Below are 52,540 nucleotides of genomic sequence, written 5' to 3'. Positions count from 1 at the left end.
GCGGGACCAGCGGGCGAATCCAGCGGGCGGCGGCCTTGGTGGCGTCCGGAAGCGATGGGATCAGCGGCGTTGCCCGCTCCTCGTGGGGCTCGACCTCGCCGCCCGCCTCGACCGGGGCGGGCAGGTTCGCGGGGGTCTCGGGTGCCACCTCGACCTCGGGCTCGTGCTGGTCGGCGGGCAACGGCGCGATCGCCCGGCTGGCCGCCTCCGCCTCCGCCGCGATCGGCAAGTAGATGTCGTCCTGCACCGGCTCGAACGTACGCAGCGACGACGCGCGCACCGGCGCCTCGAGGGCGTCCATCACCCGCCTTCGCTGCTGCTCGCGGTCGATCTCGGTCTGCGCCTCGATGGCGAGCCGGGCCTGGGTAAGTCGGTGCTCGGCCCACATGATCTCGGCCTCGCGGCGGACCTGCGCTCGTTTGATCGCGATGGCGGTTTCCGCCTCGACCTCGGCCCGTTCGCGCTCGGCCCGCGCGGTCGCGTGCCGGTCCTGCGTCGTCTCGCCACGCCACAGCCGCAGGATCAGCGGCAGCAGGCACAACAGCGCGAAGAACGCACTCGCCGCCAGCCGCAGCGCCAACGGTCCGGCGCCGGCGAGGGTGACCTCGTTCATGGCAACCCAGCGCGCGCCGAGCCCCCGGCCGGCGTCCGCGGCCACGTCCTGACGCGCCCGGGCCAGGGCCTGCTCCTCGCGGGAGATCTGGGCGTCCAGTTCGGGCGCCTGGCGGTCACGGGTCGCCAACGCGTCGTCCAGTTCGTGCTGCGCGTCGGCGAGAAGCTCGTTCGCGGTTCGGGTTTCGGGCCCGGCCCCGGGCACGCCGGTGATCCGGGTCTGGGGGCAGGGTGGCGTGGGGTTGTACTCGCAGCGTGCCACGACCAAAGCCTGGTCCTGGCGTTCGCGGGCCTGCGCGACGGCGCGCTCGAGCCCGGCCCGCGCGTCCCTGGATTGTTGCAGCGACGCCGAGGCCCGCACGACGGCCGGCGCCGAGTCGGCGTCGCGCAGTGCCCGTTCGTCGAGCCGGTGGTCGATCGAGCTGGCAAAGATGACGAGGGAGGCGAGCTCGCCGACAACAACGCCGACGGCGATCGCGACGGCCCCGCGAGCCACCACGCCGGGCCAGCGCCGCCCGGGTCCGCCGGCCGTGCCGCGGGTCACCGCACCAACCAGCAGGCCGAAGACGAGCGCCAGCGCCACGACGGCGAGCGTTGGCCAGCGGGTGGACTCCCGCAACGCCAGCCCCGCGACCAGCCAGGCCAGCGTGGCCGCGAGCAACACGACCGCACCGGCCAGGGCTTCCTCGGCCTGAGCCCGCCGCTCGTGGCTTTCACCGAGCTCGCGCCGGTGGCCGCCGCCGAGCCAAGTGAGCGGTCCCTGGATCCGGGACTTGAACGAGCGCGACGCAGTAGCTTCCTGGGCGCACATCAGCTCTCAACACCTCCAAGTCAGTCCAGCCTCCCAGGCCGGCGGCCGGCGCACCGAATCCAGGCGCCACGCGTGTGGTGATATTCACAGCGCAACGGAGTGGGTGCGGGGTCACATCCTCGTGAAACCCATCGGGTCCGCCCAGCCTGGGCCGGGGCCACGCCTGGCTCGAATTTGCTGCGACGCGAGCAGATCAGCGACCGTTCCGGCAGGGGACGTGAGACGGTATAAGCCTATGCCAAACCACGATTATGTCACCTACGAAGAGTTCGGCCGGAGGTTCTTCGAGGTCGCGGTCACCCCCGAGCGTGTCGCCGCCGCGTTCGCCGACATCGCGGGCAACGAGTTCGCCATGGAGCCCATCGCCCAGGGCCCCGGCGGGATCGCCAAGGTCAGCGCCAACGTCAAGATCCACGATCCCAAGGTGACCCGGCGCCTGGGGGACGAGATCACATTCGTCATTCACATCCCGTTGGCCCTCGACCTGCTGCTGGATCTTCGGCTCGACAAGCAGCGGTTCGTGGTCTCCGGTGACATCGCGCTGCGCGCCACGGCACGGGCCGCCGAGCCCCTGCTGCTGATCGTCGACGTCGCCAAACCGCGCCCCTCCGACATCACCGTCAACGTGTCGTCGAAATCCTTCCGCGGCGAGGTGCTGCGCATCCTGGCCGGCGTCGACGGCGAGATCCGCCGCTTCATCGCCGCGTACGTCGCCGAGGAGATCGACTCGCCGCAGTCGCAGGCAGCCCAAGTCATCGACGTGGCCCACCAGTTGGCGGAGGCCTGGCCCTAAGCCGGCGCGCCGGGTTTATCCCTTCGGGACAGGCGGGTATGCGGATGCAACGTCCGTGACCGCCTGGCGAGGAGCGAGAACCGTTGGCACGAGTAGATGTTTCGATGGCGTCCGATGTGCCGCCGGAAACCGCCTGGAAGCTGGCGTCCGACCTGCGCCGGTTCGACGAGTGGTTGACGATTTTCGGTGGCTGGCGCGGGCCGGTTCCGTCGACGATCGAGAAGGGCACGTGTGTTTCGTCGTGCATTAGGGTCAAGGGCTTCCGGAACATCATCCACTGGGAGGTCACCTGTTATGACGCACCGAAAGCGGTTGAGCTGCAAGGCCGGGGCCGCGGCGGGATCCGCATCGGGGTAGGCGTGACGATCTCCGACGACCATCCCGGATCCAAGCTTCACCTCACGGCGGACCTCAAGGGCGGGGTGCTCAGCGGCCCGGTCGGGGGACTGGTCGCCAGGGTGCTGCGTTCGGACATCCGCAATTCGGTCAACAACTTGGCCAACCTGCAGTAGCCCTGCGCCTACCGCCGATCCGTGTGCCAGCCTCGTTCGGCCTCGCGGATTTCCCTGCGGTCCATGGCAAGCCACGCCAGCCCGGCACCGAACGCCAGCAGTCCGACGATCGCCGCGTCAACGCCGCCGCCCGCGTCGCCGAGGGCGAAATTGATCACGGAGATCACCAATGCCAGGGCGGCCGCGGCGACGACGAGCAAGCCGGGGGAGCGCTCCCGGTCACTCGCGAAATGACGCCGCGCGAGGTGCCCCATGACCGCCTCCTCCAAAGTCGCTTTCGTTCGACCGCTTTCCTGCGGCTACCCGAAAGCCCCTCTGAGCAAACGACTTTGCCGCCTTACAGGCCTGGTGCCGCCCGAAATATTTGTGGTCCTCGCTTATAGCCCCCGTAACCGCTGCCGATGTCGCGGTAGTCGGCGACGAACCGGAATGACGGTTTTCACCGCAGAATCGGTTCCTTGGTGGGGCGCTGCGAGTTTGGGCATAACCTTCTGAAGCCCGCGGTGAAATTGCCCCGCTAGGCGGGGTCGCGCGGCCGCAATCGGCGGGTCGGCCGGGTCTCGATCGCGTTGATGGTCAGGGCCCGCCGGCCGATCCGCCAACCCGCGTCGGTCAGCCGGTATTCGTCGTCGTAACGCAGGTGCCACACCACGTCGAGCACCTCGTCCCCGCGCGGGCTCCAGTGGTGCGCGACGCAGGCGACGCGCCCGGCGGCGGTGCCCTGGGCGGTCTCGTCGTAGACCTCGCCGACGATGGCGTGTTCGGTGCGGGTGACGGCGGCGACGGCGGCCACCGCGGCGCCGATCGCCTCGTGGCCGCGGTGGCAGTGGACAGGCCCCAGCGCGTCCGGCGGGTCGGGCACCGTCAGCTCGGCGGCCTCGGTGAAAAGTGTTGCGACCGAGTCGAATTGACGATCATCCACATACGCCGCGTATCGGTGCACCAGATCGCTGAGGGCCGCGCGGTCAGCCGCCGAGATGGTCACGAGCCCAATGACAGCCGCTGGGCGCACGCCGACAGGACGTCCTTGGCCTCCTCGATGTCGGCGGTCGGCGGCATCGACAGCACGATCCGGTCGGCCCCCTGATCGGCGAGGACGCCGGCGCGCTCGGCATCGATCTTGGTGACGGCGTGGCCCAGCGATACCTCCAGCGCCGCCGGGTCGCGGCCGGCCGCAGACGCCTCGTCGCGCATCAGGGCGATCAACGACGCGAGCTCGGGACCGGCCACGCCGAGCGGCTGCAGGCCGTCGCCGAACCGTCCCGCCCGGCGGGCCGCCGCCTTGCTATGCCCGCCGATATAGATCGGAAGTCGTTGCTTGGCAACGGGTTTGGGATAACACACCACGTCGTCGAAGTGGAAGAACTCGCCATGGTGCGACACCCCCTGCGGCGTGTCGGCCCATAGCGCCCGCAACACGGCCAGCTGCTCGTCCGCCCGCCTGCCCCGGCAGTCGAATTCCGTGCCGCACGCCTCGACCTCCTCCCTGAGCCAGCCCACGCCGACGCACAGCCGCAGCCGTCCGCCCGAGAGCGCGTCGACGGTTGCCGCACGCTTGGCGAGCACCACCGGGTGGTGGTTGGGCAGCACCAGCACCCCGGTGGCCAACCGCAGCCGGCTGGTCTGCCCGGCCAAGAACGCGAGCACGTCGAGCGGGTCGGGAATCGGGCAGTCGGCGGCCAGCCCGACCCGCCCCGAGCTGTCGTACGGGTAGACGCTGTCGTAGCGGGTGGCCAGGACGGTGTGCTCGACGACCACGATCGATTCGAACCCGCACCGGTCCAGGTGGCCCGCGAAGCTCGCCATCCATTCCGGATCCGCGGTGACGCCTTCGGCGACGGGGGCCAGGACCGCGATTTTCGGGGGAGCCGTCATGGCCATCGAAGCTAACAGGTGGGTTTATCGGGGCGCCGCGATCGCCGCGCGGACGGCCTCGGCCAGCGCGGCCGCCCGCTGATCGGTGAAAACGTCCTCCAGCAGCACCGGTCGGCCGTCGGGGCCGGTCAACGGCACCCGCCAGTTCGGGTACTCGTCGGTGGTGCCCGGCTGGTTCTGGGTGCGCCGGTCGCCGACCGCGTCGGTCAGCGCCACCCCCAACAGCCGCGACGGCGTCCGGCCCAGGTACTGGTAGAGGGCGAGAATCACCTGCTCCGGGTCGTGTTGAGCGTCAACGCCCTCGCCGAGCAGGCCGACCCGGCGCAGCTCGGCCATCCAGGCCGCCAACTCGGCCCGGTCGGATTCGAACTCGACCTCCACCGGCCGGGTCAGCAACCCCAGGGACTCCCGCAGCCGGACATGGTCGCCGGCCAGGTAACCGGCTGTCGGCGGCAGATCGTGGGTCGTGACCGACGACAGGCAATACTCGCGCCAGCGCTCGGCCGGCAGCGGCCCGCCGTTCCCGTCGCGATCCAACTCGAACCACAGGATCGAGGTGCCCAGCACGCCCCGTAATAAGAGGTAGTCGCGGACCCACGGTTCGACGGTGCCGAGGTCTTCGCCGACGACGAGCGCCCCGGCGCGGTGGGCTTCCAGGGCGACGATGCCGATCATCGCCTCGTGGTCGTAGCGCACGTAGGTGCCCTCGGTCGGCGGGACGCCCCGCGGGATCCACCACAGCCGGAACAGCCCGATGATGTGGTCGATGCGGACGCCGCCGGCGTGCCGCAGCACAGCCCGGATCAGCGCCCGAAAGGGGCGGTATTCGCACTCGTCCAGCCGGTCCGGGCGCCACGGCGGCTGCGACCAGTCCTGGCCGAGTTGGTTGAACTCGTCCGGAGGCGCGCCTGCCGTCACGCCCAGCGCCATCACATCCTGCAGGGCCCAGGTGTCGGCGCCGTTGGGATGCACCCCGACGGCCAGGTCGTGCATGACGCCCAGCGCCATCCCCGCGCGTATCGCCTGGGATTGCGCCGAGGCGAGCTGCTCGTCGAGTTGCCACTGCAGCCAGCGGTGGAAATCGATGGCGTCCGAATTCCGTTCGACGAAGCCCTCGACGCCGGCGGCGCCGGGGTGCCGCAGCGACTCCGGCCAGCGGTGCCAGTCGTCGCCGTATTCCTCGGCCAGCGCGCACCAGGTGGCGAAGTCGTCGAGCGCCCGGCCTTCCCGGTCCCGGAACGCGGCGTAGGCCAGCTCACGGCCCGCCGAGCGGGGCACCCGATGCAGCAGCCGCAGCGCCGCACGCTTGGCCGCCCAGGCGCCGTCGCGGTCGATGGCGTCGAGTTTTCCCGCCCGGTGCTGCACGTCCGATCGCAGCCGGCGGACCCGGCCCCGCTTGGTCAGTTCGGCGTATTCGGGGATCGCCTCGACGCGAAGGTAGAGCGGGTTGAAGAAGCGGCGCGACGTGGGCAGGTACGGCGACGGCTCCATCCGGCTGTTGAGGCCGGCCGGCCCGGAAAATCCGGCGGCGTGCAGGGGATTCACCAGCACGTAGTCGGCGCCATGGCGGGACGCCGACCACACCGCGAGGTCGCCGAGATCGGTGAGGTCGCCGACGCCCCACGACTGCCGCGACCGCACGCTGTAGAGCTGCGCGGCCAGACCCCACGCGCGGCGCGCGCCGAGCTGCTCCGGCAGCCCGAGCCAGTCCGGCGTGACGATCAGCGCCGTGCTCGTCTCGGAGTCGCCGGAACGCAGGTGGACGCGGTGGTATCCGACCGGCAGGTGCGCCGGCAGGACGAAGCTGGCCTCACCGATCCAGCGCCCGTCCAGATCGAACGGCTGCGTGAAGTTGTCGACCTGTACCACCCCGCCGCGCACGGTGCCGTCCTCGAGCTGCAGCCACACTTCGGCGGGATCACCGTGCGTCACGTGCACCCAGAATCGGATCTGCTCACCGGTTCGCCCGACGATGGTCGCCGGCATCCGGCGCTCCCAATACGACCGCCGCTGCGCGGTCAGGGCGACGTTGCGCTCTTGTTCAGTGCCGGCGGCGACGCCGAGCGCGGCAAGCACCGCCACCAGCGTGTGCTCAGCGACGAGCACGCGCCGACCGGTCCAGTCGTCGTACTCGGTGGCGATGCCGAAGCGGCGGGCGAGTTCGACCAGCGAGGGCGCGAGCTCCGTCATGTCGCCCATCTTGCTTGAGAAGCCGTTCCGTCGCCTCATCGCCGAGCCGGACGGCGAAGCTGGGCATTCGACAGGACTAAGTGGCCGTCCCCGGTTAACATGCCCAGTGAAGACGTGAGGAATCCAGCCGGGGGATGAGTGGGGAACAGCAAGACTGCCAGCGGCGCTGCTGGCACGGTTCGCGACACTCACGACCGGAACGAGGCGGGATTCGTCTGCGCGGCCAGATTGAATCCAAGTGAACGCGGACGAGAACGCGTGGCGAGGTCCGTGGGCGTCCCTTACGGTTGTCACGGTTGTCGAAGCAATTCGCGCCCGGATATTTTTCAAGGACAATGTCCAGGCGTTCTAGCAGACCGGATGGTGAATTAACGTGGCGGAAGAGAGTCGCGGGCAGCGGGGGTCGGGGTACGGCCTTGGGTTGTCGACCAAGACCCAGGTAACCGGCTACCAGTTCCTGGCCCGACGGACCTCGATGGCGCTGACCCGTTGGCGGGTCCGCATGGAGATCGAGCCCGGCCGCCGCCAGACGCTGGCGCTGGTGGCCTCGGTTTCGGCGGGGTTGGTGATCTGCCTGGGCGCCCTGCTGTGGTCGTTCATCAGCCCGTCGGGCCAGATCAACGAGTCGCCGATCATCGCCGACCGCGATTCCGGCGCCCTCTACGTCCGCGTGGGTGACAAGTTGTACCCGGCGCTGAACCTGGCGTCGGCGCGGCTGATCACCGGGCGGCCGGACAACCCGCACCTGGTCCGGTCGAGCCAGATCGCGAGCCTCCCGCGCGGGCCCCTGGTGGGCATCCCGGGCGCACCGTCGAACTTCGCCCCCAAGACCCCGTCCGCGTCGTCGTGGCTGGTGTGCGACACCGTCGCCGGATCGACCGGCGTAGGGGCGCCATCCGGGGTGACCGTGACGGTCATCGACGGAACCCCGGACCTCAGCGGCCACCGGCAGGTCCTGAACGGCTCGGACGCCGTGGTGCTGCGGTACGGCGACGACGCCTGGGTGGTCCGGCAGGGGCGCCGGTCGAAGATCGACGCGATGAACCGCTCGGTGTTGTTGCCGCTGGGACTGACGCCCGAGCAGGTCAGCATGGCGAAGCCGATGAGCCGCGCGCTCTACGACGCGCTGCCGGTGGGGCCGGAGCTGACGGTGCCCGAGATTCCCGGCGCCGGTGCCCCAGCCACGTTCGCGGGGGCGCCCGGCCCGGTGGGGACGGTGATCGTCACCCCGCAAATCAGTGGGCCGCAACAGTATTCGTTGGTGTTGGCCGACGGCGTGCAGACGCTGCCCCCGCTGGTGGCGCAGATCCTGCAGAACGCCGGCGGCCCCGGCAACAACAAGCCGGTGACGGTCGAACCGTCGTCCCTGGCGAAGATGCCGGTGGTCAACAAGCTGGACCTGTCGTCGTATCCCGACAACCCGCTGAACGTGATGGACATCCGGGAGAACCCGGCGACCTGCTGGTGGTGGCAGAAGACCTCCGGTGAGAACCGGGCCCGCATCCAGGTCATCTCCGGGTCGACCATTCCCGTCGCGTCCAAGGAGATGAGCAAGGTCGTGTCGCTGGTGAAGGCCGACACCACCGGCCGCGAAGCCGACCAGGTGTACTTCGGCCCCGATCACGCCAATTTCGTGGCCGTCACCGGCAACGACCCGGGCGCCAAGACCACCGAATCGCTGTGGTGGCTGACCGACGCCGGCGCGCGGTTCGGGGTCGACGACACCCGCGAGGCCCGCGAGGCCCTCGGCCTGAAGACCGCCCCTAGCCTGGCGCCGTGGGTGGCGCTGCGGCTGCTGCCACAAGGCCCGACCCTGTCGCGGGCGGACGCCTTGGTGGAGCACGACACCTTGCCCATGGACATGTCCCCTGCAGAGTTGGTGGTACCCCGATGAAACGTGGATTCGCGCGCCCGACACCGGAGAAGCCCCCGGTCATCAAGCCGGAGAACATCGTCCTCCCGACCCCGCTGAGCATCCCCCCGCCGGAGGGCAAGCCGTGGTGGATCGTCGTGGTCGGCGTGGTCGTGATCGGCCTGCTGGGCGGCATGGTCGCCATGACCTTCGCGAGCGGCTCGCACGTCTTCGGCGGCGTCGGCGCGATCTTCCCGATCTTCATGATCGGCGGCATGGCGATGATGATGTTCGGTGGGCGCTTCGGCGGCCAGCAGCAGATGAGCCGGCCGAAGCTGGACGCGATGCGCGCCCAGTTCATGTTGATGCTCGACATGCTGCGCGAGACCGCGCACGAGTCGGCCGACAGCATGGACGCCAACTACCGCTGGTTCCACCCGGCGCCCGACACGCTGCCCGCAGCGGTGGGCTCGTCGCGGATGTGGGAGCGCAAGCCGGACGGCAAGGACCTGAACTTCGGTGTCGTCCGCGTCGGCGTGGGCATGACCCGTCCCGAGGTGACCTGGGGTGAGCCGCAGAACATGCCGACCGACATCGAGCTCGAGCCGGTTACCGGTAAGGCACTGCAGGAATTCGGCCGCTACCAGAGCGTCGTTTACAACCTGCCGAAGATGATCTCCCTGCTGGTCGAGCCCTGGTACTCGCTGATCGGGAACCGCGAGCAGGTGCTGGGCCTGATGCGGGCGATCATCTGCCAGTTGGCGTTCTCGCACGGTCCCGACCACGTGCAGATGGTCGTGGTCAGCTCCGAGTTGGACCAATGGGATTGGGTCAAGTGGCTGCCGCACTTCGGCGACTCGCGGCGCCAGGACGCGGCCGGCAACGCCCGCATGGTCTACAGCTCGGTGCGGGAGTTCGCCGCGGAGCAGGCCGAATTGTTCGCCGGCCGTGGCTCTTTCACGCCCCGGCACGCCAGCTCGTCGGCGCAGACCCCGACGCCGCACACCGTGATCATCGCCGACGTCACGGATCCGCAATGGGAGTTCGTGATCAGCGCCGAGGGCATCGACGGCGTGACGTTCTTCGACCTGACCGGCTCGTCGATGTGGGCGTCCGTCCCCGAGCGGACGCTGAAGTTCGACGACCGCGGCGTGATCGAAGCCCTGCCGCGCGACCGCGACACCTGGATGGTAATCGACGAGAAGCCGTGGTTCTTCGCACTCACCGACCACCTCAGCGTCGAGGAATCGGAGGAGTTCGCGCAGAAGCTGGCGCGCTGGCGGCTGGCCGAGGCGTACGAAGAGATCGGTCAGCGGGTGGCCCACATCGGCGCCCGGGACATCCTGACCTACTACGGGATCGACGATCCGGCCGACATCGACTTCGACTCGCTGTGGGGCAGCCGCACCGACGCGATGGGCCGGTCGCGGTTGCGCGCCCCGTTCGGCAATCGTTCCGACAACGGCGAGTTGCTGTTCTTGGACATGAAGTCGCTGGACGAAGGCGGCGACGGCCCGCACGGGGTCATGTCCGGAACGACGGGTTCGGGTAAGTCGACGCTGGTGCGAACCGTGATCGAGTCGCTGATGCTCGGCCACCCGCCGGAGGAGCTGCAGTTCGTGCTGGCCGACCTCAAGGGTGGTTCGGCCGTCAAGCCGTTCGCCGGTGTGCCGCACGTGTCGCGCATCATCACCGACCTGGAAGAGGACCAGGCCCTGATGGAGCGCTTCCTGGACGCGCTGTGGGGCGAGATCGCGCGCCGCAAGGCGATCTGCGACAGCGCTGGGGTCGACGACGCCAAGGAATACAACAGCGTGCGCTCCCGGATGCGGGCCCGCGGCCAGGACATGCCGCCGTTGCCGATGCTGGTGGTCGTCATCGACGAGTTCTACGAGTGGTTCCGCATCATGCCGACCGCCGTCGACGTTCTGGACTCGATCGGCCGTCAGGGCCGCGCCTACTGGATCCACCTGATGATGGCGTCCCAGACGATTGAGAGCCGGGCCGAAAAGCTCATGGAGAACATGGGTTACCGGTTGGTGCTGAAGGCCCGCACCGCCGGCGCGGCGCAGGCGGCCGGCGTGCCGAACGCGGTGAACCTGCCGGCCCAGGCGGGTCTGGGTTACTTCCGCCGCAGCCTCGAGGACATCGTCCGGTTCCAGGCCGAGTTCCTGTGGCGGGACTACATCTCGCGCGGCGTCACCATCGACGGCGACGAGGCTCCGGCGTTGGTGCACAGCATCGATTACGTTCGCCCGCAACTGTTTACCAACTCGTTCACCCCGCTCGAGGTGAGCGTCGGTGGGCCGACCATCGAGGCGGTTCACACGAACGGCTCTAACGGTGAGCTGCCCGAGGTGTTGGAAGCCGAGGGCGAGGACGACGAGGGCATCAGGACGCCCAAGGTCGGCACGGTGATCATCGATCAGCTGCGCCGGATCGACTTCGAGCCCTACCGGTTGTGGCAGCCGCCGCTGAACGAACCCGTCGCCATCGACGATCTGGTCAACCGGTTCATCGGCCGCCAGTGGCAGCAGGACTACGGCACCGAGCAGAACCTGGTGTTCCCGATCGGGATCATCGACCGGCCGTTCAAGCACGACCAGCCGCCGTGGACGGTCGACACCTCCGGACCCGGTGCCAACGTGCTGATCCTGGGGGCCGGCGGTTCGGGTAAGACCACCGCGCTGCAGACGCTGATCTGCTCGGCGGCGCTGACCCACACGCCGGAGCAGGTCCAGTTCTACTGCCTGGCCTACAGCGGCACCGCGCTGACCACGGTGGCCCGTCTGCCGCACGTGGGTGAGGTGGCCGGTCCGACCGATCCGTACGGCGTGCGCCGCACGGTGGCCGAGCTGCTGGCGCTGGTTCGCGAGCGCAAGCGCAGCTTCCTCGAATACGGGATCGCCTCGATGGAGGTGTTCCGGCGCCGCAAGTTCGGCGGTGAGGCCGGGCCGGTGCCCAACGACGGGTTCGGCGACGTCTACCTGGTGATCGACAACTACCGGGCGCTGGCCGAGGAAAACGAGGTGCTGATCGAGCAGGTGAACCTGATCATCAACCAGGGGCCCTCGTTCGGTGTGCACGTGGTCGTCACCGCGGACCGCGAGTCGGAGCTGCGGCCGCCGGTGCGTAGCGGTTTCGGTTCGCGCGTCGAATTGCGTTTGGCCGCGGTCGAAGACGCCAAGCTGGTGCGCTCGCGGTTCGCCAAGGAAGTTCCGGTCAAGCCGGGACGCGGCATGGTGGCGGTCAACTACGTCCGCCTCGACGCCGACCCGCAGGCCGGCCTGCACACCCTGGTGGCCCGGCCCGCGCTGGCCAGCACGCCCGACCACACATTCGCGTCGGACAGCATCGTCGAGGCGGTCAGCCGCCTGGCGAGCGGCCAGGCCCCGCCGATCCGCCGCCTGCCGGCGCGCTTCGGCGTCGAGCAGGTGCGCGAGCTGGCGGCCCGCGACACCCGCCAAGGGGTGGGTGCCGGCGGAATCGTCTGGGCCATATCGGAATTGGATCTGGCGCCGGTCTATTTGAACTTCGCCGAGAACGCGCACCTGATGGTGACGGGCCGGCGCGAGTGTGGCCGCACCACGACGCTGGCGACGATCATGTCGGAAATCGGGCGGCTGTACGCGCCCGGCGCCAGCAGCGCGCCGCCGCCACCGGCCGGGCGGCCCTCCGCCCAGGTGTGGCTGGTCGACCCGCGCCGTCAGCTGCTGACGGTGCTGGGCTCGGAGTACGTGGAGAAGTTCGCGTACAACCTGGACGGCGTGCAGGCGATGATGAACGACATGTCCGCCCTGCTGGCCAGCCGCGAACCACCGCCCGGCCTGTCGGCGGAGGAGCTCTTGGCGCACTCGTGGTGGAGCGGCCCGGAGATCTTCCTCATCGTCGACGACATCCAGCAGCTGCCGGCCGGTTTCGATTCGCCGCTGCACAAGGCCGCCGCCTGGGTGACCAGGGCCGCCGACGTGGGCCTGCACGTGATCGTCACCCGCACGTTCGGTGGCTGGTCGTCGGCGGGCAGCGACCCGATGCTGCGGGCGCTGCACCAGGCGAACGCGCCGCTGCTGGTGATGGACGCCGACCCCGACGAGGGCTTCATCCGCGGCAAGATGAAGGGTGGCCCGCTGCCCCGCGGCCGTGGCCTGCTGATGGCCGAGGACACCGGCGTGTTCGTCCAGGTGGCCGCGACCGAGTTCCGCAAGTAGGGTCCGCTACTGGGATTGGCCGCTGCGCTGGGTCTGAATGAGATCAGGCCCAGCGCAGCGGCAATGTCTTGAGCGCGAAGGTCTTCGACGGGAACTTGATCTCCGGCGTGTAATCCTCGGGCAGTTCGAAGTCCGGCAGCTGCTTGAGCCATTCCGCCACGATGATGGTCAGCTCGATGCGCGCCAGGTGGGAACCCAGGCAGCGGTGCGGACCGCCGCCGAATCCCCAGTGCCGGTGCACCTTGCCGTCCAGGAACAGCTCGTCGGTGGACATCGGGTCGCTGCCGTCCCGGTTCACCGCGGCCATACACAGCCGCACCGGCGTGCCCGCGGGCAGCGTCATGCCCCCCACCTCGACGATCTCCGTCGTCACCCGGGGCGCCACCGGCGCCGACGGCTCGAGCCGCACGATCTCCTCGATGAAAACCCTGATCTGCCGGGGATTGTCGCGTAGCGCCGCACGCAGGTCCGGCCGGCGCGCCAGGTGGTAGAGCGAGAACCCGATGGACGCGGTCACCGTGTCCAGGCCGGCGAGGATCAGCAGGTGGCTCATGCCCAGCAGCTCGAGGTCGGTGAAGTTGCCCTCGCCGGTCATCACCCGGGACAACATGTCGGTGCCCGGATTTTCCCGCCGCTTCTGGATGGCGTCGGTGAGATACGCGAGCAGCTTGCGGGCTTTTTCGTGGTCCTCCGGCGTCATGTAGGGCCGCTCCCCGATGACGGCGTCCTTCCAATCGATGATGAGGTCCCGATCCTCGACCGGCAGGCCGTAGAGATCGAGGAACACCTGATAGGGGTACAGCCGCGCGAAATCCGCCATCGCGTCGCACTTGCCTTGTTCGGCGAGCGCGGCGATCATCTCGGCGGCGTGCCGCTGCAGCACCGGCCGTGACTCGCTCAGTCCCTGCGGGCTGAAGTACGGCTGCAGGATCTTGCGGTAGCGGGTGTGTTCCGGCGGGTCGAAGGCCAGCGGTACGACCGGCAACGGGCTGCCCGGGGGTTGCAGCGCCAGCCGCGACGAGAACACCTTGGGGTTGCGCAGCGCGGCGAGCACGTCCTCACGCCGCGTCAGGTAGTAGTGGCCGTTCATGAACACCACCGGCCCGGCGTCCCGCAGCGTCTTCCATCCGACGCCGCGGTCGGCGGACATCGGCAGCTTGGTGTATTCCAGCCGGGGTAGGTGGAAGGTGGCCGGCTGGCCTTCGCCGAGAGTGCTCATGCGCTCTGATCTCCGCTTGTCCGTTCGGTTTTCGTGTTGTCGCCGTCGTCGTCGACGCCGCCGGACCCGCCCGGATCCTCTCGTCACCGGCTTGCCGACGGCACATCAATATCCCACGGGGCACGAGGGGGACACCACTCGTGTAGGCCCCGATCTGCAACCGTCTCCTAGACTTTATCGACCGGATAATCTACCTATCGATCGTCCGTTCCGGGTTTTCGCGAATGCCGCCGCTGGAAACGAAGATGGAAAAGAAGAGGGAAACCTTGTGAAGGTTCGTCTCGAAACGTCCAAGTGCGTAGGCCACGCCCAGTGCTATGCCGTCGATCCAAAGCTGTTCCCCATCGACGAGTCTGGCTATTCGATCCTCGAGGAGCACGAGGTGCGGCCCGAGGATGAACAGTTGACGCGCGACGGCGTTGCCTCGTGCCCGGAAATGGCGCTGATCCTCGAAGAGGACTAGCAGCCCAGCAAGGCGAACCGATTGGGAAACGCACGATGAACATTCGGTTGTCTCTGGTAAACCGCCGCTGGCCGGGAGTGAACATTGGTTGGCTGGGAATGAACACTTGGCATCGTCGGTCGGAGCTCCAAGCGCGACCAGCTAATGTCGTTCGCGAGCGGCAGTTCAGGCACGAAGGAGCTGTCGCTCGGTTGCTGACAGCGGGTTAGTCGAGGCGGATTGGGCATGTCGTTCTTGACCGGAAGTCCAGGCAATCCTGGTGCCGGAGCACCTATTTCGGGCAGAGGGAAGCGGTGCGCCACGGTGCGCGGAACGTCCGATCGACTGGGTTTGCTGGTCAACAACGTTGTGACCGCAACCACCATGGCTTGTACCTGACCGCGATGATCGCCGCCGCGATCATGGCCAACTGAGGAGGACACGGTGTTCGACTTCGGAGCGCTACCGCCCGAAATCAATTCCGGTCGGATGTACGCGGGTCCGGGGGCGGAGTCCATCATGGTCGCCGCGACGGCTTGGGACGAGCTGGCGTCGGAGCTGAGCACGGCGGCTTCTGGTTACGACTCCGTGATTAACGATTTGATCAGCGCTCCCTGGGTCGGGCCGTCGTCGACGGCGATGGTCAACGCGGTGGTGCCCTACGTGAGCTGGCTCAGCACGGCCGCCGGCCTGGCCGAGGATAGCGCCAGCCAGGCCCGCGCGGCGGCGGGCGCTTTCGAGGAGGCGTTTGCGCTGACGGTGCCGCCGCCGGTGATCGTGGCGAACCGGGTGCTGTTGGCGACGCTGGTCGCGACCAACTTCTTCGGGCAGAACACGCCCGCGATCATGGCCACCGAGGCGCAGTACATGGAGATGTGGGCCCAGGACGCCGCGGCGATGTACGGCTACGCCGCCTCCTCGGCCGCCGCCACGGTGCTGACCCCGTATCCGGAGCCGCCGACCACCAGCACCCCGACCGCGGCGGCCAACCAGAGCGCTGCCGTTGCCCAGGCCACCGCGCAGCCGGCCGCGCAGACGGTGCTGGACCAGATTCTCGCGATCCCTCAGGCATTGCAGCAACTCGCGCTGCAGCAGCTGGGGAGCTACACGTTTACCAACTGGCCGTTCTCGATGCTGCAGCAGCAACTGCAAGACTTCATCAAGTATGGGCTGCCGACCGCGACCAACGACTGGTTCGGGATCAGGGCAAACGGGTTGGCATTCCCCGCCACCGGCGTCAGCCCGTTGGGCAACGAAATACGGCAGTTCGCGCAGGCCTACTTCGGGGTCGGTATCGGAAACTTCGGGTGGTCGATCGGCCAGCAGCTCACCTTCGGCCCCGGCGGTGCGACGGCCGGTGCCGGTGGCGCCTGGTTCCCGACACCCCAGTTCGCCGGCCTGCACCTGGGCGGCATCGGAGGCCTGGGCGGCGTGCACCCCGCCGGCGCCGTCTCGGCGAGCGCCGGCGAGGCCGGCAGGATCGGGGGACTGTCGGTTCCCGCGAACTGGACCAACCCGACCGCGCAGGCAACGCTGGTCAGTGCCGTGTCCGAAGAAACGCCGCCCGTCAACGCGGGTGGCAGCGCCGTACCGGGGAACGCCCTGCTGCGCGGCATCCCGACCGGGGCCGTCGGACGGCGCAGCGCTGGCTACGGCTACACCACAAAGTACGGCTTCCGCTATAGCGTGCTGACCCGACCGCCGTCGGCCGGATGATCGAGAGGCGGCGAACGATGACCTTTCAGCCGGCAAACCTGCCCAGGGCTGCCCCGAGTGAACAGCAGTTGTCCAGCAATGAACAGTTGGCGCTAAGGAGGCGCGACCCGACGGGATCCAATTAGTCTCACTAGCAAGCCCTGTCTGAAGCGAACTTCAGCAGCGAAGAGCATTCCTTGAAGGTCATCGAGCCTGAAAGTTGAGGAGGAAACGAAAATGTCGTTTGTGACTACACAGCCCGAAGCGTTGGCGGCGGCGGCAGGCAGTCTGCAGGGTATCGGCTCGGCGTTGAGCGCCCAGAACGCCGCGGCGGCAGCCCCGACGACCGGTGTGGTGCCCGCTGCAGCCGACGAGGTGTCGGCGCTGACCGCGGCCCAGTTCGCCGCGCACGCCCAGATGTACCAGGCCGTCAGCGCTCAGGCCGCGGCCATCCACGAGCAGTTCGTCAGCACCCTGGGCATCAGCTCCGGGTCCTACGCGGCGACCGAGGCGGCCAACGCGGCCGCGGCCGGCTAGGGGGTTTAGGACATGACAATGGATCTTGGAACGCTGCCTCCCGAGGTCAGTTCCGCGATGATCTACGCGGGACCGGGTTCGTCGTCCCTGATGGCGGCCGCCTCGGCGTGGAACGGGATTGCCGCCGAGCTGACGTCGGCCGCCCTGGGTTACGACCAGATCGTCACCCAGCTGGCCGGCGAGGAATGGCTTGGGCCGGCCTCGGCGTCGATGGCCTCGGCGGCGCAGCCCTATGTGCAGTGGATGACGACGACCGCCGGTCAAGCCGAGGAAGCGGCCGCCCAGGCCCAGTCGGCCGCGGCGGCCTATGAGACGGTGCTGGCCTCGGTCGTGCCCCCGCCGGCGATCGCCATCAACCGCACCACGCTGGCACAGGCTCAGGCCACCAACATCCTGGGTCAGAACAACGGGATCATCGCGCAGCTGGAGGCCCAGTACGCCGAGTTCTGGGCGCAGAACGCCTCGGCGTTGTACAGCTATGCCAACCAGTCCGCTGCGGCGGCCAAGGTGACACCGTTCCAAAACGCGCCGACCGTCGCCAACCCGGCGGCTGCGGCCGTCACCCAATCCGCGGCGCCGGCGGCCTCGATCCAGCAGACCCTGCAGAGTTATCTCACCCAGATTCAGCAGGCGCTGGGCGCGCTCGGCTCCCCGGCCACGACGAACTCGTTTGTCTCGCAGTTCTCGAACTCCAACCCGTTGATCAGCGAGATCTGGTTCCTGTTGACCGGCCAGACGATCCTGCCGTCGAACATCGGTACCGCGCTGGGTGGCTACTCGAACTACGCGAGCTTCTTCTACAACACCGAGGGTCTGCCGTACTTCAGCGTTGGTATGGGCAACTTCGGTGTTCAGATGGCCAAGACCCTCGGCGCCATCACCGGCCCGGCGGCGGCCGCGGCCGCCGTCCCGAAGGGCCTGCCCGGACTGGGCGGCCTGCTGGGCGGCGGTGCCGGCGGCGCGGCGGCGCATCTGGGGAGCGCGACGTCGATCGGGGGCAAGTTGTCGGTGCCGGTCTCGTGGACCGGGGCCACCGCCCCGACGGCGGCCGCGGCCCACGCCATTCCGGTCAGCAGCATCAGCGCTGCGCCGGAGGCGGCCGGGGGACCCGGCAACCTGCTGGGCGGCATGCCGCTGGCGGGTGTCGGCTCCGGTGCCGCCAGCGGTGCCGGTCCCCGGTACGGGTTCCGTCCCACCGTCATGGCCCGGCCGCCCCTGGGTGGCTAGCCGCCTTTCCGTCACAACTGCCGTCGTGGGCGCAGGCAATAATGCCTGCGCCCACGACGGCGTTTCGGGGCCTCATCGGCCGCCCTACGAGCGCGCCGACCCGGACTCCGCTAACGCGGCTCGCGGTGGCTGAGCCGCCCGTCTGGCAACCCCTTCGGCGGCTTTAACTGCGGCCGGATTTTTACCCGGCCTCGTCACTTTCGGCCCGCCGACCCTCCCGAAAACGGGCCGGTTCGGGATGCGCGCTGGGTACGCGCAGGGCTCGTCCATGACTCATTTCCGCAGGTGGTGGCCGGTGCTTTTCGGCGAGCTACCCCTCACCGAGCGAGGCTTCCGTCGCTCTCCGGCCACCGGGCGTGCCGGTGTCGCCGCCCGGGCCGGGCAATTCGGCCTGCGCCGCGCCGGGATTACGGGCCTTAGCCTCCTCTCTAGCGAACAGCCTCCTAAAATTCCTTGCCCTAAGTCGTCTTCAGCCCGAACTTGCGGAGAAAACATGTCGTTCGAGTCCGGTGGTTCATAGGTGTTGGACTTCGGGGCGCTACCGCCAGAGATCAACTCGGGCCGGATCTATTCCGGCCCGGGTTCCGGCTCGATGATGGCCGCGGCTTCGGCCTGGGATGGGTTGGCCAGCGAGTTGAGTCTGACGGCGACGGGCTACTCATCGGTGATCACCGAGTTGACCAGCGCCCCCTGGTTGGGGCCGGCGTCGCGATCGATGCTGGCCGCCGCCACGCCCTATGTCTCATGGCTCGGCGCCGCCGCGGCGCTCGCCGAGGAGGCCGCGAACCAGGCCAGAGCCGCAGCCGCCGCCTTCGAAACCGCGTTCACGTTGACGGTGCCGCCACCGCTGATCGCGGCGAACCGAGTTTTGTTGGCCACGCTGGTTGCGACCAACTTCTTCGGACAGAACTTTCCGGCCATCGCCGCCACCGAGGCCCAGTACGCCGAGATGTGGGCCCAAGACGCCATGGCGATGTACGGCTACGCGGCTGCCTCGGCGAGCGCTACACAGTTGACCCCGTTCACCGAGCCGGCACAGGCCACCGACCAAGGCGGGCTGGCCGCCCAGGCGATCGCGGTCGGTCAGGCCGTCGCCACCCCGGCGGGCACCGGCGCTCCCCAGGCGGCCGCGGCCACCCCGGGGCTTGCCCTTACCCCCGCCGACACGGTTTCCATCACGTCCGTCTTCACGTCGATAAACCAAGCGCTGCAACAGCTTTCGGCCGGGGCGTTGGCTTCGCAGCTGAACCCGTACAACTGGTGGATCGTGCAGCAGGTCGTCGCCCTCAACGTGTCGAACAGAACCGCGCTGTCGCGCACCACCGTGGGTCTCGCCTACTTCTCCACCGGGCTGATGCAATTCTTCGGCTCCATCGCGCAGCAGGTCACCTTCGGCCCCGGTGGGACGACGGCCGGGGCGCAAGGCGCCTGGTACGCGACACCTCAGTTTGCCGGCCTGCATCTAGGCGCCGTCGGCAGCGGCGCCGCCGCCGGCCATGGCGGGATCGCGGCGAATTTGTCCTCGGCCACCAAGATCGGCGGGCTGTCCGTGCCGCAGGGTTGGGCCGGCTCTCCCGGCGCGGTCGAGGAATCGGCCGCCCAGGCGGTCGCCGTCGACTACGCCACCGACCCGCAGGGTGCGGGCAACGGGCTGCTGCGCGGCATGCCGATGGGCACCGGCGGCCGACGCTCGGGCTCCGCCTTTCCGCCCCGCGAATACGGATTCAGGCGCAGCGTGCTCGCCCGCCCACCATCCGCCGGATAACCAGCTGTACAAGGCGGCCAACGTGGCCGCGACTGATGAAGGAGTCAGGACATGGCAATCGATTTCGGTGCGTTACCGCCGGAGATCAACTCGGCGCGCCTGTACACCGGTGTGGGCTCGACACCATTGGTGACCGCGGCCTCGGCCTGGAACTCGTTGGCCGCCGAGCTGAACGCGGCCGCCCTGGGCTATGAGAACGTGGTGACGCAGCTGGCCGGCGAGGAGTGGCTCGGGCCGGCCTCGGGGTCCATGGCCGCCGCGGTGCAACCGTATGTCGAGTGGGTGAGTACGACCGCCGCCCAGGCCGAGCAGGCCGCCACGCAGGCCAGCGCGGCCGCGGCGGCCTACGAGGCCGCGTTCGCCGCGATCGTGCCCCCGCCGCTGATCGCGGCCAACCGCGCCGAGTTGGCCCAGGCGGTGGCGACCAACGTCATCGGGCAAAACACCGGGATCATCGCGCAGCTGGAAGCTCAGTACGCCGAATTCTGGGCCCAGGACGCCGCGACGATGTACAGCTACGCCGGTAACTCGGCGGCGGCGTCCAACGTCACGCCGTTCACCTCGGCACCGACGGTGGCGAATCCCGCCGCCTCGACGATCCAGGCGGCCGCGACGACATCCGCCGCGACCACGTCGGTCAGCTCGATCCAGAACCAGATCAACACCGCCATCAGCCAGATCTCCGCGCAACTGGCGAGCCTGGCGTCGCCTTTCTACACGCCGCTCCAACAGGAATGGTGGTATCTGGCATCGGCCAACGGGCCGCTGTCCGCCGTGTGGCAGGTCCTCTTCGGATCGCCGTCGTTCCCGGGCGCCAGCCTTTCCGCCTTCATGTCGGCGTGGTCGCCCTACGCCGGCGTCCTCTACAACACCGAGGGTCTGCCGTACTTCAGCATCGGCATGGGCAACTCGCTGACGCAGACCGCGAAGACCGTGGGCGCGCTCGGCGGGGCGGTGCCGGCCGCCGCGGCTGCCGTCCCCAAGGGCCTGCCCGGGCTGGGCGGATTGCTCGGCGGCGGCGCCCCGCCGGTGGCGGCGCACCTGGGCAGCGCCACCTCGATCGGCAAGCTGACGGTACCGGCCTCATGGTCGGGACCGGTTTCGACGCCCAGCCACGCGACGGCCATCCCGGTGAGCAACGTCCGGGAGGCGCCCGACGCGGCGCCCGGCAACCTGCTGGGCGGCATGCCGCTGGCCGGGGCGGGCACCGGCGGATCCGGAGCGGGACCGCGGTACGGATTCAAACCGGTCGTCATGGCCCGCCCGCCGGCCGCCGGCTAGCGGGCGGACCGGTGAATGGTTCCGACGCTCGGCCCGGGCGGGCCCTCGCCGCGGGCCCGGCAAAGACATTTGCTCCGGCGCGATTTCACCGCATCGGTGCTAAGCTCCATACGTGCTGGCCAACCGGCCTTCGACGGCAATCCGGAGGGGTCGACCTTCCAGGTTTGCTGTGACGGTCCTGTGAACGCCAGCGATAGCGGCCAGGCGCTGTTACTGTGTCGTTACTAAAAGTGAATTCGCCGTGCCATCCAGTGAACAATTGCGAACAGGTGGACTCGGAATCAGCTTGAAACGGATGCTGTCATCTACTCTCTTGCACAGAGCAGTGCGGGGGACAATCGAGGAGGGAAAAACATGTCGTTCGTGACCACACAGCCGGAGGCCTTGGCCGCGGCGGCCGGGAGCCTGCAGGGGATCGGCTCGGCGCTCAGCGCGCAGAATGCGGCCGCGGCCGCGCCCACGACTGGCGTAGTGCCGGCAGCTGCCGACGAGGTATCGGCGCTGACCGCGGCCCAGTTCGCCGCCCACGCGCAGATGTACCAGGCCGTCAGCGCCCAGGCGGCCGCGATCCACGAGCAGTTCGTGAGCACGCTGGGAATCAGCTCGGGCTCGTACGCCGCGACCGAAGCCGCCAACGCTGCGGCCGCCGGCTGATCAGGTTCAGCGGTTCTGGAATGTCGGGTCTGACGGCTGGGCCGGGATCCGAACTCACGTCGATGCAATCGCCGCGGTTGGCGCTTGACGTCCGCACGTCGGGCGCCGGCCGACGGTACGGGGGAAGTCTTTCTATATGTGGCTTGACGGTGCGCTAGCGCGTCACCGTTCGGCCAGCGTCACTCACAACCGAATACAAGTCACTCAGAATTAAGGAGAAAGCCAACATGGCAACACGTTTTATGACTGACCCGCATGAGATGCGGGCGATGGCGGGGCGCTTTGAGGTCCACGCGCAGACCGTTGAGGACGAGGCCCGCAAGATGTGGGCGTCGTCGATGAACATCGCCGGTGCCGGCTGGAGTGGCCAGGCGCAGGCGACCTCCTACGACACCATGGGTCAGATGAATCAGGCCTTCCGCAACATCGTGAACATGCTGCACGGTGTGCGCGACGGGCTGATCCGCGACGCGAACAACTACGAGCAGCAAGAGCAGGCCTCGCAGCAAATCCTCGGCAGCTAGCGCGAAAAGCGCAGGTTGCGTACCCTTTGAGACGTTAGGAGAACACCAACATGACAATCAATTACCAGTTTGGCGATGTGGACGCCCATGGTGCGACGATTCGCGCCCAGGCCGCGTCGTTGGAGGCCGAGCACCAGGCCATCGTTCGCGATGTGCTGGCTGCTGGTGACTTCTGGGGTGGCGCCGGTTCGGTGGCGTGCCAGGAGTTCATCACCCAGTTGGGTCGCAACTTCCAGGTGATCTACGAGCAGGCCAATGCTCACGGCCAGAAGGTGCAGACGGCGGGCAGCAACATGTCCAGCACGGACAGCGCTGTCGGCTCCAGCTGGGCCTAGCTCGCAACTTCAGGCGCGGCAGCACACCGAAACCTGGTGTGCTGCCGCGTCCTGCGGTTTCCATAACTTCGACCACTTCTGAGGCTATTGATGGACCAACAGAGCACCCGCACCGACATCACCGTCAACGTCGACGGCTTCTGGATGCTTCAGGCGCTGCTCGACATTCGCCACGTCGCGCCGGAATTGCGCTGCCGCCCGTTCGTGTCCACCGACTCGAGCGACTGGCTCAACGAACACCCCGGAATGGCGGTGATGCGTGAGCAGGGCATCGTGGTCGGCGACGAGGTGCACGAACAAGTCGCGGCTCGAATGCGGGTCCTCGCCGCGCCCGACCTCGAGGTCGTGGCCCTGCTGTCGCGGGGGAAGCTGCTGTACGGAGTCGTCGACGACGAGAACCAGCCCCCCGGCTCGCGCGACATCCCCGACAACGAGTTCCGCGTGGTGCTGGCCCGCCGCGGCCAGCACTGGGTGTCGGCCGTCCGGGTGGGCAGTGACATCACCGTCGACGACGTCGCCGTCGCCGACAGCGCCTCGATCGCGTCGTTGGTGATCGACGGTCTGGAGTCGATCCACCATGCGGAGCCCGCGGCGATCAACGCGGTCAACGTGCCGCTGGAGGAGATGCTGGAGGCGACCAAGTCCTGGCAGGAATCCGGCTTCAACGTCTTTTCCGGGGGAGACCTGCGGCGGATGGGCATCAGCGCCGCGACGGTGGCCGCCCTGGGCCAGGCGCTGTCGGACCCCGCGGCCGAGGTCGCCGTCTACGCGCGCCAATACCGGGACGACGCCAAGGGCCCCAGCGCCTCGGTCCTGTCGCTGAAGGACGGTTCGGGCGGCCGCATCGCGCTGTACCAGCAAGCCCGCACGGCGGGTTCGGGGGAGGCGTGGCTGGCGATCTGCCCGGCGACCCCGCAACTGGTGCAGGTTGGCATCAAGACCGTGCTGGACACGCTGCCCTACGGCGAGTGGAAAACCCACAGCAGGGTGTGACGTGGCCGCGAAACATAAACTTTACCAACGCTTTTGCCGACAACATGCGGTCGGGATGCGAAGACGGCATACTTCTCTAGAATCATCACAGCAAATCTTCAAAGCAGTGTCACCACAACTCCTTAGCGCAAGGCGAGGCAGATGAAATCCGAAATGGTCAGGCTGTACCTCTCAGGGGGCCTTAGCGCCTCGGCGAGTGAGGCGTCCGGGGCGTTCGAGCGCCTGGCGACACGGGGTTACACATTCACAATGGCAGGGGGTGCAGGGCGATGACCGCAGTCGGCGTAGCTGATGCCCTACAGGCAGACATCGAGGGAATTGCACAGCCTCGGGCGGTAGTCGTCGGCGTCATGGCCGGCGAGGGTGTCCAGATCGGCGTCTTGCTGGACGCCAACGCACCGGTCTCGGTGATGACCGACCCGCTGTTGAAGGTTGTCAACAGCCGGCTGCGGGAACTCGGCGAGACCCCACTGGAGGCCACCGGCCGCGGCAGGTGGTCGCTGTGCCTCGTCGACGGCACTCCGCTGCGGGCCACGCAGTCGCTGACCGAGCAAGACATCTACGACGGCGACCGGCTGTGGATCCGGTTCCTGCCGGACACCGAGCACCGGTCGCAAGTCATCGAGCACATCTCCACTGCCGTCTCGGCAAACCTGAGCAAGCGGTTCGCTGCGATCGACCCGGTCGTCGCGGTCCAGGTGGGCGCCTCGATGGTCGCCATCGGCGTGACCGTGGCGTCGGGTCTGCTCGGCTGGTGGCGTTGGCACCACAACTCGTGGCTGCCCACGGTGTACTCGGCGATCATCGCCGCGATCGCGTTGACGGTGGCCATCATGCTCGCGATGCGGGCGAAGACCGATTCGGACCGCCTGGTCGCCGACATCATGCTGCTGAGCGGCCTCGCGCCGCTCACGGTGGCCGCGGCCTCCGCCCCGCCGGGCGGCGTCGGCTCGCCGCAAGCGGTGCTGGGCTTCGGCGTCCTGGCGGTTGGCGCGTCGCTCAACCTGCGCTTCACTGGTCGCCGGCTGGCCATCTACACCGCGATCGTGACCATCAGCGCCGTGGCGGCGATCGCCAGCCTGGCGCGCATGGTCGCGAACACCAGCGCGGTGACCAACTTCAGCTGCGTGGTGCTGGTCTGCGTGCTCGGCTACCAGTGCGCGCCCGCGCTGTCCCGGCGGTTGGCCGGCATCCGGCTGCCCGTCTTCCCGTCGGCCACCAGCCGGTGGGTGTTCGAGGCGCGACCGGACCTGCCCACCACTGTGACGCGCGCCGACGGTGGCGCCCCGGTCCTGGAGGGGCCGGCGTCCGTTCGGGACGTGGTGCTGCAAGCCGAGCGCGCCCGCTCGTTCCTCTCGGGCCTGCTGTTGGGGCTCGGCATACTGATGATCGTGTCGCTGACCGCGCTGTCGGACCCGCACACGTTCCAGCGCTGGCTGCCGCTGATCCTGGCGGGCTTCACCGCCGGCTTCCTGATGCTCCGCGGCCGCTCGTACGTGGACCGCTGGCAGGCGATCACCCTGGCGGCGACGTCGGTGCTCATCGTCACCGCGATCGTGGTGCGCTACGCGCTGGGGTTGCAGTCTCCGCTGGCGGTGTCGATCAGCGTGGCGATCCTGGTCCTGCTGCCGGCCGCGGGCATGACAGCCGCGGCGGTGGTGCCCAACACCATCTACAGCCCGCTGTTCCGCAAGTTCGTGGAATACATCGAGTACCTGTGCCTGATGCCGATCTTCCCGCTGGCATTGTGGCTGATGAATGTCTATGCCGCGATCCGTTATCGCTAGCAGCAAGGTGTGGCGCGGTCGCGCATCCCGCGCGACCGTCGCCGCACTTCTGCTGACTTCAGGTGCACTAGCCGGTCTGCCACCCGCCTACGCGATCTCGCCGCCGACGGTTGATCCCGGGGCGGTGCCGCCGGACGGCCCGCCCGGGCCGCCGGCGCCGATGAAGCAGAACTCCTACTGCACCGAGGTCGGCGTGCTGCCCGGAACCGACTTCCGGCTGCAGCCCAAGTACATGGACATGCTGAACCTGCAGGAGGCCTGGCAGTTCGGCCGCGGCGCGGGTCAGAAGGTCGCCGTGATCGACACCGGCGTCACCCCGCACCCGCGGTTTCCGCACCTCATCCCGGGCGGCGACTACATCATGTCGGGCGACGGGCTGTCGGACTGCGACGCGCATGGCACCATCGTGGCGTCGATGATCGGTGCGGCCCCGGCCAACGGTGCGGCGACGCCGCCGGCGGCACCGCGCAAGCCGGTCACGATTCCCACCACGGAGCCGCCGCCGAAAGCGCCACCCCCACAGACGGTGACCTTGTCGCCGTTGCCTCAGACCGTGACGATGGTCCCCGCGCCGCCCCCGTCGGAGGCTCCTCCGCCGGGGCCGTTCGGGGCGCCCCCGCCGGCCGCACCGGCGGGTCCAGCTGCACCGGCGGGTCCGCCTGCACCAGCGGGTCCGGCCGGTCCGGGCACGCCCCCCGGGGGACCGCAGGCCGGGCCCGGTCAGGCGCCGTCGGCCAACCGCGGCGGGGGGACGGTGACGATACCCAGCTATTCCGGTGGCGGGCGCGTCGTGGGTGTTGACAACCCGGCCAACCCGCTCCCGCTCGACCCGCCGAAGCCGCCGCCCCCACCGCCGGCGCCCCCGGCACCGGCGTCGGCGCCTGACGCGTACAGCGGGATCGCCCCGGACGTCGACATCATCGCGATCCGCCAGTCCAGCCAGGCGTTCGGCCTCAAGGACGCCTATACAGGCGACGAGGACCCGCAGACGCGGGCAAAGATCGACGACGTCGAGACCATGGCGCGGGCGATCGTGCACGCCGCCAACCTGGGCGCCACGGTCATCAACATCTCCGACGTGACCTGCATGAGCTCGCGCAACATCATCGATCAGCGCTCGTTGGGCGCCGCCGTGCGCTACGCGGCGGTCGACAAGAACGTCGTCATCGTGGCGGCGGCCGGCGACACCAGCAAGAAGGACTGCAAGCAGAACCCGGCCTTCGACCCCATGCAGCCCAAGGATCCCCGTGACTGGAGCGGGGTCGGCACCGTGGTGACGCCGTCCTGGTTCAGCGACTACGTCCTGACGGTAGGCGCGGTCGACAACGACGGCCGACCGCTCACCCAGGGCGGTCAAGGCCAGGGGACGACGAGCGTCGCAGGACCGTGGGTGGGAATCGCCGCGCCGGGGACCGACGTCATCGGCCTCTCCCCCCGCGACGACGGCTTGATCAACGCGATCGACGGCCCCGACAACACGCTGCTGGTTCCGGCCGGCACCAGCTTCTCGACCGCGATCGTTTCCGGGGTGGCCGCCCTGGTCCGCGCCAAATACCCGCAGCTATCGGCGTATCAGGTCATCAACCGGTTGGAGCGCACCGCCCGGGCGCCGGCACGCGGGGTGGACAACCAGGTCGGTTACGGTGTCATCGATCCGGTGGCGGCGTTGACGTGGGATGTACCGGAAGGTCCAGCAAAGCCGCCGCAACAGCTGTCGGCACCGTTGAACATTCCTAAAGCGGCCCCGCACCGGGATATGGTGCCAGTATGGGTGGCAGCCGGAGGGTTGACCGCCGCACTACTGATCGGCGGCGCCGTGTTCGGTATAGCAGTGTTCATGAAGCGGACACGGAAGCAGCAATGAGGTCGGAGCAGCAATAGGTATGAAGGCTCAGCGAAGTTTTGGATTGTCTTTGTCGTGGCCGCGCGTCACCGCGGTGTTTGTCGTCGACATCCTGATCCTGTTGGTGGCCAGCCACTGCCCGGCCTCCTGGCAGGGCGAGCACCACATCGCGTTCTGGGTCGGGGTAGGCCTGGCGGCGGTGGTCACGCTGCTGTCCCTGGTCACCCACCACGGCCTCACGGTGACCTCCGGCCTGGCCACCTGGCTGTGGGATTGGTCCGCCGACCCGGGCACCGCGCTCACGGCGGGCTGCACGCCGGCGATCGACCACCAGCGCCGGTTCGGCCGCGACAAGGTCGGCGTACGCCAGTACGACGGCCATCTGGTGAGCGTGATCGCGGTCGACGGCGGCGAGGACGACGCGTCCGGCCGCCATCGGCACCGGAACACGGCGGCCATCCTGCCGGTGCACGCGGTCGCTGAGGGCCTGCGCCAGTTCGACATCCACCTCGATGGCATCGACATCGTCTCGATGAAGGTGCGCCGCGGCGGCCCCGAATCCGGGGCGGCCGAGAAGTCCAAGCTGGACGACTGGGGACCCGATGAGTGGGGCGTGGTGAGCGACCAGCCCACCTCCTATGTGCGCCGCACCTGGCTGGTGCTGCGGATGAACCCGCAGCGCAACGTCGCCGCCGTGGCCGCCCGCGACTCGCTCGCGTCGACCCTGGTGGCGGCCACCGAGCGGCTTGCCCAAGACCTCGACGGGCAAAACTGCGTGGCTCGGCCGTTGACCGCCGATGAGCTCGCCGAGGTCGACAGCGCGGTTCTGGCCGACCTCGAACCGACGTGGAGTCGCCCGGGATGGCGGCACCTCAAGCACTTCAACGGGTTCGCCGCGAGCTTCTGGTTGACGCCGTCGGACATCACCACCGAGACACTGGAAGAGCTGTTGCAGCCCGACGTCGGCGCCGCCGTCGTCACGATCCGTCTGATCACCAGCGCCGGCCGCCCGCAGCTGTCGGCCTGGGTGCGCTACCACAGCGAGCAGCGCCTCCCCAGGAGCGTGTGGTCGGGACTCAACCGGCTCACCGGCCGCCAGTTGGCGGCGGTACGCGCCAGCCTGCCCGCCCCGGCGGCCCGCCCGCTCTTAATCGTCCCCAGCCGTCCGTTGCTCGACGATGACGATCTGGTGCTGTCGGTCGGTCAGGAGCGGGAGAGCGCAGCGAGCGTGTCTGCGGCGCAATGACGCGGTCGCAATCCACCGCCGAAGACGCCCGTAATGCAATGGTCGCCGGGCTTTTGGCGTCCGGTATTTCGGTCAACGGGCTACAGCCCAGCCACAACCCGCAGGTGGCTGCGCAGATGTTCAACACGGCCACCACGCTCGACCCTGGCATGTGCGACGCCTGGCTGGCGCGGATGCTGGCCGGGGAGCAGAGCCTCGAGGTGCTCGCCGGCGCGTGGGCGGCGGTCCGGACGTTCGGTTGGGAGACGCGCCGTCTCGGGGTGACCGACCTGCAGTTCCGGCCCGAGGTCTCCGACGGTCTGTTTCTGCGGCTGGCCGTCACCAGCGTGGAGTCGCTGGCGTGCGCATACGCGGCCGTGCTCGCCGAGGCGAAACGCTACGAGGAAGCCGCGAAGCTGCTCGACGGCGTCGAGCCCCGGCATCCGTTCGACGAGGAAGTCGTCAACTACGTGCGGGGTGTGCTGTACTTCCGCACCGGGCGCTGGCCCGACGTGCTCGTCCAATTTCCCGAGGGCAAGACCTGGCGGCACCCCGAGCTCAAGGCCGCAGGCGCCGCGATGGCGACCACCGCGCTGGCCTCGCTGGGCGTGTTCGAGGAGGCGTTCCGGCGCGGCCAGGACGCCGTCGAGGGCGACCGGGTGCCGGGGGCGGCCAACATCGCGCTGTACACGCAGGGCATGTGCCTGCGCCACGTCGGCCGCGAAGAGGAGGCCATCGAGCTGTTGCGTCGGGTGTACTCCCGCGACCCGAAGTTCGCCCCGGCCCGAGAAGCGTTGGACAACCCTAACTATCGGCTGGTGCTGACCGATCCGGAGACGATCGAGGCCCGCACCGACCCATGGGATCCGGACAGCGCGCCGACGCGCGCGCAGACGGAGGCCGCCCGCCACGCCCAGGAGGCCGCCAAGTATCTGGCCGAGGGGGACGCCGAGCTCAACGCGATGCTGGGCATGGAACGCGCCAAGCGGGAAATCAAGCTCATCAAGTCGACCACCAAGGTCAACTTGGCCCGGGAGAAGATGGGGCTCCCGGTGCCGGTGACCTCGCGCCACACCCTGCTCCTGGGGCCTCCGGGGACCGGCAAGACGTCGGTCGCGCGGGCCTTCACCAAGCAGCTCTGCGGGCTCACGGTGTTGCGCAAGCCGCTGGTGGTGGAGACCAGCCGCACCAAGTTGCTGGGGCGGTACATGGCCGACGCCGAGAAGAACACCGAGGAGATGCTCGAGGGGGCGCTGGGCGGAGCGGTCTTCTTCGACGAGATGCACACCCTGCACGAAAGCGGATACCACCAGGGCGACCCGTACGGCAACGCGATCATCAACACCCTGCTGCTGTACATGGAGAACCATCGCGACGAGCTGGTGGTGTTCGGCGCGGGTTACGCCAAGGCGATGGACAAGATGCTCGAGGTGAATCAGGGTCTGCGGCGGCGCTTTTCGACCGTGATCGAGTTCTTCAGCTACACCCCGGACGAACTCGTCGCGCTGACCAAGCTGATGGGCCGGGAGAACGAGGACGTCATCACCGACGAGGCCGCCGACGCCCTGTTGCCGTCGTACACCAAGTTCTACCTCGACGAGAGCTATTCCGAAGACGGCGATCTGATTCGGGGTATCGATACGCTCGGCAACGCCGGCTTCGTGCGCAACGTGGTCGAAAAGGCGCGCGACCACCGGAGTTTCCGGCTCGATGACGAAGACCTCGATGCCGTCCTGTCGAGCGATCTCAGCGAGTTCAGCGAGGCCCAGCTGCTCCGGTTCAAGGAGTTGACCGCCGAGGATCTCCTCGAGGGCATTCGCACGGCCGTGGCCGAGAAGAAGCCGTCGCCCTAAACCGCTCGTTCCGACTGGCAAACGGCCGCAATTGCTTTCGGTGGCCCCGTCGCAGATCTTGATTCCCGCGGCGGTCAGGGATCGTCGTCGGGTTCTATGAGCTTTCTATTAATTTTCAGTGGATGAGCGGTTCGCATTGCCCGGCGTCGGCGCCGGTGCCACCATGATCCTCAATGCTCATCGCCGAGCACAGTTTCCCCGCGGAAATGGGTCTTGAGAAGGGGATTTAGGTCTATCGTCGCAAGACGCCCAGCAATCAGGCGGCTTTTGCCCCACGCATGGTTTCGCCGGGGGTCTCGTCCCGATTCGGGCAACCATGGCGCACTTGCGTGAGCGCCCCTGGCCACGACGGGAGGTGGGCGTACTGGCCGAATTGACCGTTAACGCATGAGAACAACGACCGTTTCTTTCCGATCCGGTCGTGGCGCGCTGGCCGCCGTTTGAATCGGCAACACCCGACATAGCTCGGCGGCCGCCTGCCCGTAGCCGGGTCGGACTATCCACTTTCAAAGGAGAAGTCCGATGTATTTCTTTGTAACACAACGGAAATCACTGCGCAACGCAACCATGCGCGTCGCCGAAACCGTGACGGCAGGTTAAGGGGGTGGCGGCAATGGATTTCGGAGCACTACCACCAGAAGTCAACTCCGCCCGGATGTATGCCGGGCCGGGCTCGGCGCCGATGATGGCCGCCGCGACGGCCTGGGCCGCGCTCGGTGCGGAGCTCGGTTCGACGGCGGCCTCGTACGACTCGGTCATCACCGGGCTGACGAGCGAGGCGTGGATGGGGCCGGCCTCCGCGTCGATGGGCGCCGCCGCGGAGCCGTATGTCCAGTGGATGACCAGCACCGGGGCACTCGCCCAGCAGGCGTCCGCTCAGGCGGCGGCCGCGGCGGCAGCCTACGAGGTGGCGTTCGCCATGACGGTGCCGCCGGCGGAGGTGGCGGCCAACCGGGCCCTGCTCGCGGCGCTGGTTGCGACCAACTTCCTCGGGCAGAACACCCCGGCGATCGCAGCCACCGAGGCCCAGTACGGCGAGATGTGGGCCCAGGACGCGGCGGCGATGTACGGCTACGCGGGGAGCTCGGCGGCGGCCTCCACGCTGACGCCGTTCGACCCACCCGTCCAGACCACGAATCCGGCCGGGCAGGCCGCCCAGGCCTCGGCGGTCACCCAAGCCACCGGCACCGCGGCGGGCACCGGCTCTCAGACGATGGACCAGCTGTTGTCCGCGATACCGACTGCGCTGCAAGGACTCTCGTCACCGGTCTCGGCCGCCGCGAACCCCGCGGCCAGCATCCCGGGGGCGGGATTCCTCGACGCCATCCTGAATTTCCTGGACGGGGCGGACGGCAACGCGATCGGGACCTTCTTGAACTCCTCGTTCGTCAACGGGTTCGTCTCGGCCGGGTACGTGAGCCCCGCCATCATCGAACCGGCAGTTACGGCCGGGATGTCGGACATCAACGCGGTGGCGGTCTCCGCGACGCCCGGGGCCACCGCGCTGCCACCGATGGGCGCCGGCGCCGGGAATGCGACGTGGTTGCCGCTGTTGACGCCCGGAGCCGCCCCGGGAGGTATAGCGGGCGACCTGAGCGGAGCGATTTCGGGCGGCACGAATCAGGCGACGCTGGTCGGTCGGTTGTCCGTGCCGCAGGCCTGGACGGCGGCCGCCCAGGTGGAGAACCACGCCGGGGCGACGTTCGCCGGGGGTGGCTGGACCAACGCCGTCGGCCCGGGCGCCGGCGCGCCGCAGGCCGGCCCGGGGCCGATTCCCGGTATGCCGGGGATGCCCGCCGCCACGGCCGGAGGTGGCTACGGCCACGGCCCCCGCTACGGTTTCCGCGTGACCGTGATGCCGCGTCCCCCGGCCGCCGGGTGACAGCGGGCTTGTTGCGAGCGTGTGGCAGTTGGTTTGACTGATCTACCGTCCGGGTGCCACGATGGCCTGTGCAAGCACCTCGCTAGGTGAGGCGTCTGCACGGATACAGGCCACTGACCTCGAACGTCGAAAGACGCCCAGGGTCAGGACAGCTCTTCCCGGATTAAGGGTTGAGCCCAAGTGGCTTCCGGCTCAGGTGAACCGGATACGCCGTGTGGTGCCAAAGCTCTGTCGAGAGGGGTGCGGTCTCCGGGAGTTTCAGCCCGGGCCCTTCTCCCCGCTGTGTGAGATAACGGCATCCCCGTGTGCCCAGGCTGTGAGGAGGTGAGAGCGAAATGAGTCTCGACGATAGTCCGTATTCCAAATCGACCATTTCGGTTCGATCCGGCCCCGGCCCCTTTCTGACCGTCTGAGCGGCTAACCCCGACAGACCTCGTACAGGCGCGTCCGCCCAGCGGACCGCGTCTCTCGAATTGCGCTGAAACCAGCCATAATTGCCGGCCGGCACGGGTCACCCTCATTCCGCGAGGAGTAGTCCGATGTCGCTTGTCTTCGCACGCCCGGCGGACTTCGCCGTAGCCACAACACAATTCAGCACCCACGCCACCTGCGCGGCCCATTAGGGGAAGGGGCCAACGATGACCGCTGCACTCGATTTCGCACTGCTCCCACCGGAAGTGAACTCCGGCCGGATGTACTCCGGGGCGGGCTCGGGCCCGATGCTGGCCGCCGCGTCGGCTTGGCATGGGCTCGCCGCCGAATTGCGCTCCACCGCAACGTCGTACGGCGCGGTGCTGACCGCGCTGACCGGTGAAGAATGGCACGGCCCGGCGTCTGCCGCGATGGCCGCCGCCGCCGCTCCATACGCGGCCTGGCTGGGCACGACGGCCGAGCAGGCCGAGCAGACCGCCGCACAGGCCGAGGCCGCCGCGGCGGCGTATGAGGCCGCATTCGCCGAGACGGTGCCCCCGCCCGTCATCGCGGCCAACCGCGCCCAGCTGATGGCTTTGATCGCCACCAACATCCTCGGTCAGAACACCCCGGCGATCGCGGCCGCCGAGGCCCAGTACGCCGAAATGTGGGCCCAAGACGCGGCCGCGATGTACGGCTACGCCGCCTCCTCGGCGGTCGCCGCCCAGCTGAGCCAGTTCAGCGAGCCGCAGCAGACGACCAGCCCCGGTGGGCCTGACGCACAGTCGGCCGCGGTGGCCCAGGCCATCGCCACTCCGGCCGGGACTCAACAGGGCACGCTGACACAGCTGATGTCCGCGCTGCCCTCCGCGCTGCAGGGGCTGGCGTCGCCGGCATCGTCGCAGACGCCTGCGTCGGAGATCGTGGGGCTATTGACGGGATCCGGGTCGGGATCCGCCACGCTGGACGGCCTTTGGGCGCAGTGGGGGCCCAACGCCAACATCTGGAACACCGCTTTCTCGTCCGGCTTTTACATGCCCAGCAACACGCTGGCCCCATTCCTGGGCCTGCTGGGCCAAGGGGCCGCCGCAGGCGACGCGGCCGACGCGGCGGGCCAAGCCGTCGGCGACGCGATCGGTGCGGCGGCGGCGGGTCCTGCCGTCGAGGGCGTCGGCAATGCCGTCTCCGTCGGCGTCGGCCACGCGCCCATGATCGGTGCGCTGTCGGTGCCGCCGAGCTGGACCGCGCCCGCGCCACTGGCCGGCCCGCTGGCCTCGTCGCTCGGCGGGACGCCCATGGTGGCACCCCCGGCCATGGCGGCCGGCATGCCTGGGATGCCGATCGGGGCCACTGGTGCGCAACCCTATGGGCGCGCCGTGCCGCAGTACGGCTTCCGTCCTACCTTCGTTGCGCGACCCCCGGCGGCCGGTTAGAACGACGCTCACAGGGTTACTCGCGCGGATTGAGCTTTCCGCAACCTCGCGGTCATGCCTCCCGGGCGCTTGCCCGGGGCGATGAGCACGGCAAATCGGCCCTAACCGGCTCACAGCAAACTTCCAGCAGCAAATCAGCGTTCCGCCAGCGACGAATGCGTACGCTAGGTGAAATTCAGGGAAGCACCAGATGACGAAAAGCTATCCACTCGGCGAAGGAGCCGCTGACGATGCCAGGGCCAAAGCGAACGCGCGCCGGCAAAGGATGCGGACGACCGAGAGCAACCTGGCGAACGCCGACGGCGCTGTCGGCCCGACCTGGGATTAATTGAATTTCACAAGAATCACGGTGAGCGCTCGAGCCAACCTCCGAGGTAAGCGCTGGCGAACTCGAGAACTATCGGCATTAAGGCAGTTCATACTTGTCGAATATGTTCATTGCTTAGCCGTGTGCAATAGCGGCGGATGTGGGCACCTCATTTATTGAGTCCCGTTGGCAACGATTAACGGCCGGCAATCGTCGGTCGGCCGGTCTATTGCGCCAAAAACCCGACGAACTTCGATTCCATTTCTGTCCGGTTGCTGGGAATCGGCTACTGGTCGGCTGGACAATGCATTTCGCAGCGGGATCTGTTAGCTGATCAGCAGCATTCTCACAGGCATATTCGCGCGGTGACACTTGTCGTTTACTTTACTATTACGTCCCTGGAACCCAGCGCGAATACGTTCCGATCACGATGATCGCTACATTAGGCAGCGCCGCCTGAACGCCGGGCGGACCGCCGCCTCTGACACATTTCGGATAGGAGTGTGGAACCCTGTCGTCCTCACACACGTCCAATCAATGCGTGAATTCAACAGCGGATTCCATGGATTCCATTAGAGCTGCCGCGCGGTTGCGGACGGGCCAGAAAGCCGCGCCTACCATGGCGGCCACTCAAGGGGAGCGGAGTAAATAGATGTTGGATTTCGGGGCGCTACCACCGGAGATCAACTCGGGGCGGATGTATGTCGGCGCGGGGTCGGGGCCCATGCTGGCAGCCGCGGCGGCCTGGGACGAGTTGGCGACGGAACTGCAGTCGACGGCGGCCTCGTACGGCGCAACGATCGAGAGCCTCGCCACCGGGCCGTGGACGGGGCCTTCCTCTATCGCGATGGCGGCCGCGGCCGCGCCGTATGTGGCGTGGATGAGCGCGACCGGCGCGCAGGCCGAGGAGGCCGCCAGCCAGGCCAAGATCGCCGCCGGCGCCTACGAAACCGCGTTCGCGGCAACGGTGCCGCCACCGGTGATCGCGGCCAATCGCGCCCTGCTGATGGCGCTGATCGCCACCAACTTCCTGGGCCAGAACACCCCCGCCATCGCCGCCACCGAAGCCCAATACGCCGAGATGTGGGCCCAGGACGCCGCCGCCATGTACGCCTACGCCGCCTCGTCGGCGACCGCGTCCCAGCTCACCGCGTTCACCGAGCCGCCGCAGACCACCAACGCCGCGGCCGCGCCCGCCCAGGCGGCCGCCGTCTCCCAGACCGGCGGCGCGAGCGGCTTGAACATCGGCACGCAGCTGTCGCACCTGATCAACTCCCTACCGACGGCGCTGCAAAGCCTCGGCAGCGGCCTCCTGAATTCGCCGACGACCGGATCGACCAACCTGCTGTCGGGGCTCAACTTGCCTCAATTGACCTCCTCGCTGTCGTTGCCAGCCGGACTACAGGCCGACTTGACGAACTGGAACACCATTACGTCGACCTTCGCCTCCGGGCCCTATTCGCTTCAAGGGCTCACTTCCATACCCGGCGGCCCCTTCCTGTCGTTCGGTCAGGCCTATGCCTGGGGCCAGAACGGGCAGGCAGCCGCCGCCTACCTCGCCGGCCCGAAAGCCATCAGCGGGGCGCTGGCGCCGCTGACGCAAGGCGCCAGCGCAGTGAAGTCGATGCTCAGCTCCGCCGTCGGCGCCCAGGGCGCAATGGGCAAGGCGGCCCTGGTCAGCGGCCTGTCGGTGCCGCAGGGCTGGACCGAGGCCGCCCCCGCGATCAAAACGCTTGCCCAGGTGCTACCCGCCAACGCGGCGGCCGCGCCGGCCGCGCTCGCCGGAGAGGAGGGCGTCTTCGGCCAGATGGCCCTGTCCAGCCTGGCCGGACGCGCGATCGGCGCCGCCGCCTTCCAGTCCGCCGGCGCCAGTGGTGCCACCGCGGCCTCGTTGGGCGGCGTCGTCGCGGCCGACCCGGCGGCGGCCACCATCATCGTCATCCCCGCGCTGGAGGACTGACGGCCATGACCGAAACCAGGCAAGGGGAATAGACGATGTTCTACGCAGCTTTTCCGCCCGAGTTCAACTCGGGAAGGATGTACGCCGGACCGGGATCGGGGTCGCTGCGGGCGGCCGCTGCCGCCTGGGAGGGGCTGGCCGGCGAACTGCAGTCCGCCGTTTCCTCCTATACCTCGGTGATCGATAGCCTGACCAGCGGCGCCTGGGTGGGCCCGTCATCGGTCAACATGGCCGCCGCGGTCACGCCTTACCTGGCCTGGATGCAGGGCACCGCCGCGCAGGCCGCCGAAGCCGCCACTCAGGCCACCGCGGCGGCCAGCGCGTACGAGACGGCGTTCGCTGCGCACGTGCCCCCGGCGGAGATCGCCGCCAACCGCACCCAGCTGGCGCAGCTGGTGGCCACCAACGTCTTCGGACAGAACACCCCGGCGATCGCAGCGACCGAGGTCCAGTACGCCGAAATGTGGGCCCAGGACGCCCTGGCCATGGACACCTATGCGGGCTCGTCGGCGGCAGCCTCGAAGGTGACCCCGTTCACCGAGGCGCCGCAGATCACCAATGCCGGCGCAGTCGCCGGCCAGGCTGCCGCGGTGACCCAAGCCGCCGCCACCCCGGCCGGCACGGTGGGCACACTGTTGACGGAAGCGGCCAACCCGCTCACCATCGGCAACCCGCTGCTGACGACGCTGGCAAACCTCAGCAGCGACTACACGTCCACCATCAACGGCCTGTTGAACTCCCTCTTCGGGACCGGGGCATCCACGCTGATTACCAACCTCTACAACGCGGTCAAGGTTCCGCTTGGCTTCACCACTGGCTTCAACGACATCGGGCTGCTGATCAACTTCCCGGTCTCACAGTGGCTCAAGTTCGCCCCCCCGGCTGCGTACGCCGCGCTCCCCAAGGACGCGCTGGGCGCCGGGCTGGGAGCGCTGGGCTTCGGCCGGGGCACGCTCTACAACGCCGTCTCGGCGGGCATGGGGAACGCCGGCACGCTGGTCGGTCACTTGTCGGTCCCGCCGAGCTGGGCCACGTCCACCCCGGCTATCAGGACGGTGGCGGCCGCGCTGTCGGCCGCCGGCCCCGACGCGGTCCCGGCCGCCGCGCTCGGCGAGGGCGGGCTGCTCAGTTCGATGTCGGTGGCCGGGATGCTGGGCAGCGCGTTCGGCGCGGGGGCCCCCAGCGCGCTGAGCGGCACCGGCGTGCGCGGCCGGATCAAACCGCTCAAGGACCTCAAAGACGCCCACTCGCCGGAAAACCTCAAGCGGCTGGTCGCGCAGATATCCGAAAAGCCCGAAAGCGTCCAGCACCACAACGTCGATCAAGACGGCCTCGACGCGCTGCTCGAGCAGCTGGCCAAGAAGCCCGGCATTCACGCGGTGCACCTCAGGAAGGGTGACAGGCCCCAGGTCGTACCGTCCGATGCGCAGTCGGGTTAGGGCGCAACCGAATTGGGAGGGTGACGAATGAAAAGACTGCTAACGCTCGCCGGCGCCGCGACCATGATGATCGGCCTCGCCGTGCCCGCGCACGCCGACCCGCCGCCGCCACCCCAGGGCGACGACGCGGGCTTCCTCGCTGCGCTGCACCAGGTCGGCATCAGCTACTCCAGCCCGGATGCCGCCGTCGCGTCCGGCAAAGCGGTGTGCACCTGCCTGAACAACGGCGAATCGGGCCTCGAGCTGGTCCACGACGTGAAGACCCACAACCCCGGCATGGACATGGAGAATGCATCCAACTTCGCGATGATCGCCGCGAAATTCTATTGCCCGCACCAGCTTTCCAAGGCCTAGCACCAAGTTGACTGCCGGTGTCCGCGGCGTGACCACGAGGCGACCCGATCGGGTGCGGTCCACCTGCCGTTCACCTGGCCGTGCTTAGCTGCCGCCGGCCGCTGGGGGAAGGAGGTGGGGGTGTCATGCAGACGTTGAGCGTCGCCGAATTCGCCCTCCGACTCGGCGTCGGCGTGGGATGTGGCGCCTTGATCGGGCTGGAGCGGCAGTGGCGGGCCCGCATGGCCGGGCTGCGCACCAACGCGCTGGTCGCCGGCGGAGCGACGCTATTCGTGCTCTATGCCGTCGCCACCGAGGACAGCAGCCCCACCCGTGTCGCGTCCTACGTGGTGTCCGGGATCGGGTTCCTCGGCGGTGGCGTGATCCTGCGCGACGGGTTCAACGTCCGCGGCCTCAACACCGCCGCGACGCTGTGGTGCTCGGCGGCGGTGGGGGTGCTGGCCGCGTCGGGTCACCTCGTTTTCACCCTGATCGCCACCGGCACAGTCATCGCGATCCACCTGTTCGGCCGCCCGCTCGGGCGGCTGATCGACCGCGACGACGTCGTCGAGGAAGACGAGGGCGTGCAGCCCTACCTCGTCCAAGTCGTCTGCCGCCCGAAATCGGAGAAGTACGCGCGCACCCACATCGTCCAGCACGCCAGCGGCAACGACATCACGCTGCGTGGCATCCACACCGGACATGCCGCCGACGACGAGATCACCCTCACCGCGCACCTGCTGATGGACGGCCACACACCGGCCAAGCTCGAGCGGCTGGTCGCCGAGCTCTCCCTGCAGCCGGGGGTCCGAGCGGTGCAGTGGTACGCCGGGGAGAAGGCGCAGGCGGACTGAGCGGTCAGGGGCGGGCCTGCAGCTCCGGCGCGGCGGCGGCCAGCAGGTCGGCGCGGCTGCGGGTCAGCGGGGGATAGATGCGCCGGGTGTTGATGGTCTGCTTCGTCGCCTTGGCCTGGGGCCCAGTCGACGCCACGGTCCGATCCCATCCCTCGGTGTAGACCGCTCCGGCGGGTCCGAGGTCGAGAACTGTGACATACCAAGGGATTCGAAGGGCAAGCATCGGCTCGTCGAAGAGGTCGCTGATGACGTTGTAGCCGGCGTAGCGGCCCATCGGGCGCCCGTGTTGGCAGGACATCACCGACAGGTGCTCGTCGTCCATTCGGGCGGCGGCCACGTCGCCGGCGGCAAAAACCGCGGGCACGTCGGCGATCCGCAGGTAGTCGTCGACCCGTACCCGGCCGAACCGGTCGAGGGGCACCCCGAGTTGCTCGGTCAACGAACTCGCCCGCATGCCCGCGCACCACACCACGGTGGCAGCCGGCAGCCGCTCACCCGAGGACAGCGTCACGTCCCGCTCGGTCACCTCGACGACGCCTGCGCCCGTTCTGGTCTCGATGCCGTTGTCCGACAGGGCCTTTTCGATCACCGGGCACGCCGACGCCCCCATGTCGGAGCCCACGGCGGGATTGCGGTCGACGAGAACCACGCGCGGGGTGACGCCCCGCCCAGAGAACAAGGCGCGCAACCGGTTTGGCAGCTCGCTGGCCGCCTCGATGCCGGTCAGTCCGGCACCGACCACGACGACGGTCGCCGCTGCGGGCGTCGGCGATTCGTCGGCGAGCTCGCGCAGGTGCCGCTGCAGCGCAAGGGCGCCGTCGTGGGTGTCGACGTCGAAACCGAACTCCCGCAGCCCCGGGATGTCCGGCTTGACCACGTGACTGCCCGACGCCAGCACCAGTCGGTCGTAGCCGTATGTGGCGCCGGTCGACGTGGTGATCGTGCGGGAGCCGGTGTCGATCGCGGTCACCTCGGCGGTGACGTGGGCGACGCCGACGGGGTCGAGCAGGTCGGCGAGCGGGATCCGGCAGGGCGTCAGGTCGGTTTCGTAGTTGCGCACCCGGATGTCGTGGAACGGCTTGGCGCTCACAACGGTGACGTCGACGGCGCCGGCCGGGACGGCGAGCTCGTCGAGCCGCCGCGCGGCGCCGAGTGCCGCCCACAACCCGGCGAACCCCGAGCCGATTACCACCACTGCGGTCAAGCGCTCAACACCTCATTGGTACGGGCCGTTACCAGAGCTGGCCGATGGTCGTAATCTATCGGTGTGAATGCTGTCACCGGGTTCTGGTTCGCGCTGCCCCCGCAGGTACGCGACCCGGTGCTGTTCGCCATCCCGTTTTTCCTGTTGCTGTTGACCATCGAATGGACCGCGGCGAGCAAGCTGCAAGACACCGAGGCAGAAGCGCGGCCGGGATCCGGCGCTTACCTCACCCGCGATTCCTGGGCGAGCATCTCGATGGGCCTGGTCTCGATCGCCACCAGCGCCGGCTGGAAGGCGCTCGCGCTGCTGGGATACACCGCGATCTATGCCTACCTGGCGCCGTGGCACCTGTCGCCGGCCAAGTGGTACACGTGGGTCGTCGCGCTCGTCGGCGTCGACCTGCTGTACTACGGCTACCACCGGATGGCGCACCGGGTCCGGCTGGTCTGGGCGACGCACCAGGCCCACCACTCCAGCCAGTACTACAACCTCGCCACCGCGGTGCGCCAGAAGTGGAACAACAGCGGCGAGGTCTTGATGTGGGTTCCGTTGCCGCTCTTGGGACTTCCCCCCTGGATGGTGTACTTCAGTTGGTCGCTGAACCTGATCTACCAGTTCTGGATCCACACCGAGCGCATCGACAAGCTGCCGCGCCCGTTCGAATTCGTCTTCAACACCCCGTCGCACCACCGGGTGCACCACGGGATGGACCAGCTCTACCTGGACAAGAACTACGGCGGCATCCTCATCCTGTGGGACCGGATGTTCGGCAGCTTCCAGCCCGAACTGTTCCGCCCCCACTACGGGCTCACCAAGCAGGTCGACACCTTCAACATCTGGAAGCTGCAAACCCGCGAATACGTCGCCATCGCCCACGACTGGCGATCGGCAAAGCGCCTGCGTGACCGGCTTGGCTACGTCTTCGGGCCGCCGGGGTGGGCGCCGCGCGCGGCGGGGCTGGCCGCCGACGCCGTGCCGCTGGTCACGCCGGGGTAACGCCAGCGCCCTCAAGTGCGAAAAGATGAGCGAGGGGTGAGATCAAGCCGTAACGTCACCCTTCGGGTCGGCATTTAACGGAGGGATCGGAGCTCAACATGCGCCGCCTGGCACTGCACGCATTCGCCGCCTCGGCTTCCGTCGTGGCAGTCGCATCGTGGCTGCCGCCCCTGCCCGCCAAGGCGGACCCCCCAGTCGTCTTTCCCGGGATGGAAATCCACCAGGACAATCGCCTGTGCACCCTGGCCTACGTCGACCCCGCCCTGAAGATCGCGTTCACCGCGGGGCATTGCCGCGGCAGCGGCGTCGTCTACGACCGCGAACACAACGTCATCGGACGCCAGGCCACGTTCCGCGACAACACGCCCAGCGGCACCACCGTGGCCACCGATCAGACGATCAACGACTACGAGGCGATCGTGCTGGACGGCGGGGTCACGGCCAACAACGTCCTGCCGGGCGGGCGGCCGCTGGAATCCAATCCCTCCCTGGCGCTTCAGCCGGGCCAGGCCGTGTGCCACTTCGGCGTGGTCACGGGTGAGACCTGCGGGACCGTCGAGAGCGTCAACAACGGATGGTTCACCATGTCGCACGGTGTCCAGAGCCAGCGGGGCGATTCCGGGGGACCGGTTTACCTGGCACCCGCCGGCGGCCCGGGGGAGATCGTGGGGATCTTCAACAGCATCTGGGGCGATCTGCCCGCGGCGGTGTCGTGGCGGGCCACCTCGGACCAGGTCCGCCAGGATCTCGGGGCGACGCCGCCCAACCCCCGATAAGTCAGCCGGCGGGCTCGAGCACGAACACCGGAATCGAGGGCGCCCCGGCGAGCAGCTGCTCGTCGGTGGAATCCGGCGTCAACCCGCCGACATAGTCCTTGACCTGCCAGTACCAGCGGCCCAAATAGCGCCTCAGGACTTCGGGCTTGCCCGCATCGCCCACCTCGCTCACTCGAGCGCGTCGCCGGCGCCAGCGCGGACCCACCTCGACGACGCCCGCCGCCCGAACGTTGCGGGCCCATTGCGTGTTGCCGCGCGGTGAGACCAGGTAGTCGACGCCGTCGACCGTGAGCAGGTTGATCACCACCGCGCGCGGTTTTCCGCTCTTGCGGCCCCGGACGTGCAGGGCGCGGGTTCCAGCGATGCTGATCCCCAGCTCGGCGAGCCAGCGGATCACCGCGTTGGCGGCGCGGGCCACCCGATTCGGTTCTTCGTAGCGCGTGGCCATGGTGCGTCCTCTCTAACGGAATCCGAGAGCGGTGCTCTCTCTGCCGGACACGTTGCCACAGCCGTCGCCAAAAAGCAAGAGCGGTGTTCTCGGTTGTGTCAGACTGGCCACGTGGGCAAACGCCAGGAATCGCGGGAGCAGATCGAGGCGCGAATCATCGAGCTCGGCCGCCGCCAACTGGTGGAGGGGGGCGCCGCCGGGCTGTCGGTGCGCGCCATCGCCCGCGACCTGGGCATGGTGTCCTCGGCGGTGTATCGATACGTGTCCAGCCGCGACGAGCTGCTGACCCTGCTCGTGGTGGACGCCTATACGGACCTGGCCGACACCGTGGACCGGGCCCGTGAGACAGCGGGCGAGGCGTGGAGCGACGATGTCATCGCCATCGCGCGGGCGGCGCGGGAGTGGGCCGTGGCCGATCCCGCCCGCTGGGCCCTGCTGTATGGCAGCCCCGTCCCCGGGTATCACGCGCCCGCCGAGCGCACCGTCCCGGCCGGCACCCGCGTGGTGGGCGCCCTCTTCGACGCGGTGGCGGCGGGCATCGCGACCGGAGACATCCGTTTGACGAATGACCTTGCACCGCAACCGATGTCGTCGGATTTCGGACGCATTCGCGACGAGTTCGGATTTCCGGGAGACGACCTGGTGATCGCCAAGTGCTTCCTGCTGTGGGCGGGCGTCCTGGGCGCCATCAGTTTGGAGGTGTTCGGGCAATACGGCACCGACACCCTGACCGACCCGGCGGCGGTGTTTGACACTCAGATGCGGCTGCTGGTGGACGTGCTGACCCAGCACTGAGCCGCCGAATTAGAACGTGTTCATCGCGCTGCCGGGTGGCCGACGCGGCCGCTCGCGGCAAAGTCCTCCCGGCCCTTTCTGGCGGCCGACCGGCTGAGCTATCCTGCGAGACGATGACCCTTCCCACCCAATCGCCGACGCAGATCGCCTGGGTCACCCCCGACCTGGATGCCACAGAAACCGCCCTCACCGGCCTGTTAGGCGCTCGAAAGTGGGTGCGGATACCCGAGGTGCACTTTGCCCCGGACAGCTGCAGCTACCTCGGCCGGCCCGCCGATTTCGTCGCCAGCATCTCGCTGAGCTATCTCGGGGACATGCAGCTGGAGCTGATCTCACCGGTCCGCGGGGAGAACATCTATAGTGACTTTCTGCGCGAATCGCCGCCCGGCCTGCACCACATCTGCACCGAAGCGCCGAGCCCCGAGGGATTCGACGCCTTCTTGGCGGAGGCCGCGGCAAAGGGGGCGCCGATCGTGCAGCAGGGCGTGATGCCTGGCGGCATCAAGTTCGCCTACGTGTCGGCGCCGCAGGCGGGGGTGCCGTATCTGGAAATCGCCTACGTCTCACCCGAGATGAGGGCGTTCTACGACTACATCAAACAGGAGCAGCAGTGAGTACCGAGATCCCGGCTACCGTCGACGCGGACACGGTGACGTCGTGGTCGGACGAGGTCGACGTGGTGGTGATCGGATTCGGCATCGGCGGCGGGTGCGCGGCGGTCAGCGCGGCGGCCGCGGGCGCGAAGGTGTTGGTGCTCGAACGCGCGGCCGCGGCGGGCGGCACGACTTCCCTTGCGGGAGGCCACTTTTACCTCGGCGGCGGGACCGCCGTGCAGGAGGCGACCGGCCACCCCGACTCGGCCGAGGAGATGTACAAATACCTCGTCGCGGTGTCGAGGCAGCCGGACCACGCGAAGATTCGTGCCTACTGCGAGGGCAGCGTCGAGCATTTCAATTGGTTGGAAGACTTGGGGTTTCAGTTCGAGCGCAGTTACTTCCCGGGCAAGGCCGTGATCCAGCCCAACACCGAGGGGTTGATGTTCACCGGCAACGAGAAGGTGTGGCCCTTCCTGGAGAAGGCGGTCCCGGCGCCGCGCGGTCACAAGGTGCCGGTGCCCGGCGACACCGGCGGCGCCAGCATGGTGATCGACCTGCTCCTCAAGCGGGCCGCCAGCCTTGGCGTACAGGTGCGCTACGAGACCGGCGCCAGCCAGCTGATCGTGGACGACGCCGGCGCGGTGACCGGCGTGCTGTGGAAGCAATTTTCCGAAACCGGTGCGATCAAGGCAAAGTCGGTGATCATCGCTGCCGGGGGATTCGTGATGAACCCGGAGATGGTAGCCAAGTACACCCCGAAGCTGGGTGAGAAGCCGTTCGTGCTCGGCAATACCTACGACGACGGCCTGGGCATCCGGCTGGGCGTCTCCGCGGGGGGCGCCACCCAGCACATGGATCAGATCTTCATCACGGCGCCGCCCTATCCGCCGTCGATCCTGCTCACCGGGATCATCGTGAACAAGCTCGGGCAGCGGTTCGTCGCCGAAGACTCCTACCACTCCCGCACGGCCGGATTCATCATGGATCAGCCGGACAGCTCGGCGTTCCTGATCGTCGACGAGGCGCACCTGGAGCATCCCAAGATGCCGCTGGTGCCGTTGATCGACGGCTGGGAGACTGTGCCCGAGATGGAAGCCGCGCTGGGCATCCCGCCGGGCAACCTGGTCGCGACCCTGGACCGCTACAACACGCACGCCGCCCGCGGCGAGGATCCCGATTTTCACAAGCAGCCGGAATTCCTTGCGCCGCAGGACAAAGGGCCGTGGGGCGCGTTCGACATGTCGTTGGGAAAGGCGATGTACGCCGGATTCACCGTCGGCGGGTTGGCCGTGTCCGTGGACGGGCAGGTGCAGCGCGAGGACGGCAGCGTGGTGGCCGGCCTGTACGCGGTGGGCGCCTGCGCGTCCAACATCGCCCAGGACGGCAAGGGGTATGCGAGCGGGACGCAGCTGGGGGAGGGTTCGTTCTTCGGTCGCCGCGCCGGAGCGCACGCGGCCCGGCAGGCCACGGGCGCGCAGGCGCGTTAGACACAGCGCCGGAGCGCACGCGGCGGAAAACAGCTAAACCCCGGCGGGTTCCTTTTCGACCGGGCCGAGCCGCCACTGGCCGCCGCCCAGCAACTGGAGCTGTTGTCGGTGGTGCTGCTCGACGGTGGGCCGGTGGCTGACGCTGACCAACACGGTGTCCGGCAACTCGGTGCGCACCAGCTGATACAGCGCGAACTCCAGCCCCTCGTCGAGAGCCGAGGTGGCCTCGTCGAGGAACACCGCCTTCGGCTTGGTGAGCAGGATGCGCGCGAACGCGACGCGCTGCTGCTCGCCGGGGGAGAGCACCTTGGCCCAGTCCTGCTCCTCGTCGAGGCGGCTGATCAGCGGCGCCAAGGCCACCTTCGTCAGGATGTCGTGCAGTTCGCCGTCGGAGACGTTCGCCGGCTCGTTCGGGTAGCAGATCACGCCGCGCAGGCTGCCGAGCGGCACGTAGGGCAACTGCGACAGGAACATCGTGGCGTTGTCGCCGTCGGGGCGGCATAGGGTCCCGGAGGCGTACGGCCACAACTCGGCCAGGCTGCGCAGCAGCGTGGTCTTGCCGGCGCCCGATCGGCCGGTGATCACCAGCGAGTCGCCGTCGTCGAGCGCCACATCGAGCGGGTCGATCAACTGGTCGCCCGCCGGCGTGCGCACCTCGACACCGCGAAGCTCGACGGTTGCCTCGTCGCTCGGCTTGACCAGGATCGTCGGCAGCGCGCGGCCCTGGCTGTTCGCGTCGACCAGCCCGTGCAACCGGATGATCGCCGCGCGAAACGCGGCAAACGCGTCGTAGTTGTTGCGGAAGAACGACAGCGAATCCTGGATGTTGCCGAAGGCCGTCGCGCTCTGGCCGACGTCGCCGAAGTCGATCCGCCCGGCGAACAGTCGCGGCGCCTGGATCACCCACGGCAGCGGAACAATGATCTGCGACATCGACCAGTTCCACCCGTTGAAGATGATGGTCCGGCGCACGAACTTGCGGTAGTTGGCGATGATCGGGGTGAAGCGCCGCCACAGTTGCGCCCGCTCGACTCGTTCACCCCGATAAAAGCCCACCGCCTCGGCCGCGTCGCGCAACCGCACCAGCGCGTAACGGAATGCGGCGTTGAGCTTTTCGTTGTTGAAGCTCAGCCAAATCAGCGGATGGCCCAGCCAGACCGCGACCACGGTCGCGACCAGAACGTAGACCAGGACCGTGACGAACATGGCGCGCGGCAACTCGAAGCCGAAAATTTCCAGATTCCCGGAGAGCTGCCACAGGATCGCGGCAAAGGAGATCACCGAGGCGACCGCGTTGACGGCCCCGAACAGCAGGGTGCTGCCCGTCCCGTTGGACGGGATGTTCGGGGTGCCCCCGGCGTTGGCGGTGAAGATGTCGATGTCCTGCTGGATGCGCTGGTCCGGGTTGTCGATGGTGTTGTCGATGAACAGGTCCCGGTAGTACGCCTTGCCGTCCAGCCAGTCGTCGGTGAGGTGGGCGGTCAGCCAGACGCGCCAGGCGATGATGAATCGCTGGGTCAGATAGATGTCGATCATGAACCGGATGACATACAGCGTGGCCAGCACGGAAAAGATCCCGATCGACATCCAAAAGCCATGAATCCCGGACTGTTTCACGTTGGCGTCGTCGGCCGCGATGCCCTGCACGGCCTTCTGCACCGCCGTGTACAGGTCGTTGCCCTGGTAGCTCAGCAGTACGGTGAGCCGCACCGAACAGAGCACCGACAGCAACAACACCCCCAGCATCGCCCACACCCTGACGCTGGACGGGCCGACGAAGTAGCCGCGGGTGATCCGCCAGAACTGCCGGCCCCACGGGGTCAGGTACCGGAACGCCACCAGCACCGCGATCAGGCAGACGGCACCGATCGCCCAGGCGATGGCGATCCAGCGCAGGGAATCCATGGGTGCCGCCGACCAATTGATCGACGGCGTAAACGGCTTCGGGCCCATGGTCGATGTCTCCTTAAGGTCGAGGCCTGACACAAAATCCTTCGGCGAAGGTACCCGAGTGATTGCCGATAGGCTGCCTGGATGAGCATCGACGCTCCGTCCAGCCAGACCGTACATGCCGGCCGGCTCATCGCACGCCGGCTCAAGGCCAGCGGCATCGACACCGTGTTCACCCTATCCGGCGGCCATCTGTTCTCCATCTACGACGGCTGCCGTGACGAGGGGATCCGGCTTATCGACACCCGCCACGAACAGACCGCGACGTTCGCCGCCGAGGGCTGGTCGAAGGTGACGAGGCTGCCCGGCGTGGCCGCCTTGACCGCCGGGCCGGGCGTCACCAACGGGATGAGCGCGATGGCCGCGGCGCAGCAGAACCAGTCGCCCCTGGTGGTCCTCGGCGGCCGGGCCCCCGCGGGGCGCTGGGGCATGGGCTCGCTGCAGGAGATCGACCATGTGCCATTCGTGGCGCCGCTGGCCCGATTCGCCGCCACCGCGCAGTCGGCCGACGACGCCGGCCGGCTGGTGGACGAGGCGTTGCGCGCGGCCGTCGGCGCCCCGTCCGGGGTGGGGTTCGTCGACTTTCCGATGGACCACGCGTTTTCGATGTCGGAGGATGACGGCCGGCCCGGCGCCTTGAGCGCGGTGCCGCCCGGTCCGGCCCCGGATGCCCGGGCCCTCGACCGCGCCGTCGACCTGTTGGCAGCGGCGCAGCGGCCGGTGATCATGGCGGGCACCAATGTCTGGTGGGGACACGGCGAGGCGGCGCTGCTGCGCCTCGCGGAGGAACTTCAGATTCCGGTGCTGATGAACGGGATGGCCCGCGGCGCGGTGCCGGCCGACCACCCGATGGCCTTCTCGCGGGTGCGCGGCAAGGCGCTGGGCGAGGCCGACGTCGCGTTGATCGTCGGTGTGCCAATGGATTTCAGGTTGGGCTTCGGCAAGGTGTTCGGGCCCGAAACGCAGCTGATCGTGGCCGACCGCGGCGAACCCGTCCGCGAGCATCCCCGGCCCATCGCCGCCGGCCTGTACGGCGACCTGACCGCGATCCTGTCGGCCCTCGCCGCGACACGTGGCACCGCACACCCGGATTGGGTCGCTGGGCTGCGAACCGCCGAGACCGCGGCGCGCGCCCAGGAGAAGGCCGAGCTGGCCGACGACCGGATCCCGCTGCATCCGATGCGGGTGTACGCGGAGCTGGCACCGCTGCTGGACCGCGACGCCATCGTCGTCATCGACGCGGGCGACTTCGGGTCCTACGCCGGGCGGGTGATCGACAGTTATTTGCCGGGTTGCTGGCTGGACAGCGGCCCGTTTGGCTGCCTCGGGTCGGGCCCCGGCTACGCGTTGGCCGCCAAGCTGGCCCGGCCCGACCGCCAGGTCGTGCTGCTGCAGGGCGACGGCGCGTTCGGCTTCAGCGGCATGGAGTGGGACACCCTGGTCCGCCACGGCGTGCCGGTCGTGTCGATCATCGGCAACAACGGAATCTGGGGTCTCGAAAAACACCCGATGGAGGCGCTGTACGGCTACTCGGTGGTGGCGGAATTGCGTCCGGGCACGCGCTACGACGAGGTGGCGCGCGCCCTGGGTGCCCACGGCGAGTTGGTGGCCGCGCCCGCCGAGTTGCGGCCCGCGCTGGAGCGCGCCTTCGCCAGCGGGCTGCCCGCCGTCGTCAATGTGCTCACCGACCCGGCCGTCGCCTACCCGCGCCGCTCCAACCTCGCCTGATTCTTTCGGGGCGCGAGGGTGCGCAGTTGCACGTGTACGCCCGGCGTGTCGCGGTCAAACACGCACGCTCGCGGTGATCGAGCGCTCGCGTACCGTTGACCTGTGCCAAAGACCACCCGGACGCAGCCCGGCCGCCTGAGTAGCCGATTCTGGCGGCTGCTGGGCGCCAGCACGGAGAAGAACCAGACGCGGTCCCTCGCCGAGGTCACCGCCTCGTCGGAGTACGACGAGAAGGCGGCCGACCTCAGCGACGAGAAGCTGCGCGAGGCAACCGGGCTGCTCAAGCTCGACGACCTCGCGGAGTCCGCCGACATCCCGCAGTTCCTCGCGATCGCCCGGGAGGCGGCGGAGCGGACGACCGGGCTTCGCCCCTTCGATGTCCAGCTGCTGGGTGCGTTGCGCATGCTCGCCGGCGACGTGATCGAGATGGCCACCGGTGAGGGCAAGACCCTCTCAGGGGCGATCGCGGCCGCCGGATACGCCCTTGCGGGACGGCACGTGCACGTAGTGACCATCAACGACTACCTGGCGCGCCGCGACGCGGAGTGGATGGGCCCGCTGCTGGAAGCCCTGGGGCTGACGGTCGGCTGGATCACTGCGGACTCGACGAGCGAGGAACGCCGCGCCGCCTACGGCTGCGACGTCACTTATGCCTCGGTCAACGAGATCGGCTTCGACGTGCTGCGCGACCAGCTGGCGACCGACGTCGACGACCTGGTGTCACCCAATCCCGACGTGGCCCTCATCGACGAAGCCGACTCGGTGCTGGTGGACGAGGCGCTGGTGCCGTTGGTGTTGGCCGGCACCACCCACCGGGAGACGCCGCGGCTGGAGATCATCAAGCTGGTCGGCAAGCTGGACGCCGCCACCGATTACGAGACCGACGCCGACAGCCGCAACGTCCACCTGACCGACGTCGGCGCGCGCAAGGTCGAGAAGGCCCTCGGCGGCATCGACCTGTACTCCGAGGAGCATGTCGGCACCACGCTCACCGAGGTCAACGTGGCGCTGCACGCGCACGTGCTGCTGCAGCGCGACGTGCACTACATCGTGCGCGACGACGCGGTGCACCTGATCAACTCCGCCCGCGGCCGCATCGCGCAGCTGCAGCGCTGGCCCGACGGCCTGCAGGCCGCCGTCGAGGCGAAGGAGGGCATCGAGACCACCGAGACCGGCGAGGTGCTCGACACCATCACCGTGCAGGCGCTGATCAACCGCTATGCCACCGTCTGCGGCATGACCGGCACCGCGCTGGCGGCCGGCGAGCAGCTGCGCCAGTTCTACAAGCTCGGCGTCTCGCCAATTCCGCCGAACGAGCCCAACATTCGCGAGGACGAGGCCGACCGGGTCTACATCACCGCGGCCGCCAAGAACGACGCGATCGTCGCGCACATCGCCGAGGTGCACGAGACCGGGCAGCCGGTGCTGGTCGGCACCCGCGACGTGGCCGAGTCCGAGGAGCTGCACGAGCGGCTGCTGCGCCGCGGCGTTCCCGCGGTGGTGCTCAACGCGAAGAACGACGCCGAGGAGGCGAAGGTCATCGCCGAGGCCGGCGAGTACGGCACGGTGACCGTGTCGACCCAGATGGCCGGGCGGGGCACCGACATCCGCCTTGGCGGGTCCGACGAGGCGGACCACGACCGCGTCGCGGAACTGGGCGGGCTGCACGTCGTCGGCACCGGCCGCCACCACACCGAGCGGCTCGACAACCAGCTGCGTGGCCGCGCGGGACGGCAGGGCGACCCGGGGTCGTCGGTGTTCTTCTCCAGTTGGGAGGACGACGTCGTCGCGGCCAACCTCGACCACAACAAGCTCCCGATGCAGACCGACGAGGACGGCCGGATCGTCAGCCCCAAGGCGGCCGGGATGCTCGACCACGCCCAGCGGGTCGCCGAGGGCCGGATGCTCGACGTGCACGCGAACACCTGGCGTTACAACCAGCTGATCGCGCAGCAGCGCGCGATCATCGTCGATCGCCGAAACACGTTGCTGCGCACCGCGACCGCGCGCGAGGAGCTCGCCGAGCTGGCGCCGGACCGCTACGCGGAACTCTCCGAGGACATCTCCGAAGACCGCCTGGAGAAGATCTGCCGGCTCATCATGCTGTATCACCTCGACCGGGGCTGGGCCGACCATTTGGCCTACCTCGCCGACATCCGAGAAAGCATCCACCTGCGCGCGTTGGGCCGGCAGAATCCGCTGGACGAGTTCCACCGGATGGCGGTCGACGCGTTCGCGTCGCTGGCCGCTGACGCCATCGAGGCGGCGCAGCAGACTTTCGAAACCGCGAACGTGCTCGAAGAGGAGCCCGGGCTGGACCTGTCGAAGCTGGCGCGGCCGACGTCGACGTGGACCTACATGGTCAACGACAATCCGCTGTCCGACGACACGCTGTCGACCCTGAGCCTGCCCGGGGTGTTCCGCTGAGCTGAGCCGGCAAGCGTGCGGCCAGCCGCACGCTCGAGCTCGAGTGTGCGGCCAGCCGCCCGCTCGGCGTTCGGCTAATGTCACGGCTCATGGAGCCCGCGCTTCCGCCCGATCGGGTGCTGACGGTGCCCAACGCGCTCAGCGCGATCCGCCTGCTGCTCATCCCGGTATTCGTCTACGTCCTGCTGTTCGCCCACGCCAACGGCTGGGCGGTGGCGATCCTGATGTTCAGCGGGGCCTCGGACTGGGCCGACGGCAAGATCGCCCGCACCCTCAACCAGTCCTCGCGGCTGGGCGTTCTGCTGGACCCCGCGGTGGACCGGCTCTACATGGTGACCGTCCCGATCGTCCTGGCAATCGACGGGATCGTGCCGTGGTGGTTCGTCATCACGCTGCTGGTGCGCGACGGGCTGCTGGCCGCCTCCCTGCCGCTGCTTCGCAGCCGAGGCCTGTCGGCGCTGCCGGTGACCTACGTCGGAAAGGGCGCCACCTTCGCGTTGATGGCCGGGTTTCCGTTGGTCCTGCTGGGCACCGGCGGCGCGGAGTGGAGCCGCGTGCTGAGGGCCTGCGGCTGGGGCTTTTTGGGCTGGGGCTTGTACATGTACCTGTGGTCGTTCGTGCTGTATGCGGTGCAGATGACGTTGGTGATGCGCCGCATGCCCAAGCTGAAACAGCCCGACCGCCAACCCGTCACCCGCAAGGCCGGTGGCCATGACTGACGCGGACCGCCTGCTCGGCGGCTATGACCCCAACGCCGGCCGCAGCGCTCACGCCGCGGCGCGGCCCCAGCTGATCCCGGTGCCCTCGCTGCTGCGCGCCCTGCTCTCGGAGCATCTGGATCCCGGCTACGCCGCGGCCGCGGCCAAACGCGACAGCGAGGGCGTGGCGCCGAGCGGCCGCGACCGCACCTTCGGCTGGCTGTGGCAGGCCCTGGCCGCGCTGCTGATCGCGACGGTGTTCGCCGCCGCGGTCGCGCAGGCGCGCTCGGTGGCGCCCGGCGTGCGCACCGCGCAGCAGCTGCTGCTGGAAAGCGTGCGCTCATCGGAGGCCGCCGCGGCCAAGTTGGGCCAACAGCGCAGCGCGCTCTCGAGCCGAGTGGACGACGTGCAGCGCCACGCACTGGCCGAAAACGCCCAGGGGCAGCGGCTGCTGGCCAGTCTCGACGCGCTGGGCCTGGCGGCGGCGAGCACGGCGGTCATCGGTCCCGGCCTCGCGGTGACGGTGACGGATCCCGGTGCCGGCCCGAACCTTTCCGACGTTTCCAAGCAGCGCATCAACGGC

At 68.6% G+C, this 52,540-nt stretch carries 41 protein-coding genes, 1 pseudogene and 1 riboswitch; of the genes and pseudogenes, 33 read left to right on the top strand and 9 right to left on the bottom strand.

Annotated features, from left to right (window positions below):
* The coding region (locus tag A5706_RS23795; protein WP_068136207.1) for a DUF4407 domain-containing protein at nucleotides 1-1,423 on the bottom strand (1,423 nt) is incomplete at its 3' end.
* Between the two features lie 235 nt (nucleotides 1,424-1,658).
* On the opposite strand from A5706_RS23795, the gene A5706_RS23790 reads away from it, so the two are divergent.
* Nucleotides 1,659-2,216, top strand: a complete 558-nt coding sequence (locus A5706_RS23790) for a hypothetical protein (protein WP_068112056.1) — start codon at nucleotides 1,659-1,661, stop codon at nucleotides 2,214-2,216.
* A gap of 83 nt (nucleotides 2,217-2,299) precedes the next feature.
* Nucleotides 2,300-2,728 (top strand): SRPBCC family protein, encoded by a 429-nt coding sequence (locus tag A5706_RS23785; protein ID WP_197517955.1) that lies wholly within the window; start codon nucleotides 2,300-2,302, stop codon nucleotides 2,726-2,728.
* Between the two features lie 8 nt (nucleotides 2,729-2,736).
* On the opposite strand, the gene A5706_RS23780 is transcribed toward A5706_RS23785, so the two are convergent.
* From A5706_RS23780 to malQ, 4 genes are all read right to left on the bottom strand, one after another.
* Entirely contained in the window at nucleotides 2,737-2,982 is a 246-nt protein-coding gene (locus A5706_RS23780; RefSeq protein ID WP_068136200.1) for a hypothetical protein, read from the bottom strand.
* 263 nt (nucleotides 2,983-3,245) lie between these two features.
* Complete coding sequence (locus tag A5706_RS23775; RefSeq protein WP_068136196.1) at nucleotides 3,246-3,713, bottom strand: nuclear transport factor 2 family protein; 468 nt, start codon at nucleotides 3,711-3,713, stop codon at nucleotides 3,246-3,248.
* Nucleotides 3,710-4,603 (bottom strand): LLM class F420-dependent oxidoreductase, encoded by an 894-nt coding sequence (locus A5706_RS23770; protein ID WP_068136193.1) that lies wholly within the window; start codon nucleotides 4,601-4,603, stop codon nucleotides 3,710-3,712. Before A5706_RS23770 ends, A5706_RS23775 begins: the two co-directional genes overlap by 4 nt.
* A gap of 24 nt (nucleotides 4,604-4,627) precedes the next feature.
* Complete coding sequence (gene malQ, locus A5706_RS23765) at nucleotides 4,628-6,793, bottom strand: 4-alpha-glucanotransferase (protein WP_068136213.1); 2,166 nt, start codon at nucleotides 6,791-6,793, stop codon at nucleotides 4,628-4,630.
* A gap of 373 nt (nucleotides 6,794-7,166) precedes the next feature.
* Here malQ and eccB point away from each other — a divergent pair, with 373 nt between their 5' ends.
* Both eccB and eccCa read left to right on the top strand, forming a co-directional pair.
* Entirely contained in the window at nucleotides 7,167-8,687 is a 1,521-nt protein-coding gene (gene eccB / locus A5706_RS23760; RefSeq protein ID WP_068136189.1) for a type VII secretion protein EccB, read from the top strand.
* Nucleotides 8,684-12,853: a type VII secretion protein EccCa gene (gene eccCa / locus A5706_RS23755; RefSeq protein WP_068136186.1), complete on the top strand. Its 4,170-nt coding sequence runs from the start codon at nucleotides 8,684-8,686 to the stop codon at nucleotides 12,851-12,853. Before eccB ends, eccCa begins: the two co-directional genes overlap by 4 nt.
* Nucleotides 12,854-12,896: 43 nt before the next feature.
* Here eccCa and A5706_RS23750 read toward each other — a convergent pair whose 3' ends face one another.
* Nucleotides 12,897-14,072, bottom strand: a complete 1,176-nt coding sequence (locus tag A5706_RS23750; protein WP_068136184.1) for a cytochrome P450 — start codon at nucleotides 14,070-14,072, stop codon at nucleotides 12,897-12,899.
* Between the two features lie 268 nt (nucleotides 14,073-14,340).
* On the opposite strand from A5706_RS23750, the gene A5706_RS23745 reads away from it, so the two are divergent.
* The 20 genes from A5706_RS23745 (at nucleotide 14,341) to A5706_RS23650 (ending at nucleotide 38,852) form a co-directional block, all read left to right on the top strand.
* Nucleotides 14,341-14,535, top strand: a complete 195-nt coding sequence (locus A5706_RS23745; protein WP_068136180.1) for a ferredoxin — start codon at nucleotides 14,341-14,343, stop codon at nucleotides 14,533-14,535.
* Between the two features lie 423 nt (nucleotides 14,536-14,958).
* The gene (locus A5706_RS23740; RefSeq protein WP_068136179.1) at nucleotides 14,959-16,230 is read left to right on the top strand and encodes a PPE family protein; all 1,272 of its coding nucleotides are present in this window, start codon (nucleotides 14,959-14,961) and stop codon (nucleotides 16,228-16,230) included.
* A gap of 216 nt (nucleotides 16,231-16,446) precedes the next feature.
* Nucleotides 16,447-16,746 (top strand): PE family protein, encoded by a 300-nt coding sequence (locus A5706_RS23735; RefSeq protein ID WP_066912455.1) that lies wholly within the window; start codon nucleotides 16,447-16,449, stop codon nucleotides 16,744-16,746.
* A gap of 12 nt (nucleotides 16,747-16,758) precedes the next feature.
* Nucleotides 16,759-17,973 (top strand): PPE family protein, encoded by a 1,215-nt coding sequence (locus A5706_RS23730; protein ID WP_068136176.1) that lies wholly within the window; start codon nucleotides 16,759-16,761, stop codon nucleotides 17,971-17,973.
* Between the two features lie 520 nt (nucleotides 17,974-18,493).
* On the top strand, nucleotides 18,494-19,738 hold the full coding sequence (locus A5706_RS23725; RefSeq protein ID WP_068136173.1) for a PPE family protein: 1,245 nt from the start codon (nucleotides 18,494-18,496) through the stop codon (nucleotides 19,736-19,738).
* Nucleotides 19,739-19,795: 57 nt separating this feature from the next.
* Nucleotides 19,796-21,019, top strand: coding sequence for a PPE family protein (locus tag A5706_RS23720; protein WP_068136211.1), 1,224 nt, complete (start codon nucleotides 19,796-19,798; stop codon nucleotides 21,017-21,019).
* 354 nt (nucleotides 21,020-21,373) lie between these two features.
* Nucleotides 21,374-21,673 carry a PE family protein gene (locus A5706_RS23715; RefSeq protein WP_066912455.1) on the top strand — a complete coding sequence of 100 codons (300 nt, stop codon included), beginning with the start codon at nucleotides 21,374-21,376 and terminating at the stop codon, nucleotides 21,671-21,673.
* A gap of 227 nt (nucleotides 21,674-21,900) precedes the next feature.
* Nucleotides 21,901-22,197 carry a WXG100 family type VII secretion target gene (locus A5706_RS23710; RefSeq protein WP_066914021.1) on the top strand — a complete coding sequence of 99 codons (297 nt, stop codon included), beginning with the start codon at nucleotides 21,901-21,903 and terminating at the stop codon, nucleotides 22,195-22,197.
* 50 nt (nucleotides 22,198-22,247) lie between these two features.
* Nucleotides 22,248-22,532, top strand: coding sequence for a WXG100 family type VII secretion target (locus A5706_RS23705; protein ID WP_067004763.1), 285 nt, complete (start codon nucleotides 22,248-22,250; stop codon nucleotides 22,530-22,532).
* 90 nt (nucleotides 22,533-22,622) lie between these two features.
* Nucleotides 22,623-23,525, top strand: coding sequence for an ESX secretion-associated protein EspG (locus A5706_RS23700; protein ID WP_067012971.1), 903 nt, complete (start codon nucleotides 22,623-22,625; stop codon nucleotides 23,523-23,525).
* Between the two features lie 269 nt (nucleotides 23,526-23,794).
* On the top strand, nucleotides 23,795-25,312 hold the full coding sequence (gene eccD / locus A5706_RS23695; RefSeq protein ID WP_068136170.1) for a type VII secretion integral membrane protein EccD: 1,518 nt from the start codon (nucleotides 23,795-23,797) through the stop codon (nucleotides 25,310-25,312).
* Nucleotides 25,290-27,176, top strand: coding sequence for a S8 family serine peptidase (locus A5706_RS23690; RefSeq protein WP_068136167.1), 1,887 nt, complete (start codon nucleotides 25,290-25,292; stop codon nucleotides 27,174-27,176). Before eccD ends, A5706_RS23690 begins: the two co-directional genes overlap by 23 nt.
* A gap of 19 nt (nucleotides 27,177-27,195) precedes the next feature.
* Nucleotides 27,196-28,401, top strand: a complete 1,206-nt coding sequence (gene eccE, locus A5706_RS23685; RefSeq protein ID WP_068136164.1) for a type VII secretion protein EccE — start codon at nucleotides 27,196-27,198, stop codon at nucleotides 28,399-28,401.
* Entirely contained in the window at nucleotides 28,398-30,233 is a 1,836-nt protein-coding gene (eccA, locus tag A5706_RS23680) for a type VII secretion AAA-ATPase EccA (protein ID WP_068136161.1), read from the top strand. The genes eccE and eccA overlap by 4 nt, the downstream gene beginning before the upstream one ends.
* A gap of 613 nt (nucleotides 30,234-30,846) precedes the next feature.
* Entirely contained in the window at nucleotides 30,847-32,115 is a 1,269-nt protein-coding gene (locus A5706_RS23675) for a PPE family protein (RefSeq protein ID WP_068136157.1), read from the top strand.
* Nucleotides 32,116-32,186: 71 nt separating this feature from the next.
* Nucleotides 32,187-32,362: riboswitch (M-box (ykoK) riboswitch) on the top strand.
* A gap of 391 nt (nucleotides 32,363-32,753) precedes the next feature.
* Complete coding sequence (locus A5706_RS23670; RefSeq protein WP_068136154.1) at nucleotides 32,754-33,959, top strand: PPE family protein; 1,206 nt, start codon at nucleotides 32,754-32,756, stop codon at nucleotides 33,957-33,959.
* A 959-nt stretch (nucleotides 33,960-34,918) separates the two neighbouring features.
* The gene (locus tag A5706_RS23665; protein WP_068136152.1) at nucleotides 34,919-36,226 is read left to right on the top strand and encodes a PPE family protein; all 1,308 of its coding nucleotides are present in this window, start codon (nucleotides 34,919-34,921) and stop codon (nucleotides 36,224-36,226) included.
* A gap of 35 nt (nucleotides 36,227-36,261) precedes the next feature.
* Complete coding sequence (locus A5706_RS23660) at nucleotides 36,262-37,665, top strand: PPE family protein (protein WP_068136149.1); 1,404 nt, start codon at nucleotides 36,262-36,264, stop codon at nucleotides 37,663-37,665.
* 27 nt (nucleotides 37,666-37,692) lie between these two features.
* On the top strand, nucleotides 37,693-38,019 hold the full coding sequence (locus A5706_RS23655) for a DUF732 domain-containing protein (RefSeq protein WP_068136146.1): 327 nt from the start codon (nucleotides 37,693-37,695) through the stop codon (nucleotides 38,017-38,019).
* Between the two features lie 125 nt (nucleotides 38,020-38,144).
* Nucleotides 38,145-38,852: an MgtC/SapB family protein gene (locus A5706_RS23650; RefSeq protein ID WP_068136143.1), complete on the top strand. Its 708-nt coding sequence runs from the start codon at nucleotides 38,145-38,147 to the stop codon at nucleotides 38,850-38,852.
* 4 nt (nucleotides 38,853-38,856) lie between these two features.
* Here A5706_RS23650 and A5706_RS23645 read toward each other — a convergent pair whose 3' ends face one another.
* A complete protein-coding gene (locus tag A5706_RS23645; protein WP_068136140.1) occupies nucleotides 38,857-40,056 on the bottom strand; it encodes an NAD(P)/FAD-dependent oxidoreductase in 1,200 nt (399 codons plus the stop codon).
* 63 nt (nucleotides 40,057-40,119) lie between these two features.
* Between A5706_RS23645 and A5706_RS23640 the strand changes: the two genes are divergently transcribed.
* Together A5706_RS23640 and A5706_RS23635 are read left to right on the top strand one after the other, a co-directional pair.
* A complete protein-coding gene (locus A5706_RS23640) occupies nucleotides 40,120-41,052 on the top strand; it encodes a sterol desaturase family protein (protein ID WP_068136137.1) in 933 nt (310 codons plus the stop codon).
* Between the two features lie 98 nt (nucleotides 41,053-41,150).
* Nucleotides 41,151-41,828: a hypothetical protein gene (locus tag A5706_RS23635; protein ID WP_068136134.1), complete on the top strand. Its 678-nt coding sequence runs from the start codon at nucleotides 41,151-41,153 to the stop codon at nucleotides 41,826-41,828.
* Between the two features lies 1 nt (nucleotide 41,829).
* Here the strand turns inward: A5706_RS23635 and A5706_RS23630 are convergent, their stop codons facing one another.
* Entirely contained in the window at nucleotides 41,830-42,276 is a 447-nt protein-coding gene (locus A5706_RS23630) for a nitroreductase/quinone reductase family protein (protein ID WP_068136129.1), read from the bottom strand.
* Nucleotides 42,277-42,387: 111 nt separating this feature from the next.
* Here A5706_RS23630 and A5706_RS23625 point away from each other — a divergent pair, with 111 nt between their 5' ends.
* The 3 genes from A5706_RS23625 (at nucleotide 42,388) to A5706_RS23615 (ending at nucleotide 45,154) form a co-directional block, all read left to right on the top strand.
* On the top strand, nucleotides 42,388-43,071 hold the full coding sequence (locus tag A5706_RS23625) for a TetR/AcrR family transcriptional regulator (protein WP_197517954.1): 684 nt from the start codon (nucleotides 42,388-42,390) through the stop codon (nucleotides 43,069-43,071).
* 113 nt (nucleotides 43,072-43,184) lie between these two features.
* Nucleotides 43,185-43,685, top strand: a complete 501-nt coding sequence (locus A5706_RS23620) for a VOC family protein (RefSeq protein ID WP_068136123.1) — start codon at nucleotides 43,185-43,187, stop codon at nucleotides 43,683-43,685.
* Nucleotides 43,682-45,154, top strand: coding sequence for an FAD-binding protein (locus A5706_RS23615; RefSeq protein ID WP_068136120.1), 1,473 nt, complete (start codon nucleotides 43,682-43,684; stop codon nucleotides 45,152-45,154). The genes A5706_RS23620 and A5706_RS23615 overlap by 4 nt, the downstream gene beginning before the upstream one ends.
* 33 nt (nucleotides 45,155-45,187) lie before the next feature.
* On the opposite strand, the gene A5706_RS23610 is transcribed toward A5706_RS23615, so the two are convergent.
* Entirely contained in the window at nucleotides 45,188-47,107 is a 1,920-nt protein-coding gene (locus A5706_RS23610; RefSeq protein WP_068136118.1) for an ABC transporter ATP-binding protein/permease, read from the bottom strand.
* 81 nt (nucleotides 47,108-47,188) lie between these two features.
* On the opposite strand from A5706_RS23610, the gene A5706_RS23605 reads away from it, so the two are divergent.
* From A5706_RS23605 to A5706_RS23590, 4 genes and pseudogenes are all read left to right on the top strand, one after another.
* Nucleotides 47,189-48,832: an acetolactate synthase gene (locus A5706_RS23605; protein ID WP_068136115.1), complete on the top strand. Its 1,644-nt coding sequence runs from the start codon at nucleotides 47,189-47,191 to the stop codon at nucleotides 48,830-48,832.
* Between the two features lie 102 nt (nucleotides 48,833-48,934).
* Nucleotides 48,935-51,259: an accessory Sec system translocase SecA2 gene (secA2, locus tag A5706_RS23600; RefSeq protein WP_068136111.1), complete on the top strand. Its 2,325-nt coding sequence runs from the start codon at nucleotides 48,935-48,937 to the stop codon at nucleotides 51,257-51,259.
* Between the two features lie 89 nt (nucleotides 51,260-51,348).
* Nucleotides 51,349-51,978 carry a CDP-alcohol phosphatidyltransferase family protein gene (locus A5706_RS23595; RefSeq protein WP_068136106.1) on the top strand — a complete coding sequence of 210 codons (630 nt, stop codon included), beginning with the start codon at nucleotides 51,349-51,351 and terminating at the stop codon, nucleotides 51,976-51,978.
* A pseudogene (locus tag A5706_RS23590) lies at nucleotides 51,971-52,540 on the top strand (hypothetical protein); the annotation flags it as partial. The gene A5706_RS23595 and the pseudogene A5706_RS23590, both read left to right, overlap by 8 nt.

The organism is Mycobacterium sp. E796, assembly GCF_001672815.1.
GTDB lineage: Bacteria > Actinomycetota > Actinomycetes > Mycobacteriales > Mycobacteriaceae > Mycobacterium.
The sequence above is the reverse complement of the archived record's forward strand: the minus strand, read 5'-3'. Positions and strand labels throughout refer to the sequence as shown.

What these genes read in the sequence shown, in the direction of transcription:
- A5706_RS23770 (WP_068136193.1), bottom strand. Translation starts at nt 4,603, where the DNA reads ATGACGGCTCCCCCGAAAATCGCGGTCCTGGCCCCCGTCGCCGAAGGC.
- A5706_RS23730 (WP_068136176.1), top strand. Translation starts at nt 16,759, where the DNA reads ATGACAATGGATCTTGGAACGCTGCCTCCCGAGGTCAGTTCCGCGATG.
- eccD (WP_068136170.1), top strand. Translation starts at nt 23,795, where the DNA reads ATGACCGCAGTCGGCGTAGCTGATGCCCTACAGGCAGACATCGAGGGA.
- A5706_RS23735 (WP_066912455.1), top strand. Translation starts at nt 16,447, where the DNA reads ATGTCGTTTGTGACTACACAGCCCGAAGCGTTGGCGGCGGCGGCAGGC.
- A5706_RS23690 (WP_068136167.1), top strand. Translation starts at nt 25,290, where the DNA reads ATGCCGCGATCCGTTATCGCTAGCAGCAAGGTGTGGCGCGGTCGCGCA.
- A5706_RS23780 (WP_068136200.1), bottom strand. Translation starts at nt 2,982, where the DNA reads ATGGGGCACCTCGCGCGGCGTCATTTCGCGAGTGACCGGGAGCGCTCC.
- A5706_RS23655 (WP_068136146.1), top strand. Translation starts at nt 37,693, where the DNA reads ATGAAAAGACTGCTAACGCTCGCCGGCGCCGCGACCATGATGATCGGC.
- A5706_RS23610 (WP_068136118.1), bottom strand. Translation starts at nt 47,107, where the DNA reads ATGGGCCCGAAGCCGTTTACGCCGTCGATCAATTGGTCGGCGGCACCC.
- A5706_RS23705 (WP_067004763.1), top strand. Translation starts at nt 22,248, where the DNA reads ATGACAATCAATTACCAGTTTGGCGATGTGGACGCCCATGGTGCGACG.
- A5706_RS23675 (WP_068136157.1), top strand. Translation starts at nt 30,847, where the DNA reads ATGGATTTCGGAGCACTACCACCAGAAGTCAACTCCGCCCGGATGTAT.
- A5706_RS23605 (WP_068136115.1), top strand. Translation starts at nt 47,189, where the DNA reads ATGAGCATCGACGCTCCGTCCAGCCAGACCGTACATGCCGGCCGGCTC.
- A5706_RS23700 (WP_067012971.1), top strand. Translation starts at nt 22,623, where the DNA reads ATGGACCAACAGAGCACCCGCACCGACATCACCGTCAACGTCGACGGC.
- A5706_RS23620 (WP_068136123.1), top strand. Translation starts at nt 43,185, where the DNA reads ATGACCCTTCCCACCCAATCGCCGACGCAGATCGCCTGGGTCACCCCC.
- A5706_RS23790 (WP_068112056.1), top strand. Translation starts at nt 1,659, where the DNA reads ATGCCAAACCACGATTATGTCACCTACGAAGAGTTCGGCCGGAGGTTC.
- eccCa (WP_068136186.1), top strand. Translation starts at nt 8,684, where the DNA reads ATGAAACGTGGATTCGCGCGCCCGACACCGGAGAAGCCCCCGGTCATC.
- A5706_RS23715 (WP_066912455.1), top strand. Translation starts at nt 21,374, where the DNA reads ATGTCGTTCGTGACCACACAGCCGGAGGCCTTGGCCGCGGCGGCCGGG.
- A5706_RS23595 (WP_068136106.1), top strand. Translation starts at nt 51,349, where the DNA reads ATGGAGCCCGCGCTTCCGCCCGATCGGGTGCTGACGGTGCCCAACGCG.
- A5706_RS23665 (WP_068136152.1), top strand. Translation starts at nt 34,919, where the DNA reads ATGTTGGATTTCGGGGCGCTACCACCGGAGATCAACTCGGGGCGGATG.
- A5706_RS23750 (WP_068136184.1), bottom strand. Translation starts at nt 14,072, where the DNA reads ATGAGCACTCTCGGCGAAGGCCAGCCGGCCACCTTCCACCTACCCCGG.
- A5706_RS23670 (WP_068136154.1), top strand. Translation starts at nt 32,754, where the DNA reads ATGACCGCTGCACTCGATTTCGCACTGCTCCCACCGGAAGTGAACTCC.
- A5706_RS23660 (WP_068136149.1), top strand. Translation starts at nt 36,262, where the DNA reads ATGTTCTACGCAGCTTTTCCGCCCGAGTTCAACTCGGGAAGGATGTAC.
- A5706_RS23710 (WP_066914021.1), top strand. Translation starts at nt 21,901, where the DNA reads ATGGCAACACGTTTTATGACTGACCCGCATGAGATGCGGGCGATGGCG.
- A5706_RS23635 (WP_068136134.1), top strand. Translation starts at nt 41,151, where the DNA reads ATGCGCCGCCTGGCACTGCACGCATTCGCCGCCTCGGCTTCCGTCGTG.
- eccA (WP_068136161.1), top strand. Translation starts at nt 28,398, where the DNA reads ATGACGCGGTCGCAATCCACCGCCGAAGACGCCCGTAATGCAATGGTC.
- A5706_RS23650 (WP_068136143.1), top strand. Translation starts at nt 38,145, where the DNA reads ATGCAGACGTTGAGCGTCGCCGAATTCGCCCTCCGACTCGGCGTCGGC.
- A5706_RS23630 (WP_068136129.1), bottom strand. Translation starts at nt 42,276, where the DNA reads ATGGCCACGCGCTACGAAGAACCGAATCGGGTGGCCCGCGCCGCCAAC.
- malQ (WP_068136213.1), bottom strand. Translation starts at nt 6,793, where the DNA reads ATGACGGAGCTCGCGCCCTCGCTGGTCGAACTCGCCCGCCGCTTCGGC.
- eccE (WP_068136164.1), top strand. Translation starts at nt 27,196, where the DNA reads ATGAAGGCTCAGCGAAGTTTTGGATTGTCTTTGTCGTGGCCGCGCGTC.